A 57,671-nucleotide genomic window follows, 5' to 3' on the forward strand; every position below is an offset into this window, starting at 1 on the left:
TTATCTTGAGCGTAATAAAGGTAGGTTAGTTTCAAGATGCTAGCTGCATAGAATTTACTGTCTTCATTCACCCCAGCCTCTTTACCTGTACTCAGCTGTTTAACATAAATAGAGTAATTTTCATTCTGATAGTTGTTTGATAAGATTTCTTGAACCTTCTGGATGCGATTGTCCTCTTCTGAGATGAACTCTTTTGATACCCACCCAACTTGATTAATATGGAGAAATTCTTGTCCCTCAGCAAAGAGGATTCTATCCACTGTTATGCGTTGATAGGGAGAAAGGGATGAAGAAATTTCTTTAGCGTCATAAGGGCTGTTATAAATAACAAACCCTGGCTCCAACCATACTTGTCTAGTTTGAATTTCAACTTGACTTTGATCATAGACCAAACGCTTATCTGCAAGGATAAACTGATGATTGTCTAATTTAAAAACAGGAATACCTTGTCTATTCAAACGCCACTCTACGATTTTAAAGGCGTTTCCAGGAGTCAATTTACCAGACTCCTTGACAAGATCCTCATTAGCATAGACTGCTGTTTCTCCGTATACCATTGGGGATTCCAGAGTTTCTTTATAGTAGAATCCATAATCAGACTCAGTTAGATAATAAATTTCTTGCGAAGAGTAAGGAAGCTGTTTTTCTGTGCTAACTACTCTTGAGGTTATGATAAAAGCAGGTAGCAATAAAACTACTAAGAACTTACGCATTCTTTCCTTCCCTTTCTTCTTGTAATCGTAATAAATGATTTTTAGTTGCTAATTCCTCTAGTTTTTCATCTGATAAACTTAAAAACTGCTCAACAACTTTTAATATATTTTCCATGACATTACCTCGGAAGCAAATCAGGAATTGTGTAAATCGCTTCTCGTTTCTTTGAGTAATAGTACTTGGCGCGTGCATATTTTGCTACATAGTCTTCGTCTTTCAACTTTTCAGCAAAAGCGGATTCCTTATCCTTTTCATCACTGAGAGTTTGGTATTGCTCTTTCAACTCTGTCAATTGCTGACGACGTTGCAGTAACTGATTATAGCTTTGGGCCAGATTGTAGGTCGGTAAAATAAACAATAAAATCATCAAAATCAGAACCCAACCCATAAAGCGATTCCTCTTTTGTCTCTCCTTCATCAAGTAACGACGACGTTGGTGTTCATTTTGAATAAAAGAATTATTCATCTGTACAATATTTTTAGACATTTCCTTCTACCCGTGTTTCACTGAGAATTTCATACATGCCTGCTGCATCTTCTTTTTTTGTACTATCTTTCATCTCTAGTACTTTAACAAGCAACAACTTATTTCCAAAGCGAATTTCAACTTGGTCATCAACTTTCAAATCCGTTGAACTTTTGGCCAAGATTCCATTCACCTTGATTCTACCTTTATCTGCTACTTCTTTTGCGACTGTGCGACGCTTAATAATTCGTGATACTTTTAAATACTTGTCTAATCTCATTTTTATTACCTCAAATTATTATTGTACCATTTTTATCTTTTTTATAGAAGAAAAATGTCAAATGAGATTTGTTTCCTTTGATTCTTTTATCTCTAATAAACTTTCTCCAAAAATCAGCAAACCTTCTAAAATTTCATAATTCTTCTTGTTCCGGACATCAAATACAACTTCCATTAATCCCTTATTCTCAGCTATGGCTGCTTTTAAGTTAGTTGCGGATAAGGCTTTAAAATAATCTTGAGCCAAGAACAGTCGTTGAGTGACTTTTTCAAATTGAACTGTAATCTTATTTTCTTTTCTTTCCACACGTTCTACAAAGACCTTGTCAAAATATGACTTGACCAAACCAATCTCTAAAAGGTATGCTACTACATCTGGATATTCTCCAAAGCGGTCCATCAACTCTTCTTGTAATTCTTCATAGTTGACACGATTGTCAATTTGACGAATTTTCTTGTAAATTTCAATCTTATGTCGCTGGTCAGAAATATAAGTATCAGGAAGATAAGCATCAATTTGTAAAATCAACTCAGCATTTCCTTTGATTCTTTTATTCCCATTACCATTACGTTTAGCAATAGCTTCCTCTAATAACTGTGAATACAATTCAAAACCAACAGAATCAATGAAACCTGATTGGGATTTTCCTAGGAGATTTCCTGCACCACGAATCGAAAGATCTCGCATCGCAATCTTAAATCCTGAGCCTAATTCTGTAAATCCCTTAATCGCTTCTAATCTCTTCTCAGAGACTTCACTAATTGATTTTTCTGGACGATACATGAGATAGGCATAGGCAATGCGATTACTACGACCAACCCTTCCTCTTAACTGATACAAGGTTGATAAGCCCATATGGTCTGCATTTTCAATAAATAAAGTATTGGCATTTGGAATGTCTACCCCTGTCTCAATAATGGTAGTCGTCACCAAAATATCATACTGACCTTCAATAAAGTCCAGTAGAGTATTTTCTAACTGAATTTCACTCATTTGTCCGTGAACATACCCAATTGCAGCCTCTGGAATCAACTCCTGTAATTCTGAAACCTTCTGGTCAATTGTGTCAACTTTGTTGTAAAGATAGTAAACTTGACCTCCACGCTCCATTTCACGCAAGATTGCATCACGAATCACACTAGGATTCTTCTCCAATACATAGGTTTGTACTGGATAGCGATTGGTTGGAGGTGTTTCAATAACAGACAAATCTCGGATTCCCAGCATAGACATGTGGAGAGTACGAGGAATTGGCGTTGCTGTCAAGGTTAGAACATCTACTTGTTTTTTCAGTTCTTTCAAAGTTTCCTTATGCTTGACACCAAATCGTTGTTCCTCATCAATAATCATCAAGCCCAAATCAGCAAACACAACATCTTTTGACAAAACACGATGCGTTCCAATCAAAATATCGACTTGACCATTCTTTAGTTTTTCAAGTGTCTCTGCCTGCTCTTTTTTACTTCTAAAACGACTCAACACATCAATATTAACAGCAAAATTTTGAAATCGTTCCTTAAAATTCGTATAGTGTTGTTGCGCTAAAACTGTTGTCGGAACTAGAACGACCACCTGTTTGTGATCATTGACTGCCTTAAAGGCTGCACGCATTGCAACCTCAGTCTTCCCAAAACCAACATCCCCAACTAAAAGTCGGTCCATGGGATGAGGATCCTGCATATCTCTCTTAATTTCCTCAATACTACGAAGTTGATCATCCGTTTCAACATAAGGGAAAGCATCATCAAAAGCATGTTGCTCATCATCATCAATTGAAAAAGCAAAGCCTTTCAATTGACTGCGTTCAGAATAGAGTTTGATTAAATCGTCAGCTATATCCTCTACCTGGCTCTTAACTTTTTGCTTGGCTTTTTTAAAATGACCATCATTTAATTTATTAAGTTTTGGAGGTTTCCCATCACTTGAAACGTATTTAGACAGCAGATGAATCTGTTCTACTGGGATAGAAATTTGATCTCCATTTTGATATTGAACACTGACATAATCTCGGTGAATTCCTTTGATTTCAATTGTTTCAATACCTAGATATTGACCAATTCCATGGATATGGTGAACAACGTAGTCCCCTTTTTCAAGTTCATTATAATCTTTTAATCGCTCTGCATTTGAAGCATGTTGTCTTCGAAAACGACGTTTTAATTTCTTTTGAAAAATCTCATGTTCAGTAATTAAGAGAATTTTTTCATCTACAAAATGAAAACCATGTCTTAGATTACCCTCAATCAAGTTTACAGATTCTTTACATATACTTGACTTATCTCTGGAATCCAATTTAATCTGGTATTCCTCTAAAACATCCTCCAACGTCTTACTTCCCATTGAATTGCTAGACTGCAAAATAATAGTGTATTTCATTTTTTTGTATCGCTCAATTTCTTCTTTTAAAAATGAAAATTGATTGAAAAACTCTTGCATAGGGTATTGATTAAATTGATAAATGTGATCAAACTTAAGATTTCCTAAGCCCTTTTGCAGATTGGAGAAAAAGGTAACTGGACTTTGTTTTTTATAGGTTTGCTCTGTATCTGCAAAATACTGCATATCAGAAAATGATTTACCATTCTGTAAATCTTCTGTAAAGTATTTTGCTAATTCTCTTTCAAAGGATTCATACTGATTCATCAATTTTTGATAGTCATCAAAGAATACTGGTGTATCTTTTTCAATATAATCAAATACAGTCCATGTTTTATCGTAACATAAGGACAAAAACTTTCGACTATCTGAATGTACTTGTTTTTGATGAAAACTTGACAAAATCTCTTCCAAATATGATTTTAAAATTGGTGATAGAGTCTTTGAAATTTGCTTTTCTAAAGCTGACTGTCCTCGTTGATAATCTTTTTCTCTCAAAAGTATGTCGCTAGCTGGAAAGATAGTGAGGTTTGTCTGATTTTCTTTCGATAATTGTGTTTCGACTTCAAAAGTACGAATACCATCTACTTCATCGCCAAAAAACTCGATTCGGAAAGGTTCTAACTGAGACATCTCAAAAATATCTAAAATGTCTCCTCGAATACTAAACTCACCTTGGGTCTGTACTTGAGTAACTTTTCGATATCCAATTTCCTTTAACCGGTGAAGTAGCTCGTGTTGGTCATATTCTTCGCCAACTGCAATTTTTATAGTACTTTCTTTATATCTAGTCGGAGAGGGTAAAATTAACCGACTCGCTGCGATATTACAAACTAAAATCCCTTTCTTAGACGGATCACTCAAAAAACGCAAGGCCTCAACCCGCGAAATGATTTTTTCTTGCGAAGACATCAAAAACTCTACCATAGGAGAGTCATCAACCAAAAATGGATAGACAAGTTCCTCTCCTAAGAGAGAAAGAAGATCACTGATAATTCGTTCTGCTTCTCCATAAGTTGAAGTCAGTAACACAATCTTATTTTCTTTTTCTAGACTGCTTGCAATTGCAAGAGCCTTGGTAGAAGTTGATAAACCAAGTATTAGTTGTCTTTTCTTATCTATCAGATTTTGATGCCATTTTTTTATCTGGTCATTTTCTGAGAATAAATCTAATAAAGTCACCATTTATCCGTTATACCTCTGCATTGTTTTCTCAAAGTTTTTCTCTTGTAAATAGTAGTTTACAGCATCGTCAACCTTGTCAATAGACTGTAAAATACCCACATAGTCATCCTGATCAAACTTACTTAAAACATGATGAACAACTGACATGCCTTTTTTAGGTCTTCCAATACCTATTTTAACACGGTTAAATACCTGAGTCCCTATATGTTGAATAATAGACTTGATACCATTATGACCACCTGCTGATCCCTTTGCTCTTAAACGAATTTTCCCGACTTCCATGTCAAGGTCGTCGTAAATAACGAGTAAATCTTCAATATCCAAACCATAGTAAGTCAATAAAGCATGAACCGCTTTTCCACTTTCATTCATAAATGTTGTTGGTTTGACCAGATAAATTTTTTCTCCATTGAGGAAAAAAAATGCTAGGTCAGCTTGAAATATCTTGTCATGTGTAAAGGTAACATTTTGTTTTTTGGCCAATTGGTCAAGCAACATAAATCCAACGTTGTGCTTGGTTTCAAAATATTTATCCCCTGGATTTCCTAATCCAACAAGTAATTTAGTCATTTATTTTTCCTTTCAAAAGCCAAAAGGGTTGGAATTTTTTTCCAACCTAATTGACACTATTTATTAAATGTTATTAAACGTTAAAGCGGAATTCCATGATATCGCCATCTTGAACGATATATTCTTTTCCTTCTTCACGCAAGCGCCCAGCTTCTTTTACAGCCTTTTCAGATCCATATTTCACTAAATCCTCATATGACATGGTTACTGCACGAATAAAACCTTTTTCAAAGTCTGAGTGGATAATACCAGCTGCTTGAGGAGCTTTCATACCACGCTTAAAGGTCCAAGCACGGACTTCTTTTTCACCAGCTGTGAAGTAAGTTCCGAGTCCAAGCAAGTGGTAAGCTGCACGAGTCAACTTATCAACACCTGATTCTGTCAAGCCAAGTGCTTCAAGAAACTCTTGTTTATCTTCATCATCTAACTCAGAAATTTCTTCTTCAGCACGCGCGGAAATAACAACTACCTCTGCATTTTCTGTCGCTGCAAATTCACGAATTTGCTTCACATAATCGATAGAATCTGGATCTGAAACTACATCCTCATCCACATTGGCAACATAAAGAACTGGTTTAGTGGTTAAAAGGAAGAGACCTTTGACAACCTTTTGTTCCTCATCTGTAAATTCAATAGTTCGAGCTGATTTTCCATCTTCAAGAACAGGCTTAATCTTTTGAAGGACGTTAAACTCTGCTACTGATTCTTTATCTTTTTGCGTACGTGCCATCTTTTCTACACGCGCGTAGCGTTTATTGACTGATTCTAAGTCAGCAAGAATCAACTCCAGGTTAATGGTATCAATATCTGCAAGTGGATCCACAAAGGCGTCTTCACGTCCTTGCTCACGCATAACATTTTCATCATCAAAAGCACGAACTACGTGAACAATCGCATCTACTTCACGAATATTGGCCAAAAATTTATTTCCTAGACCTTCTCCTTTTGATGCTCCTTTTACAATCCCTGCAATATCTGTAAATTCAAAGGTTGTTGGAACTGTCTTTTTAGGAGTAATCATTTCCGTTAGTTTTTGTAGGCGTTCATCTGGAACTTCTACCATCCCAACATTTGGATCAATAGTCGCAAATGGGTAGTTTGCTGCCTCTGCTCCTGCTTTTGTAATTGCATTAAAAAGGGTTGATTTACCAACGTTTGGCAAACCAACGATACCTGCTGTTAAAGCCATAGTTTCTCATTCTCCGTTCTCATTTCAATCCCTAACATTATAACACAAAAAGGGAAAACTTGCTAACCCTCTAACTAAGGGTTCTTAGTCAATAATCTTATTCATTTTTCGTTCAAAATCATAGCGACTCATCATGACAAGGTGGTCACAATTGCTACACTTTATTTTGATATCTGCCCCTACACGTGTAATTTCCCAACGATTGGCCTTTTTACCTGTTGACTTGATGGTGCAAGCATGTGGTTTTTTCATTTCAACAAAATTTCCAACTTGATACATACTACTCTCCTTTTCTTTTTCGATTATATCATAAAAGAGGCGAGCCAGGCTCAACCTCTTTCACTTAATTTGTACGAACTGGTGTAATGAGCTGCATGAAGTCTTCGTCAGTATCTGCTGGCACAAGAGTAAATGGACGAACAGCTGAAATAAAGCTAATAGTTACCTTTTCGCTATTTAAAGCCTTGAGGGAATCAATCAAGTAAGTTGGGTTGAAACTAATAGTTAAATCATCACCAGTCACCTGCTCCGTATCGATTTCTTCGTTTACTTTACCAACTTCTGGAGAGTGAACATGGGCGCTAACAACTCCACCTTTAATTTCAAGCTTCACAGTACCATTTTGAGTCGCACTTGATAAGAGACGTGCACGCTCCATAGATTGACGCAAATTAACCACATCAAAAGTAATTGTAGTGTTAAAGTCTGTTGGAATCAAGCGATCTGTATCAGGATAATTACCTTCTAGTAGACGAGTATAGAAACTAATATTTTCGCTTCTAAAGAGGATTTGATTATTTGCAAAGAAAATCTCCACAGTTTTAATATCATCCGTAAATACCGCTGAAAATTCGCGTAGAGAACGACTAGGAATTACTACATCGAAATCATCTCCATTTTTTTCAAGAGTCAATTTTTTCTGGCTAAGGCGATGAGAGTCTGTTGCAACTGTTTTTAGTTCCTTGTGTTGGCTCAAAATAAAATGGACACCAGTTAAGATTGGACGACTTTCTTGCGTACTTGCAGCAAAAGCTGTTTCATTGATAATTTTCTTGAGCAGTTTTGTTTCAAGAATCAAAGGTGTGCTTGCTGAAATTTCTTGGATTCGTGGGTACTGTTCGCTATCTTTTCCTTTTAGAGTAATTTCTGATTTACCACTTGTTAAGACAATTTGTTTTTGTTCAATCTCTTTAAAATCTAGCGTTACATCTGGAAGACTAGATACAACATTGATAAAGAAAGAAGCTTCAAGAAGAATCGAACCCAAAGAAGTAATTAAAAGACCAGCATCTTCATTCTTTTGAGAAATGAAATTCTCAATAGAAATTTGCCCGTTTGAGCCAATTAAAGTAATTCCTTCATTTGTAACATCAATTTTAATTGTTGATAAAATTGGAATAGCATTTTTTGAGCTAATTGCCCGTTTTGTAGTATTTAAGGCTTGTAGAAATAAATTTTTATTGATTGAAAAATGAATCATGGATTCTCCTTTATTTATTTTTAGTATTAGAAAGTTAATAGTAATAATAGGGTGTGTGAATTCTGTGGAAAACTGGAAACTATTTAGTAAATTCAAGCTTTTGAGCTTGTTTAAAAAATGTGGATAAAAAAGATAAAAAATAAAAAGTTATCCACAAACTACTTGATTTTCTTTTTGATCGCTTCTACTTCTAAACGTAAATTATCGTCTTCGTCAATCAGTGATTTAATTTTGGCATGGGCATGAATAACGGTGGTGTGATCCTTTCCGCCAAATTCTTTTCCTATTTTTGGAAGACTATTATCTGTCAGTTCTCTAGCTAGATACATAGCAACCTGACGTGCCAAAACGATGTTTTGAACTCGTCTCGTCCCCTTCATTTCTTTGACGCTCACTCCATAAAAATTACCAACTTCAGTTTGGATTTTCTCAATTGGAATAACAAGTATCTGGCGTGCATCTTGCTTACGTGCTCTGATAGCTTCAGCAGCAATATCAATAGTGATATCCTTAATCTTCTTCACTCTGGCAATTAAAGTGATATCATTGATTGCTCCTTCCAGTTCTCGAACATTTGAATCAAATTGGCCAGCCAAGTATTCCAGAGTATCACTTTGGAAATGGTAATCCAAATGCTCTGTTTTACTTTGAAGAATGGCGATACGTGTTTCAAAGTCAGGAGGGGTGATATTTTGTGTTAATCCCCAGCTAAAGCGCGTGACAAGTCTCTCTTCAAGGCCTTCTAGGTGTTTAGGACTACGATCACTGGTTAGAACAATCTGTTTCTGTTTATCATGAAGAGCATTGAAGGTATTGAAAAATTCTTCCTGGGTCGCGACTTTTTTGCCACTGAGAGATTGAATATCATCAATCAATAAGAGATCAAGGCTACGGTAAGTCTTTTTGAACTTTTCCATTTCCCCAAGTCTCAGGTGTTCAAGAAAGTCATTGATAAAGCTTTCGGCAGGAATGTATTTGACACGCGCATCAGGAATATTTTTCAAAATCTCATTTCCAATCGCATTGAGCAAGTGAGTCTTTCCAAGACCAGGTCCTCCATAGATGAAAAGAGGATTATAGGTAAGAGCTAAATCTTCAGATACAGCTAATGCAGCGGATACCGCCCAAACATTCCCATCACCTTGAATAAAGTTATCAAAGGTATATTTTTCTTTTAACCCTGTTTCGGAATAGGGAATCGTTGGTAGTGCAGGTGTGTAATCGTAAGTAGAGACACTATTCGTATCATTTACTTGAGGAGATTCTGTACTCTGAGGTTTAGTGAAAATATAGTGAGGTTTGATTTCAGAATCATAAATTTCAAAACCAGCAGCAATAATAATATCTTTTAATTGCTTTTCCCACACCATTTCCATCTCTGATCTCGGTAGAAATATAGTAGCTGTATTTTCTTCTACTTTGATGAGTTCAGCAGGTGTAGCATAGAAATCATACATAGATCGAGTTAATCTTTCTTGAGCAAATTCTAAAATACGATTCCAAAATTGCTTTTCTTTCAACTATTTTTCCTCCTTTTCTATGATTTTAGTAGTTTAGTGTTAGACTTATTTTACCATAGATAGCAGGATTTTTCCACAGATTGGGGAAAAGAATCCACAATGTTAGCAGTATTTATCCACAGGTTGGGGATAAATAGAAAAATCCTTGATTTAGTAAGTCTTTTGCTAATAAAAATAGTGGATAAAGTTGTTGATTAAGAAAATAAAAGAACAGCCTTATTTCAGGCTGTTGATAATTCTGTCATATTCTTCTTGACTTGAAAAAGAAATAACAATCTTTCCAGTATCTTTTTTAGAAAGTTTAATTTCTACATTCACTCCAAGAAGTTTTTTCAATTTATCTTCCTCATCTTTGATGAAAGAGTCACTATTTTTCTGTTTCTTTTGTTTTTTTTCTGTCAGCAGTGTTTCTAGTTTTCTCACAGAGATGTCTTCGTTTTTGATTAATTGGAAGAAATATTCTTGTTGCTCTTTATCCAAACCAACTAGTGAACGTGCATGCGCTTGAGATATTTTTCCATTTTCCACTTCAGATAAGATATGCTCTGGTAGGGAAAGCAAACGAATAAAATTAGTGATATAAGGACGAGATTTTCCCATTTTATCCGCTATCTCAGTATGAGTAAATCCTTTTTCTACCAAAGATTCGTAGGCGCGTGCCTCTTCAACTGGATTTAAGTTCTCTCTCTGCAAATTCTCAATGATAGATTGGATCATCATCTCCTGATCTGAGAGGTGTTTTACAAGGGCTGGAATAGAGGTCAGACCAGCTAAGAGAGAAGCCCGGTATCGTCTCTCTCCTGCAAGAATTTCATAACCAATTACAGGAGATTGACGAACGATGATTGGTTGGATGAGACCATTTTCTTTGATTGATTGAGCTAATTCCTTTAGTTTATCTGCATCAAATTCTTTTCGAGGTTGGTAAGGATTTTTTTGTATTTCTGCGATAGAAATCATTTCAAATTTTTCCATGATTCTACACTAACATATCTTTTACTATCTGTAAAGTTTTCTTTACACTGATGTCAATTAAGACTCTAGATCACCAGAATTCTTATCAAGTTTAATAGAAGTTGTTTCCTCCTTACCATTACGATAGTAGGTTACTTTTATAGTATCTCCTACAGCATGAGTATAAAGAGCATGTTGTAGGTCTGTTGATGAAGCAATCTCTTTGTCGTCAACTTTAGTAATGACGTCGTATTTTTGAAGATGTCCATTTGCTGGCATATTACTTTGAACAGATCGAACAACTACACCTGAAGTAAGACTACTTGGAATGTTGAGTTTTCTCAGATCATTCGCTCCAACATTAGCCAAATTGACCATTTGAATTCCAAGAGCAGGACGAGTTACTTTACCGTCAGTTTCCAGTTGTTTAATAATATTTTGTGCATCGTTTGAAGGAATTGCAAATCCAAGACCTTCTACAGATGTTTTCCCGTTACTTGCGATTTTACTTGATGTAATTCCTATAACTTGACCTTGAATGTTTACAAGTGGACCACCTGAGTTACCTGGGTTAATAGCAGTGTCTGTTTGAATAGCTTTTGTAGAAATAGCTTGTCCATCTTCAGATTTTAGAGATACAGTTCGATCAAGACTTGAGATGATTCCCTGTGTAACTGTATTGGCATATTCAGAACCTAGCGGACTACCAATTGCAATCGCTGTTTCCCCTACGTTAAGTTGGCTAGAGTCACCGAATTCAGCTACGGTTGTTACTTTCTCTGAAGAGATTTTTACGACAGCAATATCAGAGAAGGTGTCAGATCCTACAATCTCACCAGGGACCTTAGTACCATCTGCCAAGCGGATATCAACTTTTGAAGCTCCTTTGATAACGTGAGTATTTGTTACAAGATAGGCATCATTCCCATTCTTTTTATAGATAACCCCTGAACCTTCACTTGCAATTTGTTGCGAATCAGGATCAGTATCTGTTTCGTCAGTTCCAAATAGACTACTTTGTCTATTTGATGAATAAGTAATAACAGATACAACGGCATCTTTAACTTTATTGACTGCTTGGGTAGTTGAGGTTTCATTCTTATAGGATGTTTGGGTAACAGTATTAGAATTATTATTTGTAGCTTGGTTTCCTTGTTTTTGAGAAAGTTGTAATGTTACAAAACTTCCTAGTGCACCACTTAAAAAACCTATTAGGATGATTACAAGAACTTTTACTCCTTTTTTGTAAAATTTTTGTAAGTGTTTCATAAACGCCTCCGTTTGTTATTGTTTGTCAAGATTATAAACCTATTAACTTAATCCAAACTTAAAAGTTTGAAAGTTTTACACAAGTTGTGGATAACTCACTTCATTCTGTGAATTTGCTTGTTATTTTAGATGGTTTTGATGTGTATAAGATGTGAAATAAAGTGTGGATATGGTAGAATAGAAGAATGAAAATAAAAATTGTAACAGTGGGAAAACTGAAAGAAAAATATCTTAAAGATGGTATTGCTGAATATAGCAAACGAATTTCACGTTTCGCAAAATTAGAAATGATTGAGCTTGCTGATGAGAAAACACCTGATAAAGCTAGTGAAATAGAAAATCAAAAAATCTTAGAAACAGAAGGTGCTAGAATTCTTTCTAAAATTGGAGAAAGGGATTTTGTCCTTGTCTTGGCTATAGAAGGAAAAACATTCTCCTCAGAGGAATTTAGTAAGCAATTAGAAGAGGCTTCTATAAAAGGCTACTCAACTCTTACTTTTATCATTGGCGGAAGTTTAGGTCTAGCTCCTGGTGTAAAAAATAGGGCTAATCTTTCTGTCAGTTTCGGACGTCTAACCTTACCACATCAGTTAATGAGATTGGTTTTAATTGAACAAATTTACCGAGCTTTTACAATTCAGCAGGGATCTCCTTATCACAAATAGAAGATTGACTTAGCTCTTGTTTTTTGATAGAATGTTCATGTTAGGTCTCATAGCTCAGCTGGATAGAGCATTCGCCTTCTAAGCGAACGGTCGCAGGTTCGAATCCTGCTGGGATCAATTTTAGATGCAAAGCTGGGAGTTTTCCCAGCTTTTTTCTTAAAAAAGTGCGTTTCAGGTGCAAAAATGTACAGTTGGGAAGAATTTTTTCTTACATGGTCTTCATTTTGTATAATAGGTGTGTAAGTTAACTTACAAGAAAAAATAATACAGGAGATTTCATTATGAAAAATACAGTAAAGTTGGAACAATTTAAAGAAGTAACAGAGGCAGAATTGCAGAAGATTCGGGGTGGGGAAATTAGAAAGGAAAATAATTTTTTATTTTATTTTTTTAAAAGAAAGTAAAGGGAGAAAAGAATGGATTTTTTCGCAATAATAAGCGTTATATTACATATTTTTATTACTAGTAAAAGTTATAATTTGATTTGTAACACAACTAGAAAAGAACAATACTTCTTTATTTTTTATACAGTAATAGTAGAATTTGTAGTTGAATTTTTCTTCTATTCTATATACTTAAGTGGATTAGGGATTGAAAAATTTTTATATCCATTTATTTTATACGCTTATTTTATATGGTTTAAAAAGTTTGATAAGTATAGGGGAGTATTCCTAAGTTTCCTGCTTTCTCTCTTATATCATAGTACTCATACTTTTATAGCTGTAACCCTATCCTCGATAACAGGTGATGAGCTTGCATTACACTATGAAAGTATATTCTTTCTAGTAGTATTGTTGTTGACTTATTTTATTATTATAAAAATAAGTCGTTATTTCCATTTGGAAATAACATATTTTGACAAAGATTATCTGTACCTTTTTTTAAAAAAAGTAATAGTTGCTTTCTTTGGTTTGCATATCTTATTGTTTATTTCAGATATAGTAAGTACAACTCATCATTTAAATAGCTTCGGAAGTATTTTATCAACCATTGTTTTTATTTGCTTGTTATTGATTTTCTTTGCAATGAATTCTCACAAGGTTCAAATTGAAAAAGAGATTGCTCTAAAACAAAAGAAATTTGAACAAAAACATTTACAGACTTATACTGATGAAATTGTGGAGTTGTATAATGAAATTCGAGGTTTTCGTCATGACTATGCAGGGATGCTTGTCAGCATGCAAATGGCGATTGACAGTGGAGATTTACAAGAAATTAACAGGGTTTACAATGAAGTCCTAGTAAAAGCAAATCAGAAATTGAGATCAGACAAATATACTTACTTTGATTTAAATAACATAGAAGATTCTGCTTTACGAAGTTTAATTGCTCAATCGATTGTCTATGCACGAAAAAATGATGTAGAGTTTACATTGGAAGTAAAGGATATCATTACTAGACTGTCAATAGATTTACTTGATCTTGTTCGTATCATGAGCATTTTATTAAATAATGCTGTTGAAGGTGCTGCAGATAGTTACTTGAAACAAATGGAAGTTGCAGTCATTAAAATGGATTTTGAAACAGTTATAGTTATCCAGAATTCATGCAAAATCACTATGACGCCTTCAGAGGATTTATTTGCCCTAGGTTTCTCTACCAAAGGAAGAAATAGAGGTCTAGGACTTAATAATGTCAAAGAGATTTTAGATAAGTATGACAACATTATTTTAGAAACAGAGATGGAAGACAACACATTTAGACAAATTATTAGATTTAAGAGAGAATTTGAATGAAAGTATTAATTTTAGAAGATGTTATTGAGCATCAAGTGAGACTTGAGAGAATATTGAATGAAATCTCTGAGGAATCGAATATTCCTATTTCATATAAGACAACAGGAAAAGTTCGTGAGTTTAAGGAATATATTGAAAATGATGAGGTAAACCAGCTTTATTTCCTAGATATCGATATTCATGGAATTGAGAAAAAGGGATTTGAAGTGGCACAGTTTATTCGTCATCACAATCCTTATGCTATTATTGTCTTTATCACCAGTCGATCTGAATTCGCTACTTTAACTTATAAGTATCAGGTATCAGCTTTAGATTTTGTAGATAAGGACATCAATGATGAATTGTTCAAAAAACGTATCGAGCAGAGTATCTTCTATACCAAAAGCATGCTGCTTGAAAACGAAGATGTTGTAGACTATTTTGATTACAACTATAAGGGAAATGATTTGAAAATTCCTTACCATGATATTCTGTATATCGAAACAACAGGTGTTTCTCATAAATTGCGAATTATTGGTAAGAATTTTGCCAAAGAGTTTTATGGAACTATGACAGATATTCAGGAGAAGGACAAACATACTCAGCGATTTTATTGCTCCCATAAATCTTTCCTTGTCAATGTGGGAAATGTGAGAGAAATTGATCGAAAGAATTTAGAAGTTGTTTTTTATGAAGATCATCGTTGTCCCATTACCCGTTTGAAAGTTCGTAAATTAAAAGATATTCTAGAGAAAAAATCTAAAAAGTGATTGACAATAAGTAAGAAATTGATATAATGGTTATATCTGCTACAGATAGATGGTCCGTTGGTCAAGGGGTTAAGACACCGCCTTTTCACGGCGGTAACACGGGTTCGAATCCCGTACGGACTATTTTATCCGCCATAGCTCAGTTGGTAGTAGCGCATGACTGTTAATCATGATGTCGTAGGTTCGAGTCCTACTGGCGGAGTTAGATAAAAAAACACCATCTGGTGTTCTTTTTCTTTTAGTTGACATCACCTAGCATTTTCATAAGGAAGTCTGTCATTTCTTGCGGACTTTCTTTTTTTCCATGAGCAATCCAAGTTTGACAAACTCCAAATAGGGCATTTGTCAGATAAATGCTACTATATTCTAATTCAATTGAATTTAGTTGTAGTTGCATAAAGCGCTTCTGAAGGTCCGTGCTCAGCATGATATGAAGCTTATTTCTTAAGAAATTTTGGATTTCTTTGGTACCATTTTCAGATAAAAGAGCAGCTAATAATGGTTCAGACTCTAAATAATCAAATACTTCTAAAATGGCATCTTTTTTATGATGAGCATGTTTTTGGAAGATATACTCAAATGTATGAAATAACTTACTTTGATAGTGTTCAATCATATCATACTTATCCTTGTAATGGGTATAGAAGCTAGAACGACTAATTCCAGCTTTTTCTGCTAATTTAATTGTAGTAATTTGATCGAAGGGGTGATCCATCAATAATTGAACCATGGCATTTTCAATATTTCTCTTTGTTTTTAATCGTTTGTTACTTTCTTCCATAGTTTCTCCTTATGAACAATTTAGACTATATGTCTAAAAAAATATTTTTTATCTTGTAATTTAGATTTTTTAATGTATAATCTATTATATCAAAAATTTAGACAATATGTTTAAAAAAGGAGGAAATATGTTTAAAGAATGGAAAGCAATTTTTAAAAAACCGACATTCATTATTGTAATGATAGGAATTTCTCTTATTCCAGCTTTATACAATATCATATTTTTATCGTCAATGTGGGATCCATATGGTCAAGTATCGGAGTTACCTGTAGCAGTTGTTAATAATGACAAGGAAGCTTCTTATAATGGAAATACAATGGCCATAGGAAAAGACATGGTGTCTAATTTAAAAGAAAATAAGGCTTTAGATTTTCATTTTGTCAATGAAGAAGAGGGGAAAAAGGGGCTAGAGGATGGCGAATATTATATGGTAGTGACTTTACCAAGTGATCTATCTGAAAAAGCTACTTCGATCCTAACAAATCACCCTGAACAGATGCAAATTGATTATCAAACTTCAAGTGGCCGTAGCTTTATTGCAAGTAAGATGAGTGATTCTGCAATGACACAATTAAAACAAACCGTCTCTACGAATGTAACTGAAACATACACCAAGGCACTATTTCAAAAAATGAGTGACTTGAAGTCTGGGATAAATAAAGCAGCTGATGGAAGTGAGCAACTGGCTAATGGAACTAATCAGTTAGCAAAAGGAAGTCAAACATTGACGACAAATCTCAATACTCTAGCTAACTCAAGTGTAACTTTTTCAAATGGAGCTAATCAATTTACAAAAGGCTTATCTAGCTATGTGTCTGCTATAGAGCAATTACATATTGGTTTAGGAACTTTTAATAGTGGTTTACAAAGTTATACAAATGCTGTCTCACAGGTTGACACTGGACTTGGTCAATTGGCCTCAAGAACTCCTGAATTGGTGACAGGTGTAAATCAGTTGAATACAGGTATAAAGTCCTATACAGGTGGGGTTTCACAATTGGATATAGGTCTCAATCAATTTTCAGTTGGTGTAAATGCTTATACAAGTAGTGTAGAAAAACTTTCTAATGGAACAAATCAATTATCAAATCAATCAGATGCACTAAGAGATGGAATGGAGCAATTAAATACTGGTATTAAAGAAATTTCAAATCAACTGAATTCCTCATCTCAACAGAATGAACAAATAACTCAATTAGCAACTAGTCTAGGAGAACTAAATAAAACACTACAAGCTCTTACAATGTCAGATAATACTCAACTGAAAGGTACATTGTCAGAAGCTTTGCAAAATCTAACAACTCTTGCTCAGGATATTGTGACCAAAAGTCAGACAGAACAAGAGAAAACTATTGCTAACCTTCAATCAACAGCTACTTATCAATCTCTCACAGAGGAACAAAAGAAAGAACTGATAGAAGCTATTTCTAAAAATTCTAATTCTACTATTGAGTCAGCAAAAACAATTTTAACGACAGTAGGAGGATTGAAAGAAAGTATAGAGAATTCAGAACAACAAGTAACCAATCTATCTGATGTACAGACGAAAGCAAATCAACTCTTACCTGTAGCATCTAGCTCCTTGACAACATTGTCAAATGGATTTACAAAATTACAAACTACTGTAGACAATCAGTTAGTTCCTGGAAGTCAGTCAATTGAAAAAGGAGTTGTAAACTACACTAAGGGACTAGATACTATTTCTATAGGTGCTAATAAACTAAGTGAAAAGAATGAAAATTTAACAACTAGTCTAGATCAATTAGTTTCTGGATCCAGTAAGTTGACAGAAAATACATCAACCTTGACAGCTGGAGTAGATGCGTTAGCTGGAAAAGCTCCAGAATTAGTATCAGGTATAGAAAGTTTGTCATCTGGTTCTGCTCAATTGAATAATAAGAGCCCAGAGCTAATAGCAGGTCTCACTAAATTACAATTTGGCTCTGGTCAATTAACAGATAAATCAACACAGTTACTTTCTGCGGCATCTCAACTAGGAAGTGGCGCTATGAAGATTGCAGATGGTGCTGGAAAACTAGCAGATGGTGGAACAAGCTTAACCTCTGGTCTTGAAGATTTACAGACAGGAGTTGGTTCATTAGGACAAGGATTAGGAAATGCTAATAATCAGCTCAAATCAGCATCAACAGAATCTGAAAATGCAGAAACATTATCTAATCCTCTAGTTCTCTCAAAAACAGATAATGACCAAGTTCCTGTAAATGGGATTGCCATGGCTCCTTATATGATATCAGTTGCTCTTTTTGTTGCTGCTATATCTACTAATATGATTTTTGCTAAGTTGCCTTCTGGACGTCATCCAGAGAGCCGCTGGGCTTGGTTGAAGTCTCGCTCTGAAATAAATGGGATTATAGCTGTCTTAGCAGGTGTTTTAGTTTATGGAGGTGTCCATCTTATTGGATTGACTGCGAACCATGAGATGAGGACCTTGATTCTAATTATAATCACAAGTTTAGCTTTCATGTCTATGGTTACAGCTTTAACAACTTGGAATAGCCGTATAGGAGCTTTCTTCTCTCTTATTTTACTTTTATTACAGTTAGCATCAAGTGCAGGGACCTATCCACTTGCTTTGACAAATGATTTCTTTAAGGGTGTCAATCCTTGGTTACCAATGAGTTACTCTGTATCAGGTTTACGACAAACAATCTCTATGACAGGAAATATTCATCACCAAGTGATTTTCCTTATTATAACACTAGCTTTCTTTACTGCTTTAGGTATGCTAGCTTATCAACCTAAGAAAATGGAAGAAGATTAAAAAGATTGGCCAAGGAATTGGTCAATCTTTTTCTGTCTTAGATAAATTTCGTCTGTGATTATAGATTCCAAAAAGAAGAAGGGCAGTTAGTGAGCAGGCTGCTCCAATAACAAAACCATTAGGGATAAAGGAAAGTGTAATGGTACCTTTTCCCTTTGGAACATCAACCTTCATAAAACCAGTTTGAGCCTGCTTAATTTCAAGTTTTTTTCCATCTTGGTATGCAGACCAACCTTTGTCATAAGGAATAGTGAAGAAAATAGAGGTATCTTGTTTTACTTCATATGTAGCAAAGACTTTATTTTTAGAGGTGGATACTTCTACAGGTTGTTCTTCAATTTTTTGGATTGCCTCAGTTAGGGCCTGAGTATCTAAACGATAGAAGGCTGGAGATTCAAATGATACCTGAGAATTTCCAGGGAAGCTAACACTGATATTGAAAGTTTTTTGTTCTTCAGTATAACCCAAATTAAAGAAGTTAAAGGTATTGTCAGTTGTAAAAGACTTTTTTTCACCGTTGACAATGATGTCAACTTTCTTTTGCTTATCGTTTGTAAAATGAAGATTTGAAAAAGAGAGATAGACTTGGCTATTTTGAGGAACCTTAATTTGATAATCAATTTGGGCATCTTCATTCGTAGAACCTGTGATACTTGTTAAACCTTCAGAATTATCTGTTTTATCATATGTTATTTGGGAGAAATAATCTAAGTTGAGATTAGCAAGCTGGTTTATAAATAAAGCTTGATTATCTAGAGTGTGATTGTTAAAGTTTACATCAGTGTAAATAGATTGAGTGGCAAAGGCAATGGGTAAAGAGAGTTGATTTTTATATAAGGTTAAATGATCCTTTTGATAGATCTCTTGAAAGCCATACTTATCAAGTGAAGTTTCAGAAATATTGTACTGGATTCCAAATAAACTGTCTGCTAAAAGACTATTATTTGCATAACGGAGATTGAGGTTGGTTCCAGAGGATTTGAATCCAAGTTTGTCCAAACTAGTGCTAGTTGAACGATTTCGTACAGATGAGAATTGAGAGATTCCATTGTAGTTAAATTTCATACTGTCATTTCCAGTCTGAATTTGCAGTTTTTCAGTACGTGTAAATGGATTGTCAATTTGGTTTAGAATGGATTCCATAGCAGTGATATCTCTATTATAGGCGCTACGAGAAGCAAAGGCCCATTCTTTAGCTATTCCTTCCATTTGAGATGAAGCATTTAAGCTTATCTCAGCTATTATAAATAAAGACAAAAGAATTGCAAATAGATTTACAGAGATAAATTTTCTAATGACTGCAAGAAGTAAAAGAGCATAAACTAGAAGAAATTCAAGAGTGAGTAGGATATTCAAATCAGTTAAAAAAGAATAGTGTGATTTAAAATAGACAGTAGCCAAAAATCCTGTTAGTACCAGAAAAAGTGAGACAAATAGATTCCATAGCTTCAGTTCTTTCAGACGATTTAAGACTTCTGCTGCAGTATAAATTAACAGAGTGGAAAAAATCCAAGCATAGCGATGCAAAAACATATTTGGGGTATGCATCCCTTGCCAAAATAAATCGAGGGCTTCTATGTAAAAGCTTGTTATTAAAAAAGTAAAGAAAATTGCATAGGTAAGTTTCACGTGAAACTTAATGGATTTTATTGTGAAAAATAGAATGGTCAAAATAAAAGGAAGCAATCCAACAAAAATCATTGGTATAGATCCATACTTAGTTGTATCAAAAGATCCAATGAATTGTTTTGCGAAAATATCCAGATACCAACTACTATCTGTCTTTATTTTTGTGATTGCAGTTAACTTCTCCCCATGAGTTTGTAAATCAAACAATGTAGGAAGAGTCATAATCAAACTAGCCATTCCTGCTAAAAAGGAGGTAACAACAAAATCAAGAAAAGATGATTTTCTAGTTTTAAAGTCCCAAGAAATTTGGCAGAGATACCAGAAAATAAGAAACAATGCTGTCATATATCCAAAATAATAATTTTGGATAAACAAGATTGACAGACTTGTAAAGTATAGTAGGCGCTTCTTTTGTGTTATAAGTAGGTGTAAACCAGTTATAATTAAAGGAATTAAGATAAAAACATCTAGCCAAGTTTTTATCTCTAACTGACTGACAGTGAAGCTCATTAAAGCATAGGAAGTAGATAAGGTAAGTTTTAAAAATTTTGGGATATCTTTAAATAATCTATTCAAACTAAAGAAGGTTGACAGACCAATCAACCCAAATTTTAAGAGAGTGGTCAGATAGACAGCATCTGGCATATTTGACAGATTAAAAAAGTAAATCAGGGGTGAAAGAAAACTACCTAAGTAATAACTAGATAGAGCATAGAAATTCAGTCCGAGGCCACTTGTAAAGGTGTAAAATAAACTGCCATTTCCATGTAGAATATTTCGTAAAGCTACATCAAAAATAACGTATTGATGGAAACCGTCTCCTAATAGTGGAGATACATCGCTATTCCAGTAGATACCTTGAGTTAGGTATACTCCAGTCATAATTACTAAAGGAATGATGAAAGAAACAAAATAGGTCCAATATGTTTTAAAAAATGATTTCATGTTACCTCGTAGAATGATAGAAAACTCAGTTGGTTACCCCAACTGAGTTTTGAAGTCTTATTTAGTCTTCCCAAAGTTCTTTAACTTTTGCTTGTACTTCTGCATTTTCTAGGAATTCATCATAGGTTTCATCAATACGATCAATGACGCCATTCTTAGACAAAACAATAATATGGTTTGCTAAAGTTTGAATGAACTCGTGATCATGACTAGCAAAGATGATTGATTCTTTAAAGTTTTTCAATCCATCGTTCAAGCTTGAGATAGATTCCAAGTCCAAGTGGTTTGTTGGATCATCAAGTACAAGGACATTTGATTTCAAGAGCATGAGTTTTGAAAGCATGACACGTACTTTTTCTCCCCCTGACAAGACGTTTACAGGTTTGTTAACCTCGTCTCCAGAGAAGAGCATACGACCAAGGAAACCACGTAGGAAGGTATTGTCATCTTCTTCTTTACTTGCAAATTGACGCAACCAGTCAAGGATTGACTCTCCTCCTGCAAAATCAGCTGAGTTGTCTTTTGGCAAGTAAGAACGGCTAGTAGTAACTCCCCACTTAACCGTTCCTTCGTAGTCGATGTCACCCATAATTGCACGAATTAATGCAGTCGTTTGAATGTCATTTTGTCCAATAAGAGCTGTCTTATCACCTGGACGCAAGATGAAACTAATATTGTCCAGGATAGTTTCACCATCAATCTTTACAGTTAGATTTTCTACTGTCAAGAGATCATTACCAATCTCACGTTCTGCTTTAAAGTTGATAAATGGATATTTACGACTAGATGGCACAATCTCTTCTAATTCAATCTTGTCAAGCATTTTTTTACGAGACGTTGCCTGTCTTGACTTAGAAGCGTTGGCAGAGAAGCGAGCAACGAATTCTTGCAATTGCTTAATTTTTTCTTCTGCCTTGGCATTACGGTCTGCTAGCAATTTAGCAGCGAGCTCAGAAGATTCTTTCCAGAAGTCGTAGTTTCCGACATAGAGTTTGATTTTTCCAAAGTCAAGGTCGGCCATGTGGGTACATACTTTGTTTAAGAAGTGGCGGTCATGAGATACCACGATAACAGTGTTATCAAAGTCAATCAAGAAGTCTTCTAGCCAAGTAATAGACTGGATATCCAAACCGTTGGTTGGCTCGTCCAAGAGAAGAACATCTGGTTTGCCAAAAAGTGCTTTGGCAAGGAGAACCTTCACTTTTTCACCATTGGCCAATTCGCTCATGTTTTGATAGTGCAATTCTTCTGGAATATTAAGATTTTGAAGTAGTTGAGACGCTTCACTCTCTGCCTCCCAACCTCCAAGTTCGGCAAATTCACCTTCGAGTTCGGCGGCACGCACACCATCCTCATCAGAGAAATCTTCCTTCATGTAGATAGCATCTTTTTCCTTCATGATGCTATAAAGTTTTTCATTTCCCATGATAACGACATCAATTGCACGTTCATCTTCATAGTCAAAGTGATTTTGACGAAGAACAGAGAGACGTTCATCTGGACCAAGAGAGATGTGACCAGTTGTTGGCTCAATATCACCAGCCAAGATTTTTAAGAATGTAGACTTCCCAGCACCATTAGCACCAATTAATCCGTATGTATTTCCTTCTGTAAATTTGATATTGACATCATCAAAAAGTTTGCGATCACTAAAACGTAGTGAAACATCAGATACTGTAAGCAATGTTTTTCTCCTATAATATGTAATACATTTATTCTACTAGAAAAGAGAGAAATATTCAAATTTTTGTTTGTCAATTTTATGTCAATTAAATTGACAGGTTTGTTTACAATGAGTTGGTTGTTTGATTTAAATAATTTTCTGTTATTTTAACAAAAAAATGCTATAATTGAAGAGACTATTTTGAAGGAGAAAAAAATGACGAAACCCATTATTTTAACAGGAGATCGTCCAACAGGAAAATTGCATATTGGACATTATGTTGGAAGTCTCAAAAATAGAGTATTACTGCAGGAAGAAGACAAGTATGAGATGTTTGTTTTTTTGGCGGACCAACAAGCCTTGACAGATCACGCCAAAGATCCTCAAACGATTGTAGAGTCTATTGGGAATGTTGCCTTGGATTATCTAGCAGTTGGATTGAATCCAAGTAAATCCACTATCTTTATTCAAAGTCAGATTCCAGAGTTGGCTGAGCTGTCTATGTACTATATGAACTTGGTGTCACTAGCTCGTTTGGAGCGTAATCCTACAGTAAAAACAGAGATTGCTCAAAAAGGGTTTGGGGAAAGTATTCCGACAGGTTTTCTGGTTTATCCAATCGCTCAAGCAGCTGATATCACAGCCTTTAAGGCTAATTATGTTCCTGTAGGAACAGACCAAAAACCAATGATTGAACAAACTCGTGAAATTGTTCGTTCCTTTAACAATGCTTATAATTGTGATGTATTGGTTAAGCCAGAAGGTATTTATCCAGAAAATGAGAGAGCAGGACGTTTGCCTGGTCTAGATGGAAATGCTAAAATGTCTAAATCACTCAATAATGGTATTTATCTAGCTGATGATGCGGATACTTTGCGTAAAAAAGTCATGAGTATGTATACTGATCCGGACCATATTCGAGTGGAGGATCCAGGTAAGATTGAAGGAAATATGGTTTTCCATTATCTAGATGTGTTTGGTCGTCCTGAAGATGCTCAAGAAATTGCGGATATGAAAGAGCATTATCAACGTGGTGGTCTTGGTGATGTGAAGACGAAACGTTATCTACTTGAAATATTAGAACGCGAACTTGGTCCTATTCGTGAGCGCCGTATCGAATTTGCTAAGGATATGGGTGAAGTGCACAATATGCTTCAAAAAGGTAGTGAAAAAGCTCGTGAGGTTGCAGGGCAAACTCTATCTGAAGTTAAGGGAGCAATGGGACTAAATTATTTTAAATAATAGATAAAATATGAATCGTAAAACTATCTCTTCCATAGAATAACAGGGATAGTTTTTTATATTTTCTGCTATAAATATAATTGACAAATTTCCATAGAATGGTATGATAGATACAATACAAAAAGAGTCAAGCTCAAAAAGAAAGAAAAGAGGAAACTTCAATGTCTAATTGGGACACTAAATTTTTGAAAAAAGGTTTTACCTTTGATGATGTATTGCTCATTCCAGCAGAAAGTCATGTGTTGCCTAATGATGCAGATTTAACAACAAAATTGGCAGATAATCTGACTTTAAATATCCCAATTATAACAGCCGCCATGGATACAGTCACAGAGAGTCAAATGGCCATTGCCATTGCTCGTGCAGGTGGTCTTGGAGTAATCCATAAAAATATGTCTATTGCGCAACAGGCAGATGAAGTTCGCAAGGTAAAACGTTCTGAAAATGGTGTCATTATTGATCCATTTTTCTTGACTCCAGAACATACCATTGCTGAGGCAGACGAACTGATGGGACGTTACCGTATCAGTGGTGTTCCAGTTGTAGAAACACTTGAAAATCGTAAATTGGTTGGTATTCTAACAAACCGAGATCTTCGCTTTATTTCAGATTACAATCAGCCAATCTCAAATCACATGACCAGTGAAAATCTTGTTACTGCTCCTGTTGGTACAGATCTTGCAACAGCTGAGAGCATTCTTCAAGAACACCGTATTGAAAAACTTCCTTTGGTTGATGAAGAAGGCCGTCTTTCTGGCTTGATTACTATTAAGGATATTGAAAAAGTTATTGAGTTTCCAAATGCTGCCAAAGATGAATTTGGTCGTCTTCTAGTTGCTGGTGCGGTGGGTGTCACTTCAGATACATTTGAACGTGCAGAGGCTCTCTTTGAAGCAGGGGCTGACGCAATTGTTATTGATACTGCCCATGGTCACTCTGCTGGGGTTCTACGTAAAATTGCTGAAATTCGTGCTCACTTCCCAGATCGCACTTTGATTGCTGGTAATATTGCAACTGCAGAAGGTGCGCGTGCTCTTTATGATGCGGGTGTGGATGTTGTCAAAGTCGGGATTGGACCAGGTTCTATCTGTACTACTCGTGTGATTGCAGGTGTAGGTGTCCCACAAGTAACAGCAATTTATGATGCGGCAGCAGTTGCGCGCGAATATGGAAAAACGATTATTGCTGATGGTGGAATCAAGTATTCTGGAGATATTGTAAAAGCCCTTGCTGCAGGTGGAAATGCAGTTATGCTTGGATCAATGTTTGCTGGAACAGATGAAGCACCAGGTGAAACTGAAATTTTCCAAGGACGTAAGTTTAAGACTTACCGTGGTATGGGATCAATCGCTGCAATGAAGAAAGGTTCAAGTGATCGTTACTTCCAAGGTTCTATCAATGAAGCAAACAAACTCGTTCCAGAAGGAATTGAAGGTCGTGTTGCCTATAAAGGCGCAGCAGCTGATATTGTCTTCCAAATGATTGGTGGTATTCGCTCTGGTATGGGTTACTGTGGTGCAGCTAACCTTAAAGAATTGCACGACAACGCTCAATTTATTGAAATGTCAGGTGCTGGTCTCAAAGAAAGCCATCCTCATGATGTACAAATTACTAATGAAGCGCCAAACTACTCTATGTAAGAAGTAAAAAAGAACTCCTGAAATTCAGGAGTTCTTTTTGTTTACAAAGGTGTCAATTTTAATTTACAGATATTTTACCGTTTTGGATGTTGAAAATGCTAAGATTTTCTGGCAAGTTTTGTAAGTGATCCAAACTTGTTGTTGTGATAAAGGTCTGGATAGATTGAGAAATGGTTTCTAGTAATTTTAGTTGCCGGGTGTTATCAAGTTCGCTCATAACATCATCAAGCAAGAGTATCGGAGACTCGTTGGTAATACTTTCCATTAACTTGATCTCTGCTAGTTTGATAGAGAGAACAAGACTACGATGTTGCCCTTGACTTCCAAAACTAGCATCCATACCGTTGATATGGAAAGCAATGTCATCTCGATGAGGGCCAACACCAGTATTCTTTTTAAATAAATCTCTTGATCTACTTTTTTCTAAAGCCATTTTAAAAGAATCCATTAAGAATTGTTCATTAGTGAAGTTGACAGTTGATTGATAAGAAATTGACAACTCTTCTGATTGGTTTGAAATTTCTAAGTGTTTTTTTTGACCAAATTTTTCTAAGTCTTTGATGAATTTTATCCGATGCTTTATGACGCGACAACCATACTCTACTAACTGATCATCTAAGACCGACAGAAATGTTTCGTCAATCTTTTGACTGGATTTTAGGTAAGTGTTTCTTTGCTTGAGTATATGGTTATAGTTTGACAAGTCTGACAAGTAGATTGGTTTAATTTGTCCCAGCTCTATATCAATAAACTTTCGACGAACGGAGGGGGCTCCTTTAATTAACTGGAGATCCTCAGGTGCGAAGAGAACCACATTCATATGTCCGATGTAGTCTGAGAGACGAGCTTGTTTTAAGTGATTGACTTTAGTTACACGCCCTTTTGGTGTTAAATCAATTTCTAAAGGGATAGAGCCTGTTTTTTTCTGTAGCAAGCCAGAAAGATGGAGTTGTTCTTCATCAAAATGAATGAGATTTTTATCTGTCCGAGTCCGATGACTACGTGTTAAGGCCAAGAAATAGATTGCTTCTAGAATGTTGGTCTTTCCTTGTGCATTTTGGCCTAAAAAGACATTTAGTTTTGGATTGAAATCAATTTTCGTCTCTTTGTAGTTGCGAAAGGTTTTTATTGTTAAATGTTGGAGCCACATGATTATCTTCCTGGAAAACGTGGAGCTTGTTTGGTTTTAGGGGATAAAGCAGTTTTTTGTTTTTCTTTCTTTACACCCTTATTCATCTCTTTGACAAGTTTAGCAATCCGCTCTTTTTCAATCTTATCTGCTTGGTATTCTTCTTGCTCTTTTAAACTTGGTTGTGTCAAGGTGATGTCAATCTTTAAATCAGGGATGTCAATTACATCTCCTATACGGATCTTTTTCCCACGTCTAGTTTCTAATTCACCATTAAAGGAAACTTGATGTTCCATCAAAAAAGATTTAATAGCACCACCGCTTTGTATAATTCCAAGCTCTTTTAGGAGGGCTTGGAGCGTAATAAATTCTTCAAATAATTTGTATTCCATAATTCACCTCAATCTAAGGTATTATACCATATTTCTTAGAATTAAGTGAGCGAAATCACTGAAAATGAAAACGATTTTTATTTTAAAAGCGGTAAAGAGAATAAGAAATATTTTCCTTTTCGTGATATAATAGAACTCTATATGTAAGGAGGTAAGGTATGGAGTTAGTGCTTGGAATTTCAGCACATTTTGTTCAATCCAAAAAGTTTAAAACAAATAAAATCACTATTCGTTTTACTGCTCCCTTATCTCTTGAGACGATAGCAGGACGCATGTTAAGTGCAAGTATGTTGGAGACGGCAAATCAAGTTTACCCAACATCACAAGTATTTCGCAGATACTTGGCAAGTTTATATGGAACTGATATTTCCACAAGTGCTTATCGTAGGGGACAGGCACATATTCTTGACTTAACGTTTACTTATGTGAGGGATGATTTTTTAAGTAAAAAGAATGTCTTGACTTCTCGAATTTTGGAATTGGTGAAACAGACTTTATTTGCTCCCTTAGCTCAAGATGGTGCTTTTGAGCCAGCCCTATTTGAAATTGAAAGAAAACAGTTGTTGGTTAGTTTAGCTACTGATATGGATGATTCATTTTATTTTGCTCATAAGGAGTTGGATAGCTTGTTCTTCCATGATGAGCGTCTTCAATTGAGATACAGTGATTTACGAAATAGCATTTCAAATGAGTCTCCAGAAAGTAGCTACACTTGTTTTCAAGATGCTCTGAAAAATGATCGAATTGATTTCTTTTTCTTAGGTGATTTTAATGAAGTAGAAATTACAGAATCACTGAAGTCATTATCCCTTACAGCTAGAGAGAATTGTGTTCCTATCCAATATTATCAATCTTATTCGAATGTCCTACGAGAGGGAATGGTTCAGAGGAATGTTGGGCAATCTATTTTGGAATTAGGCTATCATTCTCCTGTAAAATATGGCGATGATGAGCATTTATCCATGCTTGTCATGAATGGTTTGTTGGGTGAATTTGCACATTCGAAACTTTTTACAAACGTTCGTGAAAATACTGGAATTGCCTATACAGTATCTAGTCAATTGGATTTGTTTAGTGGTCTGTTAAGGATGTATGCGGGTATCGATAGAGAAAATCGAAATCAGGCTAGAAAAATGATGAATCATCAATTGCTAGATCTGAAAAAGGGCAACTTTACAGATTTTGAACTTGAACAAACCAAGGAGATGATTCGAAGATCTTTATTGATTGCTCAAGATAATCAACAGACCCTGGTTGAAAGAGCCTATTTGAATGCTCTATTTGGAAAATCAAGCTTTGATATTGATCGATTGGTGGCAAAATTAGAGAGTGTTGATAAAGAAGCGGTATGTAAAGCTGCCAACAGTTTGAAGTTACAAGCGATTTACTTTATGGAAGGAGTAGAATGACAAAGGTTACTTTTGAAGAAAAATACTATCCTGCTGTAAAGGAAACAGTCTACAAAACACAATTGTCAAATGGATTGACAGTTTCTTTACTCCCTAAACAAGATTTCAATGAGGTTTATGGGATTGTAACGGTTCAATTTGGTTCCGTAGATGCAACTTATACAAGTTTAGACAAAGGTTTACGTCATCATCCAGCAGGAATTGCACATTTTCTTGAACATAAATTGTTTGAAAGAGAAAATTCTGAGGATATGATGGCAGCTTTTACTCGATTAGGTGCGGACAGTAATGCCTTTACAAGCTTTACTAAGACCAGCTATCTTTTTTCAACAATTGATCATCTATTAGAGAATTTAGATTTGCTAGATGAGTTAGTCGGAGATGTTCATTTTACAGAAGAGTCTGTTTTGAGGGAACAGGCTATTATTCAGCAAGAACGAGAAATGTACCAAGATGATCCAGACTCACGTTTATTTTTTGCAACATTAGCCAACCTTTATCCTGATACTCCTTTAGCAACAGATATAGTTGGAAGTGAAAAATCAATTTCTGAGATTCAAGTTTCAAATTTAAAAGAGAACTTTACAGACTTTTACAAGCCTGTCAACATGTCACTGTTTTTAGTTGGGAATATTGATGTGGAAGTTGTTGAGGAATACTTTTCGAAAAAGGAAAAGAAGACTTTAGAACAGTTTACAGTTACAAAAGAGAAACTACCCTTGCAGCCTGTGAAGCAAACAGATAGCCTTCGGATGGAAGTTTCTTCACCCAAACTTGCTGTTGCGATTAGAGGTAATGGGCAAATAACAGAAGCTGAGTCTTATCGTTACAATATTTTATTGAAATTGCTATTTACGATGATGTTTGGTTGGACTTCTGAACGTTTTCAAAGGTTATATGAGACTGGGAAGTTAGATGTGTCATTGTCACTTGAGGTTGAAGTCAACAGTCGCTTTCATTTTGTGATATTGACGATGGATACCAAAGAGCCTGTTTCTCTGTCGCATCAATTTCGTAAAGCGATTCGTCAGTTTAGTAGTGATACGGATATTACAGAGGAACATTTAGATCTTGTTAAGAGTGAGATGTTTGGGGAGCTTTTCAGTAGCATGAACTCCTTGGAATTTATCGCAAACCAATACGATCCTATGGATCGCGGAGAAACGATTTTTGATTTTCCAAAAATTTTACAGGAAATTACTTTGGAAGATGTTCTTGAAGCTGGGCATCGTTTGATTGATAATGGTGATCTAGTTGATTTTACAATTTTTCCAGCCTAAATAAGGCAAGAACACTAGAAAGAAGGAGTGGTAAGTATGAGAAAAAAAACAATTGGCGAGGTTCTACGTTTAGCTAGAATTAACCAGGGATTGAGTCTGGAAGAATTACAGGAAAAAACTGAAATTCAGTTGAACTTTCTAGAGGCTATGGAGACAGATGATTTTGATCAACTTCCTAGTACCTTCTATGCTCGTTCTTTTTTAAGAAAATATGCCTGGGCAGTAGAGTTGGATGAGAGAATTGTCTTGGATGCCTATGATTCGGGTAGTATGATTACTTATGAAGAGGTCGATGTTGATGAAGAAGACTTGTCTGGTCGCAGACGATCAAATAAGAAAAAAACGTCTTATCTCCCCTTGTTTTATTTCGTTCTATTTGCTTTGTCGATTTTAATTTTTGTGACTTACTATGTCTGGAACTACATCCAAACTCAGCCAAGTCTTTCTTCTGCAAATTATAGTGTTGTTAGCTCAACTAGTTCCACAACCTCAACTAGTTCATCTTCTAGTAGTCAGACGTCTAGCTCATCTTCTACTACGGAATCAACTATTACAGTGTCAGGCGAAGGAAACCGCATTGAAGCTCTCTATAAAACGAGTAAGGAAACCGCTACGGTTCAACTGACGGTTTCAGATGCAACTAGCTGGGTTAGTGTTTCGGGAAGTGAGTTGGAAGGTGGTGTGACACTATCCGCAGACAATAAGAATGCAAAAACAACAGTTTCAACGAAAGATTCTGTAACTATTACTTTGGGTGTGGTAAAGGGGGTTACTTTGACTGTGGACAATCAAACGATTGATACTTCGAAGCTGACAACTCAGACTGGAACTGTGACACTTACATTTACTACAGATTAAGGAAAAATCAATGAAAAAAGAACAAATTCCTAATGTATTAACTATTGGTAGAATTCTCTTTATACCTCTCTTTATTCTTATTTTGACTTTGGGCCATTCACAAGGCAGTCATTTGCTGGCAGCGATCATCTTTGCAGTTGCTAGTATAACGGATTATCTTGATGGCTACCTTGCTCGTAAATGGAATGTGGTTAGCAACTTTGGAAAGTTTGCAGATCCAATGGCGGATAAGTTGTTGGTTATGTCAGCTTTTATCATGTTGATTGAGTTGGGTATGGCTCCAGCTTGGGTTGTTGCTATTATCATCTGTCGTGAACTTGCGGTGACAGGCTTGCGTTTGTTGCTTGTTGAGACGGGAGGGACAGTTCTAGCAGCAGCGATGCCAGGGAAAATCAAGACCTTTAGTCAGATGTTTGCCATTATCTTTTTGCTCTTACATTGGAATTTAATTGGTCAGCTGTTGCTTTATATCGCTTTGTTTTTCACTATCTACTCTGGCTATGATTATTTCAAGGGTAGCGCTCATGTATTCAAAGGGACATTTGGTTCGAAATGAAATCGATTATTGAAGTAAAAAATCTGTCTTTTCGTTACAAGGAAGATCAGGATCATTATGATGTTAATAATGTCTCGTTTCACGTGAAACGGGGAGAATGGCTTTCGATTGTAGGTCATAATGGGAGTGGGAAATCGACAACTATCCGTTTGATTGATGGATTGCTTGAAGCAGAGTCTGGGGAAATCTGGATAGATGGGCAATTGCTGTCCTCTGAGAATGTTTGGGACTTACGCCGTCAAATTGGTATGGTTTTTCAAAATCCAGATAATCAATTTGTAGGTGCAACTGTTGAAGATGATGTTGCCTTTGGCCTAGAAAATCAGGGACTTCCTCGTGAAGAAATGAAGAAGAGAGTGGCTGAATCTTTGGAGTTGGTAGGTATGCTGGACTTTAAGAAGAGAGAACCAGCTCGTTTATCTGGCGGCCAAAAACAACGGGTGGCCATTGCAGGAGTTGTTGCCCTGAGGCCAGCTATTTTGATTTTGGACGAGGCTACAAGTATGTTGGATCCTGAGGGACGCAGCGAACTGATTCAGACAGTTCAAGAGATTCGAAAAGACCACCAGATGACAGTTGTCTCTATTACGCATGACTTGGAAGAAGTTGCGATGAGTGACCGTGTCTTGGTCATGAAAAAAGGCCAAGTGGAGTCAACCAGTAGCCCAAGAGAACTTTTTTCTCGGGATGACCTTGACCAGATAGGCTTAGATGATCCCTTTACGAATCAATTGAGAGAATCTTTGAGAGAGACAGGCTATCAGTTGCCGGATGGTTATTTGACAGAAGGAGAGCTAGAGGACAAGTTATGGGAATTACTCTAGAAAATGTGAGCTTTACCTATCAAGAGGGGACTCCCCTATCTTCATCAGCCTTGGCTGATGTTTCCTTGACGATTGAGGACGGCTCCTATACTGCTTTGATAGGACATACAGGTAGTGGGAAATCAACGATCTTACAGCTTTTAAATGGCCTATTGCTTCCAAGCAAGGGTTCTGTTCGAGTTTTCGATACCGTCATTACCCCTACATCAACAAATAAAGAAATTCGACAGATTCGAAAGCAAGTCGGTTTAGTTTTTCAATTTGCTGAAAATCAGATTTTCGAAGAAACTGTTTTGAAAGATGTTGCGTTTGGACCACAAAATTTTGGAGTTTCTGAGGAAGAAGCCAAGAGAACTGCGCGTGAAAAGTTAGCCTTGGTAGGGATCGATGAGTCACTCTTTGAGCGCAGTCCTTTTGAACTTTCGGGTGGCCAAATGAGACGTGTAGCTATAGCAGGTATGCTGGCCATGGAGCCAACTGTCTTGGTTTTGGATGAGCCAACAGCAGGGCTAGATCCTCTAGGCAGAAAAGAATTGATGACCTTGTTTAAAGAACTCCACCTTTCTGGAATGACAATCGTCTTGGTAACGCATTTGATGGATGATGTAGCTGCATATGCTGATCAGGTCTATGTTATGGAAAAGGGGCGTTTGGTCAAAAGTGGCAAACCAAGTGATGTCTTCCAAGATGTAGCCTCTATGGAAAATGTACAGTTAGGTGTGCCTAAAATCACAGCCTTTTGTAAACGTTTGGCAGATAGGGGTGTAGCTTTTAAGAAACTGCCAATCAAGATAGAGGAGTTTAAGGAGTCGCTAAATGGATAGTATGATTTTAGGGCGTTATATACCAGGAGATTCCATCATTCATCGCTTGGATCCCCGTAGTAAATTGCTCGCTATGATTCTGTTGATTTTGATTGTATTTTGGGCTAATAATCCTCTCGCTAATCTCATTCTTTTTGTAGCGACAGGTATATTTATCGCTTTGTCAGGCGTTTCCCTCTCATTTTTTGTTCAGGGATTAAAATCCATGTTTTTCTTGATTGCTTTTACGACTTTATTTCAGCTCTTTTTCATTTCAAGTGGAAATGTCCTATTTGAGTTTTCTTTTATAAGAATAACGGATTATGCTTTGCAACAAGCTGGAATCATTTTCTGTCGTTTTGTGCTGATTATTTTCTTTTCAACCTTGCTAACCTTAACGACCATGCCCTTGAGTTTAGCAGCTGCAGTTGAAGCTCTTTTAGCACCGCTGAAACGCGTGAAAGTTCCCGTTCATGAAATTGGTCTGATGTTATCAATGAGTTTGCGTTTTGTTCCAACTTTGATGGATGACACGACGAGAATTATGAATGCTCAAAAAGCTCGTGGAGTTGATTTTGGCGAGGGAAGCATCGTTCAAAAAGTAAAGGCTATGATTCCAATTTTAATTCCTCTTTTTGCGACGAGCTTAAAGCGTGCAGATTCATTGGCAATAGCCATGGAAGCGCGTGGTTATCAGGGAGGAAAGGGTAGAAGTCAGTATAGACAGTTGAGATGGAGTCAAAAGGATACACTGGCAATTCTTGTGATTTTGGTACTGGGATGTTTCTTATTTTTCTTAAAATCTTAGCAGGTTTGTAGGATTGATAAGAAGTTCACAGTAGCAGGTTTTTAGTATAAAGGTAGGAATATGAACCGTTTTAAAAAATCAAAATATCTAATCATCGTTTTTGTCACAGTTCTGGCAGTTTCTGTACTATTAGTGACAACCTATTCAAGCGCTATTGTGACGAAACTAGGAGATGGGATTTCCTTAGTAGATAGAATTGTCCAAAAACCCTTTCAGTGGTTTGATACTTTCAAATCAGATTTGGGACATTTGACGCGGACTTACAATGAAAACGAAAGTCTAAAAAAACAGCTCTATCAACTAGAGGTAGAATCTAATCAATCAGAAAGTTTAAAAAATGAAAATGAACAACTACGTCAGTTGCTGGATATGAAGTCAAAATTGCAGGCTACAAAAAACATAGCAGCAGATGTAATTACGCGTTCACCGGTATTTTGGAAGCAAGAGTTAACGATAGATGCAGGAAGTTCAAAGGGTGCTTCTGAAAATATGTTGGCCATTGCAAATGGGGGCTTGATTGGCAGTGTTTCAAAAGTGGAGGATCATTCAACGACTGTCAACCTATTGACAAATACCGAAAATTCGGATAAAATTTCCGTTAAAATCTTGCATGGTTCTACTGAAATTTACGGAATTATCGTTGGTTATGACAAAGAAACCGAACTTCTTAAAATTAGTCAATTAAACAGTAACAGCGACATTAGTGCTGGGGATAGGGTGACTACAGGGGGGCTTGGAAACTTTAATGTTAAGGATATTCCTGTTGGAGAGGTTGTTGCTACAACTCATAGCAGTGATTATCTAACACGAGAGGTAACAGTAAAGTTAAGTGCTGATACTAAAGATCTTCATGTGGTAGAGTTAGTGGGGAATTAACAATGAGACTGTTAAAACAAGTTGGTATTTTCTTTTTACTTCCTTTTCTTGTGCTAATTGATGCGCATATTGGTCAATTAGTAGAATCCTTTTATCCACATTTTCACTTAGCCAGTCATTTCCTGTTTTTATTTCTCTTGTTTGAGACAATTGAGGTATCAGAATACTTCTATCTAGCTTATTGCTGTATAGCAGGTTTGGTGTACGATATCTATTTTTTCCACTTGATAGGAATTGCGACACTTTTATTTATCTTGATAGGTGCCTCACTTCACAAGTTTAATAGTGTGACTTTGTTGAACCGTTGGACGAGAATGTTAACAATAGTTGTGATGAGCTTCCTATTTGATATGGGTAGTTATCTCCTGGCCCTTGCTATGGGACTGACAGTAGAATCAATGCCAGTTTTCATTGTCTACAGTCTTGTCCCATCAATGATTTTAAACTTTTTGTGGATGGTGATTTTCCAGTATATTTTTGAAAAATATTATCTATAAGAAAGAAATAAAAATGTAACAAAGGCGTAATATTTATTATGTCTTTTTTTGGTATACTAGTAATGTCTTAAATAGAAGGAGTATCTACACAATATGAAGAAAAAAATCTTAGCGTCACTTTTATTAAGTACAGTATTAGTGTCTCAAGTGTCGGTGTTAACAACTGTTCACGCTGAAACAACTGATGAAAAAATTGCTGCTCAAGATAGTAAGATTAGTGACTTGACAGCCCAACAAAAAGAAGCTCAAAAACAGGTAGATGAAATCCAAACGCAAGTTACAGCTATTCAAACACAGCAAACAAACTTGCAAGCTGAAAATGAAACACTACAGGCGGAATCTAAAAAACTTGAAGGAGAAATTACAGAGCTCTCTAAAAACATTGTTGCTCGTAATGAATCTTTGGAAAAACAAGCACGTAGCGCACAAACAAACGGTGCTGCAACTAGCTATATCAATACAATTGTAAATTCAAAATCAATTACAGAAGCTATTTCCCGTGTTGCGGCTATGAGCGAGATTGTATCAGCTAACAACAAAATGTTAGAGCAACAAAAAGCTGATAAAAAATCAATCTCGGAAAAACAAGTTGCAAATAATGAAGCAATCAATACTGTAATTGCGAACCAACAAACGCTTGCTGACGATGCACAAACATTGACAACAAAACAGGCGGAGTTAAAAGTTGCTGAGTTGAACCTTGCTGCAGAGAAAGCTACTGCAGAAGGTGAGAAAGCTACCTTGTTGGAACAAAAAGCAGCAGCAGAGGCAGAAGCGAAAGCAGCAGCTGAAGCAGAGGCAGCTTATAAAGCACGTCAAACAAGTCAACAACAATCAGTTGTTGCTTCTGGAAACACAAGTTTCTCAGCTCAAGTGCAAGCAACATCTACATCAGCATCAGCATCTGACGACGAGGACTCAAGCTACACTCCAGCACCTACTCCAGCACCTACTCCGACTCCTACTAGACAACGTCCAACATACAGTACAAATGCTTCAAGTTATCCAACTGGTGAATGTACTTGGGGAGCTAAAACATTAGCACCTTGGGCTGGAGATTACTGGGGTAACGGAGCGCAGTGGGCTACAAGTGCAGCGGCTGCAGGATTCCGTACTGGATCAACTCCACAAGTTGGTGCGATTGCATGTTGGAATGACGGTGGATATGGACACGTAGCGGTTGTTACAGCAGTTTCATCATCAACTCGTATTCAAGTATCAGAATCAAACTACGGTGGAGATCGTACAATCGGAAACAAACGTGGATGGTTCAACCCAACTACAACTTCTGAAGGTTATGTTACTTATATCTATCCAAACTAATGAATGAAATAAAGAGGCTCGATTTGAGTCTCTTTTATTATTTTTTATCGAAAGCAAGACCGAAATCTATCAAAATCACTTGAAAATATGGCTAAAATGTGGTAGAATGAACCTTGTCGTGTAAACGATAATACTCATTCTTGATGAATTGTGAAACTGTTGCCCTTGGGTCGTTTTGCAAGTTGAAATCGAGGAGAGGAAAAAAACAAAAAGGAGAAATACTCATGGCAGTAATTTCAATGAAACAACTTCTTGAGGCTGGTGTACACTTTGGTCACCAAACTCGTCGCTGGAACCCTAAGATGGCTAAGTACATCTTCACTGAACGTAACGGAATCCACGTTATTGACTTGCAACAAACTGTAAAATACGCTGACCAAGCATACGACTTCATGCGTGATGCGGCAGCTAACGATGCAGTTGTATTGTTTGTTGGTACTAAGAAACAAGCTGCTGACGCTGTTGCTGAAGAAGCTGTACGTTCAGGTCAATACTACATCAACCACCGTTGGTTGGGTGGAACTCTTACTAACTGGGGAACTATCCAAAAACGTATCGCTCGTTTGAAAGAAATCAAACGTATGGAAGAAGAAGGAATCTTTGATGTTCTTCCTAAGAAAGAAGTTGCACTTCTTAACAAACAACGTGCACGTCTTGAAAAATTCTTGGGTGGTATCGAAGATATGCCTCGTATCCCAGATGTAATGTACGTAGTTGACCCACATAAAGAACAAATCGCTGTTAAAGAAGCTAAAAAATTGGGTATCCCAGTTGTAGCGATGGTTGACACAAACACTGATCCAGATGATATCGATGTAATCATCCCAGCTAATGATGACGCTATCCGCGCTGTTAAATTGATTACAGCTAAATTGGCTGACGCTATCATCGAAGGACGCCAAGGAGAAGATGCAGTAGCAGTTGAAGCAGAATTTGCAGCTTCAGAAGCTCAAGCAGACTCAATCGAAGAAATCGTTGAAGTTGTGGAAGGCGACAACGCTTAATTAAAATAAGTAATCATTACCTAGGAGGGCGGGGCTTAGCCCGGCTCTCCTATTTTTAAAAAATATAGGAGAATCAAAATGGCAGAAATTACAGCTAAACTTGTTAAAGAGTTGCGTGAAAAATCTGGTGCTGGTGTTATGGACGCTAAGAAAGCATTGGTTGAAGTTGAAGGTGATATCGAAAAAGCAATTGAATTGCTTCGCGAAAAAGGTATGGCTAAGGCAGCTAAGAAAGCTGACCGTGTTGCAGCTGAAGGTTTGACTGGTGTATTTGTTAACGGTAACGTTGCAGCAGTAGTTGAAGTAAATGCTGAAACTGACTTCGTTGCAAAAAATGCTCAATTCGTTGACTTGGTAAATGCTACAGCTAAAGTAATTGCTGAAGGAAAACCAGCTAACAACGAAGAAGCTCTTGCCTTGACAATGCCTTCAGGTGAAACTCTTGAAGCAGCCTATGTATCTGCAACAGCTACAATCGGTGAAAAAATCTCATTCCGTCGTTTTGCTTTGCTTGAAAAAACAGATGCACAACACTTTGGAGCATACCAACACAATGGTGGACGTATCGGTGTTATCTCTGTCATCGAAGGTGGAGATGAAGCACTTGCTAAACAAATCTCAATGCATATCGCTGCGATGAAACCAACAGTTCTTTCTTACAAAGAATTGGATGAGCAGTTCGTTAAAGATGAGTTGGCACAATTGAACCACGTGATTGACCAAGATAATGATAGCCGTGCAATGGTTGGTAAACCAGCTCTTCCACACTTGAAATATGGATCAAAAGCTCAATTGACTGATGAAGTGATTGCTCAAGCTGAAGAAGATATCAAAGCTGAATTGGTTGCAGAAGGCAAACCCGAAAAAATCTGGGACAAAATCATCCCAGGTAAAATGGATCGCTTCATGCTTGACAACACTAAAGTTGACCAAGCATACACACTTCTTGCACAAGTCTACATCATGGATGACAGCAAGACAGTTGAAGCTTACCTTGAATCAGTAAATGCTTCAGTAGTTGAGTTCGCTCGCTTTGAAGTTGGTGAAGGTATCGAAAAAGCTGCAAATGATTTTGAAGCTGAAGTTGCAGCTACAATGGCAGCAGCTTTGAATAACTAAAAAATCTGAGACAAATAGTTCTCAGCCATAAAAAAGCTAGGGATTTCCAATTGAGGAACTCTAGCTTTTTAATTTTGACTCCCTCTCTCATTGTATTTTAAGAGGTTGTTGGCCATGAGTATGAATCCCATGTTAATTCTTGCTTGACGCTTACCTCTCAGATCACATCTCTTGTAACCCCAACAAGCCTTTATCTGCCCCAAAACTTTGTTTTAGAATGAGTATATAAAAAGCCCTTTAATAAGGGCTAAGTGCATTTAGGAGACTACACTTCAAATTCATAGAGTGCTGTAGACAAATAACGTTCGCCGTTATCCGGTGCTAAAGCAAGGACTTTCTTCCCTGTACCTAATTTCTTGGCAACCTCAATTGCCCCGTAAATCGCTGCAGCTGAAGAAATCCCAACAAGGAAGCCTTCTTTTCCACCAATTTCACGGCCAAGTGCTAGAGCATCATCTGACGTTACGCGGACGATACCATCATAGGCCTTTGTATCAAGTGTTTCAGGAATAAATCCAGCTGAGATGCCTTGAATTTTGTGAGGCCCTGGTTTTTCACCAGACAAGATAGCTGACTCGTCTGCCTCAACTGCATAAACTTGAATGTTTGAATTTGCTGCTTTAAGAGCGTGAGAAACACCTGAGATCGTTCCACCAGTACCAACACCACCCACAAAAGCATCTAGTCCATCAGAACCGAAAGCAGCCAGTATTTCAGCTCCTGTTGTTCTTTCGTGTACTTCTGGGTTAGCTGGGTTATTAAATTGGAGTGGAAGGAAGCCGTCACGTTCAGCAGCGATTTCCTGAGCTTTGGCAATAGCCCCTTTCATTCCTTCGCTACCAGGAGTGAGGACGAGTTCAGCACTATAAGCTTGGATAATCTTGCGTCGTTCTACACTCATCGTTTCAGGCATGACGATAACAACTTTATATCCTTTAGCGGCACCAACCCATGAAAGACCGATGCCAGTGTTTCCACTCGTTGCTTCAACAATGGTAGCACCCGGTTTTAGAATACCATCTTGTTCCGCTTTTTCAATCATGCTAAGGGCAATACGGTCTTTTACTGACGATCCAGGGTTAAAGGCTTCTAGTTTAACATAGACGTCTGCAGCACCCTCTGGAACAATGTTGTTAAGTTTAACAATCGGTGTTTGTCCGATTAGTTCAGTAATATTATTATAAATAGCCATAGATATACCTCTTTGTATAAGATGATACTAGTATAACGCGCTTAAGGCTATTTGTAAAATATAGAAATCCTATCAAAGTGATAGGATTTTTTTATATCAAAGGTCTAAGCCATTAATTTTTAATCGATTGTGATAAACCAATTCTAATAAATAGGTGTAAAGAGGGAGGATGTCTGTTTTTTTAGGGAATTCAAATTTATGGAAACTCAAATGCTCATTATGTGCTTTTAGAAAGACATTTTCTAAATAAGTAATCGTAATCTCACTATCATCTATACCTGCTCCAGCAGTTTCCATTTCAACGTTTACAATGTTCATCAAAAAGAGTGACTTAGCAGACACCTTGCGACCAGTGGCACCTTGCTTATCAGTAAAAATAATACGGATATTTGTAAAGATAATTGAATCACGAATAAGTTTATACCCGCTTTGAATTTCTTCGTTTTCTAGTAGGTATTGACCATATTCTTTGATAAGAGTCTCTTTCTTTTCCTCGCTAAAGTTTCCAGCAAGTCCTTGAATAAATTTTCCAAAAACCATAATTTCTCCTTTTTTACACTAAGTTTACAGGAACTTCAACCTCTCGTAAACCTTGATCAGTTAAAGTGATTTTTCCATTAAAGAACTCAACGAGAGCAGCTTTGATATTTTCTTTCTCTTCCTTATTAACATAGATCATTGTATCAACTTGATCTGTAAAATTTGTCTCGAGTTCTATGAGTTTATGCTCTCTAAGGAAATTGCCATATTCTTGATACTGAGCGTAAGACATCTGAATGGTTATGCCAGCCTGTTCTTTGATTTCAATAATGCCAATTTCTTTGACAGCCAAGGCCACACTACCTGCATAAGCACGAATCAAACCACCAGCACCTAGTTTGATGCCACCAAAATAGCGGGTAACTACTACACAGACATTGGTAAGATTATGATTTTCTAAGACTCCGAGCATAGGGACTCCAGCAGTACCACTAGGCTCCCCATCATCACTCGTACGCTTGATTTCACTGCGTTCCCCTACAATAAAAGCAGAGCAGTTATGGGTGGCTTTATAGTGTTCTTTTTTGATGGTAGTGATAAAATCACGGGCCTCTTCTTCGCTATAAATACGCTTGACATGGCAGATAAAACGGGATTTTTTGATTTCTTCTTGGACCTGCCCATCCTCTTTAATTGTTCTAAATTCCATGATTTAATTGTACTAAAAAAATACCTAAAGTGCGAGATTTTTACGAATATTAAAGTATGAAAGTAAATCCAAATTACCTCGGTCGCTTGTTTACTGAGAAAGAATTAACTGAAGAGGAACGACAGATGGCGGTGAAACTGCCGGCAATGAGAAAAGAGAAGGGAAAATTGCTTTGTCAACGTTGTAATAGTACGATTCTAGAGGAATGGTATTTGCCTATCGGTGCCTACTATTGCAGGGAGTGTTTACTGATGAAGCGAGTCAGGAGTGATCAAGCATTATACCATTTTCCGCAGGAAGATTTTCCTAAGCAAGATGTTCTCAAATGGCGTGGTCAGTTAACCCCTTTTCAGGAAAAGGTGTCAGAGGGATTGATCCGAGCAGTTAAAAAGAAGGAACCGACTTTAGTTCATGCTGTAACAGGAGCTGGAAAGACGGAGATGATTTATCAGGTTGTGGCCAAAGTGATTGATGAAGGTGGTGCAGTTTGTTTGGCCAGCCCTCGAATCGATGTGTGTTTGGAGCTGTATAAACGACTACAGAATGACTTTGCTTGTGAGATAGCACTACTTCATGGTGAGTCAGAACCCTATTTTCGAACACCACTAGTTGTTGCAACGACTCATCAGCTGTTAAAATTTTATCATGCTTTTGACTTGCTGATAGTGGATGAAGTAGATGCCTTTCCTTATATTGACAACACTATACTTTACTATGCTGTAAAGAATAGTGTAAAGGAGGATGGATTAAAGATATTCCTTACAGCAACTTCTACAGATGAGTTAGATAGGAAGGTTCGCACAGGAGAATTAAAACAATTAAGCTTGCCGAGACGGTTTCATGGAAATCCTTTGATTATTCCTAAACCTGTCTGGTTATCAGATTTTAATCGCTGTTTAGAGAAAAATCAGTTGTCATCTAAGTTAAAGACCTACATTGAGAAACAGAGAAGAACAGGTTATCCATTGCTAATTTTTGCATCAGAGATTAAGAAAGGCGAGAAACTAAAAGAACTCTTGCAGGAACAGTTTCCAAATGAAAACATCGGCTTTGTGTCCTCTGTCACAGAAAATCGATTAGAGCAGGTACAAGCTTTTCGAGATGGAGAGTTGACAATCCTTATTAGTACGACAATCTTGGAACGTGGGGTTACCTTCCCTTGTGTGGATGTTTTCGTTGTAGAAGCTAATCATCGTCTCTTTACCAAGTCTAGCTTGATTCAGATTGGTGGGCGAGTTGGGCGTAGTATGGATAGACCGACTGGTGAATTGCTCTTCTTTCATGATGGATTAAATGTTGCCATCAAAAAAGCAATCAAGGAAATTAAGCAGATGAACAAGGAGGCAGGTTTATGAACTGTTTATTATGTGGACAGACAATAAAGAGTGACTTCACATTTAGTCACCTCTTGCTGTTTAAGAATGAGAACAACTATCTTTGTTCAGATTGTGAGTCTACTTTTGAGAAAATTGGTGAGGACTATTGCCCGAACTGTATGAAAGCAGGCTTGTCAACCATGTGTCAAGATTGTAAACTTTGGTGTAAAGAAGAGATTCGAGTCGATCATAATGCAATCTTCACCTATAATCAAGCTATGAAAGACTTCTTTAGTCGATATAAGTTTGATGGGGATTTTCTACTTAGAAAGGTTTTTGCTCCTGTTCTAGCTAATGAATTGAAAAAGTATGGAGACTATCAATTTGTTGTTATTCCCCTAAGTCCTGAAAGATTGCTTGAGAGGGGATTTAATCAGGTTGAAGGTTTGGTTGAGGCAGCAGGTTTTTCTTTTCAAGATTTACTAGGGAAAAGAGAAGAGACGGCTAGTTCTTCTAAGAATCGCTCGGAACGATTAGCTACCGAAATTCCATTTTTTATTAAAGATGGAATCTCACTTCCTAAGAAGATTTTGCTGATTGATGACATCTATACAACAGGTGCGACTGTCAATCGTGTGAAGCGTCTTTTTGAAGAAGCAGGAGCTTTGGATGTTAAAACTGTTTCCCTTGTAAGATGAGGAAAAAATTTGCAAAATGAAAATGAAAGCGCTATAATATAGTTAGAAAAACAAAAATGTTTAGAAAGAAGGTACTTATATGATTAAATATAGTATCCGTGGTGAAAACCTAGAAGTAACAGAAGCGATTCGTGATTATGTAGTTTCTAAACTCGAAAAGATCGAAAAGTATTTTCAACCTGAGCAAGAGTTGGATGCACGTGTGAATTTGAAAGTTTACCGTGAAAAAACAGCAAAAGTTGAAGTAACGATTCCACTTGGATCTATTACTCTCCGTGCAGAAGATGTTTCTCAAGATATGTATGGCTCTATCGATCTTGTAACTGATAAAATTGAACGTCAAATTCGTAAAAATAAAACAAAAATCGAACGGAAGAATAAAAATAAAGTTGCGACAAGCCAACTCTTTACAGATGCCCTAGTTGAAGATGCAGATGTTGTGCAACCCAAAGTCGTTCGTTCAAAACAAATTGATTTGAAGCCAATGGATTTAGAAGAAGCGCTTCTTCAAATGGATTTATTGGGACATGATTTCTTTATCTATGTAGATGTAGAAGATCAAACAACAAATGTTTTGTATCGTCGTGAAGATGGTGAGGTTGGTTTGCTCGAAGTAAAAGAATCATAAAATTGAAATAACTAATAAGAGTGGTTTACTGATTTGTAAACCACTTTTTCTTGTGCCTATAAGTAAGTAGAAAAACGAGGAAATCCTTGATAAAACAGTCAGAATCGGCCCCTATAATCTGAACTTATAGGGGTGTTTATATTTATTAAGTAGACAAAATAATATCCTAAGGGATAGAATGGGGTTGTCAACAAATAGCGAATACAAAAATGTAAGCGCTCTTATAACAATTAAAGGAGTCATGACTATGGCAACAAAAGAAGAAATTTTACGCAAACTATATCCTGAGGACCTTTTTCACTATGCGGATGGTCTAACTTTGGGAGAAGCAGAGGTTTTACAAGAAACTCGCCGTTTGATTGAGAAATATCTCCGTCCGGTTATTAATGAATACTGGGAAAAACCTGATTTTCCTTTTGAAGAATTCTATGCTGTGGCTAAGGGCGCTCAAATTATGAACAATCCAAAATTGTTTGAGGGACGTGAAGGTAGCTGGAAACCATCTGAACTTTATATTGCCTTCTTGTATCTTGAACTTGCTCGCTTCGATGCTTCTATGGCAACATTCTACACCGTTCATGGCGGACTTTGCTACAACACAATTCTCTTGGGTGGTGATGAGCGTCAACAAAAAGAATTTCTTCCAAAACTAGCTGCATTTGATTGGCAAGGTTGCTTCGCTTTAACTGAACCTCTTTCAGGTTCTGATATTGCTGGAGGACTTGCAACTACTGCAGAACGTGTTGGAGACAAGTGGATTCTAAATGGTGAAAAACGCTGGATTGGTGGTTCAGACACTGCAGACGTTGTTCCTGTATTTGCTCGTGATGTTGCGGATGGCAAGGTGAAATGCTTTATCGTTCGTAAGGGAGCACCGGGATATCATGCAGAACCAATCCCACATAAAATCGCTCTTCGTTGTGTCCGCAATGGCCATATCACCATGAAGAATGTAGAGGTTCCAGATTCAGACCGCTTGGTAAATATCAATGGTTTTGGTGATGTAGCCCGTATCTTGACCTTCACTCGTGCGGACGTTGCTCACATTGCTATGGGAGTAACTTGTGGATCATATGTTTCAGCACTTAAATATGCTAAAGATCGCGAACAGTTCAAACGTCCAATTGCCAAATTCCAAATTGTTCAAGAAAAATTGGCTCGCATGCAAGCAAATGCTGTAGCAGTTATTGCTTATTCAACTCGTATTGCTGAGATGCAAGAGAAAGGGAATGAATTGATGCTTAACTCTGCTCTTGCTAAGATGCACAATTCCTTGGTGATGCGCGAAACAGTTGCCCTTGCTCGTGAAACTTGCGGAGGTAATGGTATTACACTTGAGACAGACGTTGCTCGTTTCTTTGCAGATGCTGAATCAATCTATACCTATGAAGGTTCACACGAAGTGAATGCCTTAATTGTTGGTCGTGAGATTACTGGACTAGGTGCCTTTGTTTAATGTCAGAAGGGCGATTGAAGGATTTTTGTTCAATCGTCCTTGCTTCATGCACTGGATTTTTGTAGAATAAGAAGGAGAAAATAATGATATCTAAGGTGATGATTATTGGTTCTGGTCAAATGGGAAGCGGAATTGCTCAAGTATTTGCTCAGGCTGGTTTTACAGTTTACTTAAACGATATTAAAGAAGAATTTGTTCAAAGAGGCTTGAATAATATCACAAAACAATTGGAACGTTCAGTTGAAAAAGGACGGATGTCTGCGGATGAGAAGGATCAGGTATTGGCCAATTTGCTTCCATCTGTTTCATATGAAGATGCGAAACAAGTCCAATTGGTGATTGAAGCTGCAACTGAGAACCGTGAGATTAAGTTGAATATTTTCAAACAATTGGATGAATTGACAGATCCTAAAACTATCTTAGCATCAAACACATCCTCTTTGTCAATCACGGATATAGCTGCTGCTACTAAACATCAGGAGCGCGTGATTGGAATGCACTTCTTTAATCCTGCCCCAATCATGAAACTTGTAGAGGTTATTAAGGCCTTGCAGACTTCAGAAGAAGTGGTTCAGGCAGTTCGTGAATTGACAGTGAAAATTGGTAAAACACCAGTTGATGTTAAAGATTCTTATGGTTTTGTTGTGAACAGAATTTTGATTCCTATGATCAATGAAGCCATTTACATTCTAGGTGAAGGAGTGGCTAGTGCCGAGGAAATCGATGAAGCGATGAAACTTGGTGCAAATCATCCTATTGGACCTTTGGCTCTTGCTGACTTGATTGGGTTGGATGTTTGTTTGGCTATTATGGGCGTCCTAAACCAAGGGTTTGGTGATCAAAAATACCGTCCTGCTCCTCTTCTTAAGAAAATGGTCGAAGCAGGAAAATTGGGACGGAAGACAAAAGAAGGCTTCTTTACTTACTAGACACTGATGGAGGTAGTCATGAAAGACGTAGTTATTGTTTCGGCAGTGCGAACACCTTTAGGTTCCTTTGGCGGGAGCTTGAAGAATGTTTCTGCTGTTGATTTGGGATCTTTGGTAATTAAGAGTGCTTTGGAAAAAGCGAATATTAAACCAGAGCAGGTAGATGAAGTGATTATGGGGAATGTCCTAGGCGCAGGTTTAGGCCAAAACGTGGCTCGCCAAATGAGTATTCATGCTGGGCTTCCTGAATTTACACCAGCCTTTACCATTAATAAGGTTTGTGGTTCCGGTTTGAAGGCAGTGCAGTTAGCTGCTCAAGCGATTCAGTGCGGAGATGCAGATATTGTCGTGGCTGGTGGTGCAGAAAACATGAGCCAAGCTCCATATGTTTTGCCAAGCTTCCGTTGGGGTGGCCGTATGGGAGATTCGAAAGTGGTAGATACCATGATTAAGGACGGTTTGTCTGATGCCTTTAACGAATACCATATGGGAATTACAGCTGAGAATGTGGCCGAAGAATATGGTATTAGCCGGGATGATCAAGATGCGCTTGCTTTGGAATCACAAAAACGAGCAGTGGCGGCTATAGAATCTGGACGCTTTAAGGAAGAGATCGTTCCGGTGGTCATTCCTCAACGTAAAGGCGATCCTATCGTCTTTGATACAGATGAATTTCCTAGAAAAGATGCTAGCTTGGAGAGTCTGTCTAAGCTACGTCCTGTTTTCAAAAAAGACGGTTCTGTTACAGCGGGAAATGCCTCAGGTATCAATGACGGAGCAGCGGCTGTCTTGGTCATGAGTGCTGAAAAAGCTGAAGAACTAGGACTTCCAGTCATTGCTCGCATTCGTTCGTATGCAAGTGCAGGTTTGGATCCTAAGATTATGGGATGTGGACCGATTTATGCGACTCGCAAAGCTCTTGAAAAAGGCAATTTGACAGTTGATGATCTTGACTTAATCGAGTCAAATGAAGCCTTTGCTGCTCAGGCTTGTGCGGTTGGTAAAACACTTGGCTTTAACACAGATATTGTCAATGTCAATGGTGGCGCGATAGCTCTTGGTCACCCAATTGGGGCCTCAGGTTGCCGTATCCTAGTGACTCTGGTACATGAGATGATGAAACGTGATGCTAAAACTGGTTTAGCAACTCTCTGTATCGGAGGAGGGATGGGAACAGCCCTCATCGTTGAACGTTAGTTATTAGAAAACTGAACGTCATTTCCTCTTTTTCAATATTACGATTACAAAATGAGATTTTGATCCGATCTCATAGTTACATACCTTATCAAGTGTCTTTCTCTAAAAGGGCTTGATAAGGTATTTTTATTTTTCCCAAAACTTTAAGGATGGATTGGACGACCATATCCTATAAGCTGAACTTATAGGTGTATAAATAAAGATTAAGTAGACGGATGAAAAAAAAAAGTTTATGATGAAAATGTAAGCTCTTACATTTTGTGTTGGTATTTGTTGACGCTGTACTCTGTACTCAAAATAAATCAAGTAGGAGCAGAACAATGAGTAAAACTGTTTTATTAGAGGTTAAGAATGGTCTTGGCTATCTAACAATTAACCGTCCATCGGCTTTGAACGCTTTAAGTTCAGAAGTCTTAAAGGATTTGAATCTCGCTTTAGACCAGATTGAAGCAAGCGAGGACATTCGTGTTGTCATGGTGACCGGTCAAGGAGAGAAAGCATTTGTCGCGGGAGCAGACATTAAAGAGATGGACCAAATGTCTCCAATTCAGGCTCATGAATACATGACCTATGCGAACGACACCTTTACCCGCTTATCTGAATTGACTCAGCCAACTATTTCAGTATTGAATGGTTATGCTTTGGGAGGCGGTTTAGAATTAGCTCTTTCAACTGATATCCGAATCGGCTATGACAAGACAATGGTTGGCTTCCCTGAAGTCGGCTTGGGAATCATTCCTGGTTTTGCAGGTACCCAAAGAATGTCTCGTTTGATTGGTACTAGTAAAACAAAGGAATTAATTTTCACTGCTAGAATGGTTAAAGGACAAGAAGCATATGATCTTGGAATTCTTAACAAGTTGGTATCAGCAGAAGAACTATTGCCTGCGGCAGAAGAGCTAGCAGCAGCGATTATGAAAAATGCACCGCTAGCAGTTGAAAAAGCTAAACATATTATCCAAGTTGGCTCAGAACTCCCTCTGAAAAATGCTATTCGTTTGGAAACAGAAGCGGAAGCTCTACTCTTCTCAACAGAAGATAAGATAGAAGGAATGCGCGCTTTTGTTGAAAAACGCAAAGCTGTCTTTCAACGTAAATAAGAGAGGAGATAGGTTATGAAAGTTGTAACATTGTCTGAAGCTATTTCCTTGATTCATTCAGGAGATAAAGTTGGTATTTCTGGATTTCTTGGAGTGGGAGAACCATTTGAGTTAATTGAGGAACTAGTTCGTCAAAACCAGCAAGATTTGACCTTGGTGTCTGTTGTAACCTCTCAACCAGGTAAGGAAGTTGGAGTTGGTCGTCTTTGTGAAAATCATCAGGTTACAAAGTATATTGCAGCCCATGTAGGAACATCTGCTGCTGCTCAGCATGATTATTTCTCAGGAACCATGAAAGTGGAGTTCACTCCGATGGGAACTGTCGTAGAACGCTTACATGCTGCAGGTGCGGGTCTTGGAGCAGTTTTAACGCCAACAGGTGTAGGAACAATTCTTGAAGATGAGCACGAAAAAGTAACTCGAAATGGAAAAGAATATTTGATTTATGATCCATTGAAGATTGATATTGCCTTGATTAAAGCTACTAAGGCTGATAAATATGGTAATCTTTATCTAGATGGGACTACTAAAAACATCTCTCTTCAACTCGCTCTAGCGGCTGATACAGTCATTGTTGAGACAAACGAGTTGGTTGAAGTCGGGGAAATTGATCCAAATGATATTTACATCCCTGGTATCCTAGTTGACTATGTCGTTCAAGGATTGACACCACAAGAACATCATCAGATGATGGGAGACTTGTGGACAGAGACAAAAAAACTGGCGGGGGTGAAGTAAAATGAAAGCAAAAGAAATTATCGCAAGACGTGTAGCGCTTGAATTTAAAGATGGAGATGTGGTCAATCTTGGATTTGGGATTCCAAACGCTTCTGCTGATTATATTCCTGAAGGAGTAAATGTTATTTTGCAGGCAGAAAATGGCGCCCTTCGATTTGGAGAAACACCAACTAAGGACACCTATAATGCCAATTTAGCGAACTCTGGTGGAGCTCCTATCACATTATTACCAGGAGCAGCCTTGTTTGATCTACAAACTTCCTTTGCAATTATTCGTGGTGGACACGTGGATGCAACTGTTCTGGGAGCGCTAGAAGTCAGCCAAGATGGTAGCATTGCGAACTGGATTATCCCAGGGAAATTTGCTCCTGGTATGGGTGGCGCAATGGACTTATTGGTAGGTGCTAAGCGTGTAATCGGGGCTATTCAACACACAACTGCTGATGGGGAATCTAAGTTGTTGAAAGAATGTACCTTGCCACTTTCAGCTAAGGGAGTATTGGATCTCGTTATCACTGATTTAGCGGTCTTTGGAATTCAAGATGGTAAGTTCTTATTGAAAGAGTTGGCTCCTGGTGTGACATTAGAAGAAGTTCTTGAAAAAACAGCTGGGGAAGTCATTGTCTCAGAAGACCTAAAAACAATGCCGATTTAAGCAAAAAAAGAGCTATTTTCTACTTAGTGTGTTATGATATAAACTAGATAGTATTGTAAGCGCTTTATATACAACGTTAAAATGAAGTATTCGAAATGTTATTTCGATAAAAAGTCAGTAGACAACTATCAAACACTAGAATAGTTGTCTAATTGACTTACTAAAATAGTGAAGGAAAGCTAGGTGATGGGTAAGTGGATATTATCCAAATGAACTATTTCATCAATATCATAGAATGCGGATGCAACCTTTCCATTGCTGCAAAGAAGATTCACATTAGTCAATCAGCCTTGAGTCAATTCGTGACAAATTTTGAAGCAGCTGAAGGGGTTCAATTATTCAATCGCAAGAATGGAAGATTAGAAAGTTTAACAGAAACGGGACGCAAAATTTATCGTTATGCGACCGAGATTGTGAATCGACATGAAGAAATGCTTTCCATGATCCATATAGAAGCTCAAAAGCAAAAGGGCACCATTAATCTTGGTATTCCGTCCTTGATTTTACGAGTTTATTTTGCTAGTGCTTTGCCTCATTTTCTGAAAAATAATCCTCATATCCATATCCAGGTTACGGAAGGTGGAGGGAAGGAAATTCGTCAAAAAATGGTTGATGGAGATTTGAATCTCTCTATTCTGATAGAGCCTACGAGCCTGGATGCTAAAAAATATGAACAACATATCATTCAATTGGATGAATACGTTGCTTATATGGATAAGGATCATCCGCTGGCTCAGAAAAGCTTGTTGGAATGGTCTGATATTGTTGGTTATGAATTGGCAACCTTCAACAAAACATTTACGACTTATGATTTAGTGACAGAAAAACTTCGTTCACAACGAATTGAGGCTAAATTTGCTTATCTTTCCTCTACTTGGGACTTCCTAGTTGAATCAACTCATCAGACAGATTTGATTGCTCTTTTACCAAGGCCGGTTGAATATTTTGTGGACAAGAGTCGTTTTAAGGCAGTTAGATTCAAGGATCCTATTCCATTTAATATTTGGTTTTGTAGACCCTATAAAAACTCCTACAATGAAGTAGAGTCTTATATATATGAAGAATTGTTGAAAGATTATTACCAACCGTTTTCTGACAACTAAGCTGAGGTGAATGCGATGACCTATAATGACGTGCTGGCGCGAGAATTGAAGGCAGACGTGAAAGTGTTGATTCGGGACTATTTCAAGTCTCGTGAGGATGAACAACAGTTCCCTAGAGAATTGCTTTATCAGTTTATTGAGCGATTTGATATCTTTTCCTTGCTTTTAGATAGTCAAGATTCTGTTTTGAGAACCGAGTTTTTGACCTTTATTCGCTTGATTTCAAAAGATTTCCCTGCTTTTTCTGCTGTTCTGCTAACTCAGGCATGTTATGGTATCTATCCTATTTTACGATATGGAAGTCAGGAACAAAAATCGCGTTATGTAGAACCATTAGTAAGGGGAGAAATCTTAGCTGGCTTGGGATTTTCCGAAGGAAAATTGATGGAAAGCTTGGAGGTTATTGCAACAACCGCAAGGAAAACAGAGGCAGGTTGGTCTTTAACTGGGAAGAAGTCAATTGTATCAAATTGCCGCTATACAGATATTTTGTTAATCTTAGCCAAGGTTCAGGAAACTAACGGAGAAGATGGATATGGATTTTTCATTGTTGATACGACTCGACCGGGGGTTGCTTTTGGAGATGATATAGCAAAACCTGGTTTACAGGGTTTACCTGTGAATTCGGTAACTTTTGACCAGGTCATATTGCCAGAAGATAGTCTGCTAGGATTGACCTTAAATGGGGAAACTCAGTTAAATGATATTATCAAAAAATTACAGCTAGGATTAAGCGCAATCTCTATTGGTATCTCTGAGGGAGCTTTTGAAAAAGGTCTGGCTTTTGTAAAGGTCAAAAGAGGATTTGGGAAACGATTAATCGATGCGACAGTCTATCAACATCAATTTGCAGACTTGTATACTAAGCTGTGTGCGGCTGAATCTTACTTTGCCTCCTACAAGGACAGGATGAAGGCGGATTCTCTCTTTGTATCTCAGATAAAACTTTATACGACAAAAGTAGCAATTGAGATTTCTGAGGAAATTATTAGATTAATTGGACCTCTTCAAACCTTGGATGACATCCCCATAGACCGTTATCTAAAGGATGCCAAAACGATTGAAATCTATGGAAAATCTGGGGATTCGATTCGTAAAAGAATAGCAGCCCAATGGATAAAGGAGTAAAGCATGGCAGAACTCACCTTACAGGAATATCAATTTCATGATATGAAACTGACATGGCTACGTGGAGCCGATAAATTGACGGATGCAGGGACTCTTTTTGGTCCGGTTCCGAAAGTTGTGTGGTCTCGTTACTACCCAACAAATGATGCTAATATGATGGCAGAATTGACGGATCCTATTTTGATCCAGTACAAGGGTAAAAATTACTTGATAGATGCAAGTTTTGATACAGCAAAATTATCCGATAAACAAAGGCGTAACTTAGGAATCTTGTCTGAAAGTCGGGTAGAAGAAAGTTTAGCTCTTTTAGGACTATCGCCTGAAGACATTGACATCGTGCTGATGACACATATGCACCACGATCATTCTGGTGGCTTGACGTATGTGAATGATCAAGGGAAGCTGGTTTCCAAGTATCCAAACGCCAAGATTATTGTGAATGATGTCGAATGGTATGAGATGAGAAACCCTAATGATCGAACGCGGGGAACTTATCTGAGAGAAAATTGGGAACCGATTCAAGATCAGGTGACGACTTTCTCAGAGTATATCAATGTCGTTCCAGAAATCCAAATGATTCACACAAGTGGTCACAGCAATGGCCACAGTATTATCTTGCTCAAACAGGGGAAAGATACGATGATCCATATGGGGGACTTGATGTTATCACATGTTCATCGAAATCCTCTCTGGGTTCCAGCAGTTGATGATTATCCTATGAAATCAATTTTAGCCAAAAAGAAGTGGTTGCGTCAGGCTTTTGAGAATCATTATAAGTTTTTCTTTTACCATGATCAATTTTTCGCGGTGGTAGAGTTTGACAAGGATGGGAAGGAATTTGTAGATTATGTTCTACGTTCTCGCCCCCCACTTATTCCTTTTACAGATCAGCAGGATCGTAAGCCAGATTTTTTAGGATAGCAGAATATGAGGAGACAAATGTAACATTTTCTTGTTGACGGGGATATTGGTGCACCATGCATCCATTTGCCAACAAGAATCAACAGAAAATAAAAGGAGGACTCATATGTCAATTACAAAACTTTTACAGATTCAATATCCAATTTTTCAAGGGGCTATGGCTCAAATCTCGCACTATCAACTAGCAGCAGCTGTTTCTGAGGCTGGAGGTCTGGGAATTATCGCTTCAGGTGGTATGACCGGAGAGCAGTTGCGAGAAGAAATTCGTGAACTGAGAAAGTTGACAGATAAGCCTTTTGGTGTCAACATCATGTTGATGATGAAAAACATCAAGGATATTGTGACCGTTATCATTGAAGAAAAGGTTCCAGTGGTAACTACAGGTGCAGGAACTCCTAAGCATATCATGCCTTACTTGAAAGAAGCAGGAATCAAGGTTATTCCAGTTATTGCCAGTGTCAAGCATGCTCAAAAAATGCAAGAATTGGGAGTTGATGCTGTAATCGCTGAAGGTTCAGAAGCTGGTGGGCATATTGGAGAAACCAATACAATGGCTCTTATCCCACAAATCGTTGATGCGGTAACGATTCCAGTCATTGCTGCAGGAGGTGTGGCAGATGGTCGTGGACTTGCTGCTGCGATTGCCCTAGGTGCACAAGGAGTTCAAATGGGAACAGTTTTTCTTGCTTCAGAAGAATGCCCGATTTCTCCAGCCTATAAAGAAGCTATTTTGGCGGCAAGTGATACAGCGACTGCGGTTACAGGTCGCATCGCGGGAGCGCCAGTTCGTTGTATTCGCAATGAGATGACGGATCACTACATTGAATTAGAACAGAAAGGTACAAACCGAGAGGAACTGGAAGAAATTACGATCGGTTCCCTATCTAAGGCTGTCTATGAAGGTGATACAGTTCATGGTTCAATGATGAGCGGACAAATTGCGGGTTTGGTGAAAGACATCAAACCATGTAAGACTATTTTAGAATCAATTGTGAAACAGGCGCAAGAGTGCCTACAAGACATTCGACTAGAATTAGGTGAATAATGTAATCTAGGCGGAAGATTCTGCACTGATGTGGAAAAAGGAGAGCGAGGCATTTGCTATCCTTTTTTATATATGGTTTTTTAAGAGCATCTTGCTATAATAAAAGCAGTGCTTTCTCTTTAAAGGTCGCTTTTTAAGGGCTTTTGTGATATAATAATGCGCAAGAGGTTTAGAATGAAAAAAAATAATTTAATCCCGTTTTCTGCAGTCTTGCTAGGACTTGCAACTTTCGGAATCTTAACTTTGCTGATTATTTTTTCACATAATCTTGCTGTAACAATCACTGTTTTATTTTTATTTGTACTGCTTTATCTGCTTTTATTTGTATGGCAAAAAAAACAGTACGAAAAGAGCGAAATTGAACAAATCCAATATGTAAATCACCAAGCCGAAAATAGCTTGAGTACTTTGCTTGATCAAATGCCGGTGGGAGTCCTGAAATTAGACTTATTAAGTGGAGAAGTAGAATGGTTTAATCCTTATGCTGAGTTAATTTTGACAAATGAAGAAGGGGAAATTGATGTTGAGTTAATTCAAGCCATCATCAAGGCTTCTGTTGGGAATCCTGGTTCGTATGCTACCTTGGGCGAAACACGATATGCTGTCCATATGGACAAGGCTTCAGGCGTTTTGTATTTTTTTGATGTTTCTGGGGAGTACGAAGCAACTGTCGAATTGGTAACTAGCCGTCCAGTCATTGGGGTCATCTCAGTGGATAATTACGATGATTTGGAGGATGCGACGTCTGACTCTGATATCAGCCATATCAATAGCTTTGTAGCTAATTTTGTTTCAGAATTTGCTAGTAAGTATGCTATGTTTTCTCGCCGTGTGGGGATGGATCGTTTTTATTTATTCACAGATTATACAGTACTCGAGGAATTGATGAATGATAAATTCTCTGTTATTGATACTTTCCGAGAAGAATCAAAACAGAGGCAACTAGCCCTAACTTTAAGTATGGGATTTTCTTATGGTGATGGAAATCATGAAGAGATAGGGAAAATTGCCTTGCTCAACTTGAACTTAGCAGAAGTTCGCGGTGGTGACCAGGTGGTGGTCAAGGAAAATGATGAGACCAAGAATCCAGTCTACTTCGGTGGAGGAACTGCTGCGTCTATCAAACGTACTCGTACACGTACGAGAGCCATGATGACAGCCATTTCTGATAAGATTCGAAGTGTTGACCAGGTTTTTGTAGTCGGTCATAAAAATCTAGATATGGATGCCTTGGGCTCTGCTGTCGGTATGCAGTTGTTTGCAAGTAATATTATTGAAAACAGTTACGCTGTCTATGATGCAGATAAAATGTCACCAGATATCGAGCGTGCTATCCAGTTCTTAAAGAAGGAAGATACTACGAAACTCTTATCTCTTACAGATGCGATGAAGCTAGTTACAAGCCGTTCGTTATTGATTTTAGTGGATCACTCAAAGACGGCTTTGACCTTATCGAAAGATTTTTATGATTTGTTTACTCAAACCATTGTTATTGACCATCATAGACGTGATCAGGATTTCCCTGAGAATGCAGTCATCACCTATATTGAAAGTGGAGCAAGTAGTGCGAGTGAGCTGGTCACAGAATTGATTCAGTTCCAAAATTCTAAGAAAAATCGTTTGAGTCGTATGCAGGCTAGCGTACTGATGGCTGGAATGATGCTGGATACCAAGAACTTTACATCTCGCGTAACGAGTCGGACCTTTGATGTGGCTAGCTACCTGAGAACACGTGGAAGCGATAGTATTGCTATCCAGGAGATTGCTGCGACAGATTTTGAGGAGTATCGTGAGGTAAATGAACTCATTTTACAAGGTCGTAAGCTAGCTTCAGATATCTTGATTGCCCAAGCTAAGGACTCAACCACTTATGACACCGTTGTTATCAGTAAGGCTGCCGATGCTATGCTGGCCATGTCCGGTATTGAGGCTAGTTTCGTTCTGGCAAAAAATACACAAGGATTTATCTCCATCTCGGCTCGAAGCCGTAGTAAAATCAATGTGCAACGCATTATGGAAGAGCTAGGTGGCGGAGGCCATTTTAATCTAGCGGCTGCGCAAATCGAGAATATGAATCTGTCAGAAGCAGGAGAAAAATTGACTAAACTAATCTTGGATGAACTAAAGGAAAAGGAGAAAGAAGAATGAAAGTAATCTTTTTAGCAGATGTTAAAGGAAAAGGAAAAAAGGGCGAAATCAAGGAAATGCCAACTGGCTATGCTCAAAACTTCCTGATTAAAAAGAATTTGGCCAAGGAAGCGACTGCTCAAGCAGTGGGCGAGTTGCGTGGTAAACAAAAATCAGAAGAAAAGGCTCATGCTGAAATGATTGCTGAAGCAAAAGCCATCAAGGCTAAGCTTGAAGCAGAAGAAACGGTTGTAGAGTTTGTTGAAAAGGTTGGACCAGATGGCCGTACATTTGGCTCCATCACTAACAAGAAAATTGCAGAAGAATTGCAAAAGCAATTTGGTATCAAGATTGACAAACGCAATATTCAAGTGCAAGCACCAATTCGAGCAGTAGGTTTGATTGATGTACCAGTGAAAATCTATCAAGATGTTACAAGTGTCATCAATCTTCGTGTAAAAGAAGGTTAAGTTTACAATTTCTTGACAAGATTGTAAAAGGAAGGAAAGTCGGATGGCAGAAGTAGAGGAACTGCGAGTTCAACCTCAGGATATTTTGGCAGAACAATCTGTTCTGGGGGCTATTTTTATAGATGAGAGTAAGCTCGTTTTTGTCCGAGAATACATTGATTCTCGTGACTTCTTTAAATATGCTCATCGGTTGATCTTCCAAGCGATGGTAGATTTGTCGGATCGTGGGGAAGCAATTGATGCGACGACAGTTCGGACGATTTTGGATAGCCAAGGGGATCTCCAAAATATTGGTGGCTTGTCTTACCTTGTCGAAATTGTCAACTCTGTACCAACTTCAGCCAATGCAGAATATTATGCTAAAATCGTAGCCGAAAAGGCTATACTACGTCGCTTGATTTCCAAATTGACAGAGTCTGTCAACCAAGCCTATGAGGCTTCTAAGCCTGCAGATGAAATCATCGCTCAGGCTGAAAAGGGACTCATAGATGTTAGCGAAAATGCCAATCGTAGTGGGTTCAAGAACATCCGAGATATTCTAAATATCAACTTTGGGAACCTAGAAGTTCGGTCACAACAAACAACGGATATCACGGGTATTGCAACGGGTTATCGAGATTTGGACCATATGACGACAGGTCTCCATGAGGAGGAGCTAATTATCCTAGCGGCGCGACCAGCGGTTGGTAAGACGGCCTTTGCTTTGAACATTGCGCAGAACATCGGGACTAAGTTGGACAAGACGGTTGCTATCTTTTCGCTGGAAATGGGTGCGGAAAGTCTAGTAGACCGTATGTTGGCTGCTGAAGGTTTGGTGGAGTCTCATTCTATCCGTACAGGTCAATTGACTGATGAGGAGTGGCAAAAATATACCATTGCTCAAGGGAACCTAGCCAACGCGAGTATCTATATCGATGATACACCAGGGATTCGAATCACGGAAATTCGCTCCCGTTCACGCAAACTAGCTCAAGAAACGGGCAATCTAGGATTGATTTTGATCGACTACCTACAGCTTATCACAGGGACTGGTCGTGAGAACCGCCAACAAGAAGTTTCTGAAATT

55 protein-coding genes and 3 tRNA genes (2 of these 58 cut by a window edge) are annotated in these 57,671 nt (G+C 37.6%); 38 read left to right on the top strand and 20 right to left on the bottom strand.

Annotated elements, in window-relative coordinates:
- The 12 genes from HMPREF9188_RS00660 to HMPREF9188_RS00715 form a co-directional block, all read right to left on the bottom strand.
- Window positions 1-713: the 5' portion of a serine hydrolase gene (locus HMPREF9188_RS00660; protein ID WP_009729553.1), read on the bottom strand. The gene continues 556 nt to the left of window position 1, outside the view; only the first 713 of its 1,269 coding nucleotides appear in the window; its start codon is at window positions 711-713; the stop codon falls past the left edge of the window.
- Window positions 706-828 (bottom strand): SP_0009 family protein, encoded by a 123-nt coding sequence (locus HMPREF9188_RS10650; RefSeq protein ID WP_007520981.1) that lies wholly within the window; start codon window positions 826-828, stop codon window positions 706-708. The genes HMPREF9188_RS00660 and HMPREF9188_RS10650 overlap by 8 nt, the downstream gene beginning before the upstream one ends.
- A 4-nt stretch (window positions 829-832) precedes the next feature.
- On the bottom strand, window positions 833-1,201 hold the full coding sequence (locus HMPREF9188_RS00670; RefSeq protein ID WP_033588869.1) for a septum formation initiator family protein: 369 nt from the start codon (window positions 1,199-1,201) through the stop codon (window positions 833-835).
- Window positions 1,194-1,460, bottom strand: coding sequence for an RNA-binding S4 domain-containing protein (locus HMPREF9188_RS00675; protein ID WP_009729555.1), 267 nt, complete (start codon window positions 1,458-1,460; stop codon window positions 1,194-1,196). The genes HMPREF9188_RS00670 and HMPREF9188_RS00675 overlap by 8 nt, the downstream gene beginning before the upstream one ends.
- Before the next feature lie 57 nt (window positions 1,461-1,517).
- The gene (gene mfd, locus HMPREF9188_RS00680) at window positions 1,518-5,021 is read right to left on the bottom strand and encodes a transcription-repair coupling factor (protein ID WP_009729556.1); all 3,504 of its coding nucleotides are present in this window, start codon (window positions 5,019-5,021) and stop codon (window positions 1,518-1,520) included.
- Window positions 5,022-5,591 (bottom strand): aminoacyl-tRNA hydrolase, encoded by a 570-nt coding sequence (gene pth / locus HMPREF9188_RS00685; protein WP_009729557.1) that lies wholly within the window; start codon window positions 5,589-5,591, stop codon window positions 5,022-5,024.
- A 73-nt stretch (window positions 5,592-5,664) separates the two neighbouring features.
- Window positions 5,665-6,780 carry a redox-regulated ATPase YchF gene (gene ychF, locus HMPREF9188_RS00690; RefSeq protein WP_001218700.1) on the bottom strand — a complete coding sequence of 372 codons (1,116 nt, stop codon included), beginning with the start codon at window positions 6,778-6,780 and terminating at the stop codon, window positions 5,665-5,667.
- Between the two features lie 84 nt (window positions 6,781-6,864).
- Entirely contained in the window at window positions 6,865-7,059 is a 195-nt protein-coding gene (locus HMPREF9188_RS00695) for a DUF951 domain-containing protein (protein ID WP_000285184.1), read from the bottom strand.
- Between the two features lie 64 nt (window positions 7,060-7,123).
- Window positions 7,124-8,260, bottom strand: coding sequence for a DNA polymerase III subunit beta (dnaN, locus tag HMPREF9188_RS00700; RefSeq protein ID WP_009729558.1), 1,137 nt, complete (start codon window positions 8,258-8,260; stop codon window positions 7,124-7,126).
- Between the two features lie 158 nt (window positions 8,261-8,418).
- Window positions 8,419-9,780, bottom strand: coding sequence for a chromosomal replication initiator protein DnaA (dnaA, locus tag HMPREF9188_RS00705; protein WP_009729559.1), 1,362 nt, complete (start codon window positions 9,778-9,780; stop codon window positions 8,419-8,421).
- A 216-nt stretch (window positions 9,781-9,996) separates the two neighbouring features.
- Window positions 9,997-10,755, bottom strand: coding sequence for a ParB/RepB/Spo0J family partition protein (locus HMPREF9188_RS00710; RefSeq protein WP_033588872.1), 759 nt, complete (start codon window positions 10,753-10,755; stop codon window positions 9,997-9,999).
- Window positions 10,756-10,812: 57 nt separating this feature from the next.
- The gene (locus HMPREF9188_RS00715; protein WP_009729561.1) at window positions 10,813-12,003 is read right to left on the bottom strand and encodes a S1C family serine protease; all 1,191 of its coding nucleotides are present in this window, start codon (window positions 12,001-12,003) and stop codon (window positions 10,813-10,815) included.
- Window positions 12,004-12,188: 185 nt separating this feature from the next.
- Between HMPREF9188_RS00715 and rlmH the strand changes: the two genes are divergently transcribed.
- The 7 genes from rlmH (at window position 12,189) to HMPREF9188_RS00750 (ending at window position 15,355) form a co-directional block, all read left to right on the top strand.
- Entirely contained in the window at window positions 12,189-12,668 is a 480-nt protein-coding gene (gene rlmH, locus HMPREF9188_RS00720; RefSeq protein ID WP_009729562.1) for a 23S rRNA (pseudouridine(1915)-N(3))-methyltransferase RlmH, read from the top strand.
- A gap of 43 nt (window positions 12,669-12,711) precedes the next feature.
- Window positions 12,712-12,785 (top strand) — tRNA-Arg (locus tag HMPREF9188_RS00725).
- Between the two features lie 164 nt (window positions 12,786-12,949).
- Window positions 12,950-13,072, top strand: a complete 123-nt coding sequence (gene comC / locus HMPREF9188_RS00730) for a competence-stimulating peptide ComC (protein WP_009729563.1) — start codon at window positions 12,950-12,952, stop codon at window positions 13,070-13,072.
- 12 nt (window positions 13,073-13,084) lie between these two features.
- Window positions 13,085-14,404, top strand: coding sequence for a competence system sensor histidine kinase ComD (gene comD / locus HMPREF9188_RS00735; RefSeq protein ID WP_009729564.1), 1,320 nt, complete (start codon window positions 13,085-13,087; stop codon window positions 14,402-14,404).
- Window positions 14,401-15,153, top strand: coding sequence for a competence system response regulator transcription factor ComE (gene comE, locus HMPREF9188_RS00740; RefSeq protein ID WP_000866079.1), 753 nt, complete (start codon window positions 14,401-14,403; stop codon window positions 15,151-15,153). Before comD ends, comE begins: the two co-directional genes overlap by 4 nt.
- Before the next feature lie 51 nt (window positions 15,154-15,204).
- Window positions 15,205-15,276, top strand: a tRNA-Glu gene (locus tag HMPREF9188_RS00745).
- Window positions 15,277-15,281: 5 nt separating this feature from the next.
- A tRNA-Asn gene (locus HMPREF9188_RS00750) sits at window positions 15,282-15,355 on the top strand.
- A 36-nt stretch (window positions 15,356-15,391) separates the two neighbouring features.
- Here HMPREF9188_RS00750 and HMPREF9188_RS00755 read toward each other — a convergent pair.
- Window positions 15,392-15,934 carry a TetR/AcrR family transcriptional regulator gene (locus tag HMPREF9188_RS00755; protein ID WP_009729565.1) on the bottom strand — a complete coding sequence of 181 codons (543 nt, stop codon included), beginning with the start codon at window positions 15,932-15,934 and terminating at the stop codon, window positions 15,392-15,394.
- Window positions 15,935-16,061: 127 nt separating this feature from the next.
- Here HMPREF9188_RS00755 and HMPREF9188_RS00760 point away from each other — a divergent pair, with 127 nt between their 5' ends.
- Window positions 16,062-18,716 carry a YhgE/Pip domain-containing protein gene (locus HMPREF9188_RS00760; RefSeq protein ID WP_009729566.1) on the top strand — a complete coding sequence of 885 codons (2,655 nt, stop codon included), beginning with the start codon at window positions 16,062-16,064 and terminating at the stop codon, window positions 18,714-18,716.
- 21 nt (window positions 18,717-18,737) lie between these two features.
- Here the strand turns inward: HMPREF9188_RS00760 and HMPREF9188_RS00765 are convergent, their stop codons facing one another.
- Window positions 18,738-21,290 carry a YfhO family protein gene (locus HMPREF9188_RS00765; protein WP_009729567.1) on the bottom strand — a complete coding sequence of 851 codons (2,553 nt, stop codon included), beginning with the start codon at window positions 21,288-21,290 and terminating at the stop codon, window positions 18,738-18,740.
- 61 nt (window positions 21,291-21,351) lie between these two features.
- Entirely contained in the window at window positions 21,352-22,974 is a 1,623-nt protein-coding gene (locus tag HMPREF9188_RS00770; RefSeq protein WP_000958773.1) for an ATP-binding cassette domain-containing protein, read from the bottom strand.
- A gap of 195 nt (window positions 22,975-23,169) precedes the next feature.
- On the opposite strand from HMPREF9188_RS00770, the gene trpS reads away from it, so the two are divergent.
- Both trpS and guaB read left to right on the top strand, forming a co-directional pair.
- Window positions 23,170-24,195 carry a tryptophan--tRNA ligase gene (gene trpS, locus HMPREF9188_RS00775; protein ID WP_009729568.1) on the top strand — a complete coding sequence of 342 codons (1,026 nt, stop codon included), beginning with the start codon at window positions 23,170-23,172 and terminating at the stop codon, window positions 24,193-24,195.
- Between the two features lie 161 nt (window positions 24,196-24,356).
- The gene (gene guaB / locus HMPREF9188_RS00780) at window positions 24,357-25,835 is read left to right on the top strand and encodes an IMP dehydrogenase (RefSeq protein ID WP_000073415.1); all 1,479 of its coding nucleotides are present in this window, start codon (window positions 24,357-24,359) and stop codon (window positions 25,833-25,835) included.
- Between the two features lie 58 nt (window positions 25,836-25,893).
- Here the strand turns inward: guaB and recF are convergent, their stop codons facing one another.
- The gene (gene recF / locus HMPREF9188_RS00785; protein WP_009729569.1) at window positions 25,894-26,985 is read right to left on the bottom strand and encodes a DNA replication/repair protein RecF; all 1,092 of its coding nucleotides are present in this window, start codon (window positions 26,983-26,985) and stop codon (window positions 25,894-25,896) included.
- 2 nt (window positions 26,986-26,987) lie between these two features.
- A complete protein-coding gene (gene yaaA, locus HMPREF9188_RS00790; protein WP_000455881.1) occupies window positions 26,988-27,356 on the bottom strand; it encodes a S4 domain-containing protein YaaA in 369 nt (122 codons plus the stop codon).
- Window positions 27,357-27,514: 158 nt separating this feature from the next.
- Between yaaA and yfmF the strand changes: the two genes are divergently transcribed.
- The 12 genes from yfmF to tsf all read left to right on the top strand — a co-directional run bounded on the left by yfmF (window position 27,515) and on the right by tsf (window position 38,713).
- Window positions 27,515-28,765 (top strand): EF-P 5-aminopentanol modification-associated protein YfmF, encoded by a 1,251-nt coding sequence (gene yfmF, locus HMPREF9188_RS00795; protein ID WP_009729570.1) that lies wholly within the window; start codon window positions 27,515-27,517, stop codon window positions 28,763-28,765.
- A complete protein-coding gene (gene yfmH / locus HMPREF9188_RS00800; RefSeq protein ID WP_009729571.1) occupies window positions 28,762-30,045 on the top strand; it encodes an EF-P 5-aminopentanol modification-associated protein YfmH in 1,284 nt (427 codons plus the stop codon). The genes yfmF and yfmH overlap by 4 nt, the downstream gene beginning before the upstream one ends.
- Window positions 30,046-30,081: 36 nt before the next feature.
- Entirely contained in the window at window positions 30,082-30,903 is an 822-nt protein-coding gene (gene rodZ, locus HMPREF9188_RS00805) for a cytoskeleton protein RodZ (RefSeq protein WP_009729572.1), read from the top strand.
- Window positions 30,904-30,913: 10 nt separating this feature from the next.
- On the top strand, window positions 30,914-31,459 hold the full coding sequence (pgsA, locus tag HMPREF9188_RS00810; protein ID WP_000712149.1) for a CDP-diacylglycerol--glycerol-3-phosphate 3-phosphatidyltransferase: 546 nt from the start codon (window positions 30,914-30,916) through the stop codon (window positions 31,457-31,459).
- Entirely contained in the window at window positions 31,456-32,283 is an 828-nt protein-coding gene (locus HMPREF9188_RS00815; RefSeq protein WP_000835744.1) for an energy-coupling factor ABC transporter ATP-binding protein, read from the top strand. The genes pgsA and HMPREF9188_RS00815 overlap by 4 nt, the downstream gene beginning before the upstream one ends.
- The gene (locus HMPREF9188_RS00820; protein WP_000513196.1) at window positions 32,268-33,107 is read left to right on the top strand and encodes an energy-coupling factor transporter ATPase; all 840 of its coding nucleotides are present in this window, start codon (window positions 32,268-32,270) and stop codon (window positions 33,105-33,107) included. Before HMPREF9188_RS00815 ends, HMPREF9188_RS00820 begins: the two co-directional genes overlap by 16 nt.
- A complete protein-coding gene (locus HMPREF9188_RS00825) occupies window positions 33,100-33,894 on the top strand; it encodes an energy-coupling factor transporter transmembrane component T family protein (protein WP_000377878.1) in 795 nt (264 codons plus the stop codon). Before HMPREF9188_RS00820 ends, HMPREF9188_RS00825 begins: the two co-directional genes overlap by 8 nt.
- A gap of 60 nt (window positions 33,895-33,954) precedes the next feature.
- Entirely contained in the window at window positions 33,955-34,770 is an 816-nt protein-coding gene (gene mreC, locus HMPREF9188_RS00830) for a rod shape-determining protein MreC (protein WP_009729573.1), read from the top strand.
- 2 nt (window positions 34,771-34,772) lie between these two features.
- Entirely contained in the window at window positions 34,773-35,267 is a 495-nt protein-coding gene (gene mreD / locus HMPREF9188_RS00835; protein WP_001237923.1) for a rod shape-determining protein MreD, read from the top strand.
- Window positions 35,268-35,360: 93 nt separating this feature from the next.
- A complete protein-coding gene (gene pcsB, locus HMPREF9188_RS00840; RefSeq protein WP_009729574.1) occupies window positions 35,361-36,590 on the top strand; it encodes a peptidoglycan hydrolase PcsB in 1,230 nt (409 codons plus the stop codon).
- A 224-nt stretch (window positions 36,591-36,814) separates the two neighbouring features.
- Window positions 36,815-37,594, top strand: coding sequence for a 30S ribosomal protein S2 (rpsB, locus tag HMPREF9188_RS00845; protein WP_009729575.1), 780 nt, complete (start codon window positions 36,815-36,817; stop codon window positions 37,592-37,594).
- 78 nt (window positions 37,595-37,672) lie between these two features.
- Window positions 37,673-38,713, top strand: coding sequence for a translation elongation factor Ts (tsf, locus tag HMPREF9188_RS00850; RefSeq protein ID WP_000808084.1), 1,041 nt, complete (start codon window positions 37,673-37,675; stop codon window positions 38,711-38,713).
- 265 nt (window positions 38,714-38,978) lie between these two features.
- Here tsf and cysK read toward each other — a convergent pair whose 3' ends face one another.
- The 3 genes from cysK to HMPREF9188_RS00865 form a co-directional block, all read right to left on the bottom strand.
- The gene (cysK, locus tag HMPREF9188_RS00855) at window positions 38,979-39,905 is read right to left on the bottom strand and encodes a cysteine synthase A (RefSeq protein WP_001029451.1); all 927 of its coding nucleotides are present in this window, start codon (window positions 39,903-39,905) and stop codon (window positions 38,979-38,981) included.
- Window positions 39,906-40,001: 96 nt separating this feature from the next.
- Window positions 40,002-40,445, bottom strand: coding sequence for a PH domain-containing protein (locus HMPREF9188_RS00860; RefSeq protein WP_009729576.1), 444 nt, complete (start codon window positions 40,443-40,445; stop codon window positions 40,002-40,004).
- Between the two features lie 13 nt (window positions 40,446-40,458).
- Window positions 40,459-41,094, bottom strand: coding sequence for a YigZ family protein (locus tag HMPREF9188_RS00865; protein ID WP_000395759.1), 636 nt, complete (start codon window positions 41,092-41,094; stop codon window positions 40,459-40,461).
- Between the two features lie 56 nt (window positions 41,095-41,150).
- Here HMPREF9188_RS00865 and HMPREF9188_RS00870 point away from each other — a divergent pair, with 56 nt between their 5' ends.
- The 16 genes from HMPREF9188_RS00870 to dnaB all read left to right on the top strand — a co-directional run.
- Entirely contained in the window at window positions 41,151-42,449 is a 1,299-nt protein-coding gene (locus HMPREF9188_RS00870) for a DEAD/DEAH box helicase (protein WP_000867709.1), read from the top strand.
- Complete coding sequence (locus HMPREF9188_RS00875; protein WP_000995712.1) at window positions 42,446-43,108, top strand: ComF family protein; 663 nt, start codon at window positions 42,446-42,448, stop codon at window positions 43,106-43,108. Before HMPREF9188_RS00870 ends, HMPREF9188_RS00875 begins: the two co-directional genes overlap by 4 nt.
- 79 nt (window positions 43,109-43,187) lie before the next feature.
- Window positions 43,188-43,736, top strand: a complete 549-nt coding sequence (hpf, locus tag HMPREF9188_RS00880; RefSeq protein WP_000599116.1) for a ribosome hibernation-promoting factor, HPF/YfiA family — start codon at window positions 43,188-43,190, stop codon at window positions 43,734-43,736.
- Between the two features lie 247 nt (window positions 43,737-43,983).
- The gene (fadE, locus tag HMPREF9188_RS00885; protein ID WP_009729577.1) at window positions 43,984-45,192 is read left to right on the top strand and encodes an acyl-CoA dehydrogenase FadE; all 1,209 of its coding nucleotides are present in this window, start codon (window positions 43,984-43,986) and stop codon (window positions 45,190-45,192) included.
- A gap of 80 nt (window positions 45,193-45,272) precedes the next feature.
- Complete coding sequence (locus tag HMPREF9188_RS00890; protein WP_025172369.1) at window positions 45,273-46,121, top strand: 3-hydroxybutyryl-CoA dehydrogenase; 849 nt, start codon at window positions 45,273-45,275, stop codon at window positions 46,119-46,121.
- 18 nt (window positions 46,122-46,139) lie between these two features.
- Window positions 46,140-47,318, top strand: a complete 1,179-nt coding sequence (locus HMPREF9188_RS00895) for an acetyl-CoA C-acetyltransferase (protein WP_000656061.1) — start codon at window positions 46,140-46,142, stop codon at window positions 47,316-47,318.
- A gap of 320 nt (window positions 47,319-47,638) precedes the next feature.
- Complete coding sequence (locus HMPREF9188_RS00900) at window positions 47,639-48,418, top strand: enoyl-CoA hydratase-related protein (protein WP_009729578.1); 780 nt, start codon at window positions 47,639-47,641, stop codon at window positions 48,416-48,418.
- 15 nt (window positions 48,419-48,433) lie between these two features.
- The gene (locus HMPREF9188_RS00905) at window positions 48,434-49,156 is read left to right on the top strand and encodes a CoA transferase subunit A (protein WP_000869890.1); all 723 of its coding nucleotides are present in this window, start codon (window positions 48,434-48,436) and stop codon (window positions 49,154-49,156) included.
- 1 nt (window position 49,157) lies between these two features.
- Window positions 49,158-49,811 (top strand): 3-oxoacid CoA-transferase subunit B, encoded by a 654-nt coding sequence (locus tag HMPREF9188_RS00910; RefSeq protein WP_000644733.1) that lies wholly within the window; start codon window positions 49,158-49,160, stop codon window positions 49,809-49,811.
- Window positions 49,812-50,005: 194 nt separating this feature from the next.
- Window positions 50,006-50,914, top strand: coding sequence for a LysR family transcriptional regulator (locus tag HMPREF9188_RS00915; RefSeq protein ID WP_033588877.1), 909 nt, complete (start codon window positions 50,006-50,008; stop codon window positions 50,912-50,914).
- Window positions 50,915-50,929: 15 nt separating this feature from the next.
- Window positions 50,930-52,042 (top strand): acyl-CoA dehydrogenase family protein, encoded by a 1,113-nt coding sequence (locus HMPREF9188_RS00920; protein ID WP_000221882.1) that lies wholly within the window; start codon window positions 50,930-50,932, stop codon window positions 52,040-52,042.
- A gap of 3 nt (window positions 52,043-52,045) precedes the next feature.
- On the top strand, window positions 52,046-52,963 hold the full coding sequence (locus HMPREF9188_RS00925; RefSeq protein WP_000829419.1) for an MBL fold metallo-hydrolase: 918 nt from the start codon (window positions 52,046-52,048) through the stop codon (window positions 52,961-52,963).
- Window positions 52,964-53,027: 64 nt separating this feature from the next.
- The gene (locus HMPREF9188_RS00930) at window positions 53,028-54,008 is read left to right on the top strand and encodes a nitronate monooxygenase (RefSeq protein WP_268700433.1); all 981 of its coding nucleotides are present in this window, start codon (window positions 53,028-53,030) and stop codon (window positions 54,006-54,008) included.
- A gap of 174 nt (window positions 54,009-54,182) precedes the next feature.
- On the top strand, window positions 54,183-56,156 hold the full coding sequence (locus tag HMPREF9188_RS00935) for a DHH family phosphoesterase (RefSeq protein ID WP_009729580.1): 1,974 nt from the start codon (window positions 54,183-54,185) through the stop codon (window positions 56,154-56,156).
- Entirely contained in the window at window positions 56,153-56,605 is a 453-nt protein-coding gene (rplI, locus tag HMPREF9188_RS00940; protein ID WP_000864201.1) for a 50S ribosomal protein L9, read from the top strand. The genes HMPREF9188_RS00935 and rplI overlap by 4 nt, the downstream gene beginning before the upstream one ends.
- A 43-nt stretch (window positions 56,606-56,648) precedes the next feature.
- A protein-coding gene (gene dnaB / locus HMPREF9188_RS00945; protein WP_009729581.1) for a replicative DNA helicase crosses the window boundary here: on the top strand, window positions 56,649-57,671 show its 5' portion. The gene runs 330 nt beyond the window's last position; only the first 1,023 of its 1,353 coding nucleotides appear in the window; it begins with the start codon at window positions 56,649-56,651; its stop codon lies off the right edge, out of view.

It is taken from the genome of Streptococcus sp. F0441, from assembly GCF_000314775.2.
Classification (GTDB): Bacteria; Bacillota; Bacilli; order Lactobacillales; family Streptococcaceae; genus Streptococcus.

Coding starts and splice junctions, on each gene's coding strand:
- HMPREF9188_RS00755 (WP_009729565.1), bottom strand. CDS start 15,934: ATGGAAGAAAGTAACAAACGATTAAAAACAAAGAGAAATATTGAAAAT.
- rpsB (WP_009729575.1), top strand. CDS start 36,815: ATGGCAGTAATTTCAATGAAACAACTTCTTGAGGCTGGTGTACACTTT.
- mreC (WP_009729573.1), top strand. CDS start 33,955: ATGAACCGTTTTAAAAAATCAAAATATCTAATCATCGTTTTTGTCACA.
- HMPREF9188_RS00695 (WP_000285184.1), bottom strand. CDS start 7,059: ATGTATCAAGTTGGAAATTTTGTTGAAATGAAAAAACCACATGCTTGC.
- pgsA (WP_000712149.1), top strand. CDS start 30,914: ATGAAAAAAGAACAAATTCCTAATGTATTAACTATTGGTAGAATTCTC.
- trpS (WP_009729568.1), top strand. CDS start 23,170: ATGACGAAACCCATTATTTTAACAGGAGATCGTCCAACAGGAAAATTG.
- recF (WP_009729569.1), bottom strand. CDS start 26,985: ATGTGGCTCCAACATTTAACAATAAAAACCTTTCGCAACTACAAAGAG.
- HMPREF9188_RS00900 (WP_009729578.1), top strand. CDS start 47,639: ATGAGTAAAACTGTTTTATTAGAGGTTAAGAATGGTCTTGGCTATCTA.
- cysK (WP_001029451.1), bottom strand. CDS start 39,905: ATGGCTATTTATAATAATATTACTGAACTAATCGGACAAACACCGATT.
- HMPREF9188_RS00920 (WP_000221882.1), top strand. CDS start 50,930: ATGACCTATAATGACGTGCTGGCGCGAGAATTGAAGGCAGACGTGAAA.
- HMPREF9188_RS00895 (WP_000656061.1), top strand. CDS start 46,140: ATGAAAGACGTAGTTATTGTTTCGGCAGTGCGAACACCTTTAGGTTCC.
- comD (WP_009729564.1), top strand. CDS start 13,085: ATGGATTTTTTCGCAATAATAAGCGTTATATTACATATTTTTATTACT.
- comC (WP_009729563.1), top strand. CDS start 12,950: ATGAAAAATACAGTAAAGTTGGAACAATTTAAAGAAGTAACAGAGGCA.
- HMPREF9188_RS00925 (WP_000829419.1), top strand. CDS start 52,046: ATGGCAGAACTCACCTTACAGGAATATCAATTTCATGATATGAAACTG.
- fadE (WP_009729577.1), top strand. CDS start 43,984: ATGGCAACAAAAGAAGAAATTTTACGCAAACTATATCCTGAGGACCTT.
- HMPREF9188_RS00870 (WP_000867709.1), top strand. CDS start 41,151: ATGAAAGTAAATCCAAATTACCTCGGTCGCTTGTTTACTGAGAAAGAA.
- comE (WP_000866079.1), top strand. CDS start 14,401: ATGAAAGTATTAATTTTAGAAGATGTTATTGAGCATCAAGTGAGACTT.
- HMPREF9188_RS00905 (WP_000869890.1), top strand. CDS start 48,434: ATGAAAGTTGTAACATTGTCTGAAGCTATTTCCTTGATTCATTCAGGA.
- pcsB (WP_009729574.1), top strand. CDS start 35,361: ATGAAGAAAAAAATCTTAGCGTCACTTTTATTAAGTACAGTATTAGTG.
- mreD (WP_001237923.1), top strand. CDS start 34,773: ATGAGACTGTTAAAACAAGTTGGTATTTTCTTTTTACTTCCTTTTCTT.
- HMPREF9188_RS00670 (WP_033588869.1), bottom strand. CDS start 1,201: ATGTCTAAAAATATTGTACAGATGAATAATTCTTTTATTCAAAATGAA.
- rlmH (WP_009729562.1), top strand. CDS start 12,189: ATGAAAATAAAAATTGTAACAGTGGGAAAACTGAAAGAAAAATATCTT.
- HMPREF9188_RS00675 (WP_009729555.1), bottom strand. CDS start 1,460: ATGAGATTAGACAAGTATTTAAAAGTATCACGAATTATTAAGCGTCGC.
- tsf (WP_000808084.1), top strand. CDS start 37,673: ATGGCAGAAATTACAGCTAAACTTGTTAAAGAGTTGCGTGAAAAATCT.
- yfmH (WP_009729571.1), top strand. CDS start 28,762: ATGACAAAGGTTACTTTTGAAGAAAAATACTATCCTGCTGTAAAGGAA.
- HMPREF9188_RS00760 (WP_009729566.1), top strand. CDS start 16,062: ATGTTTAAAGAATGGAAAGCAATTTTTAAAAAACCGACATTCATTATT.
- HMPREF9188_RS00815 (WP_000835744.1), top strand. CDS start 31,456: ATGAAATCGATTATTGAAGTAAAAAATCTGTCTTTTCGTTACAAGGAA.
- dnaN (WP_009729558.1), bottom strand. CDS start 8,260: ATGATTCATTTTTCAATCAATAAAAATTTATTTCTACAAGCCTTAAAT.
- HMPREF9188_RS00825 (WP_000377878.1), top strand. CDS start 33,100: ATGGATAGTATGATTTTAGGGCGTTATATACCAGGAGATTCCATCATT.
- HMPREF9188_RS00765 (WP_009729567.1), bottom strand. CDS start 21,290: ATGAAATCATTTTTTAAAACATATTGGACCTATTTTGTTTCTTTCATC.
- hpf (WP_000599116.1), top strand. CDS start 43,188: ATGATTAAATATAGTATCCGTGGTGAAAACCTAGAAGTAACAGAAGCG.
- HMPREF9188_RS00875 (WP_000995712.1), top strand. CDS start 42,446: ATGAACTGTTTATTATGTGGACAGACAATAAAGAGTGACTTCACATTT.
- HMPREF9188_RS00865 (WP_000395759.1), bottom strand. CDS start 41,094: ATGGAATTTAGAACAATTAAAGAGGATGGGCAGGTCCAAGAAGAAATC.
- HMPREF9188_RS00715 (WP_009729561.1), bottom strand. CDS start 12,003: ATGAAACACTTACAAAAATTTTACAAAAAAGGAGTAAAAGTTCTTGTA.
- HMPREF9188_RS00710 (WP_033588872.1), bottom strand. CDS start 10,755: ATGGAAAAATTTGAAATGATTTCTATCGCAGAAATACAAAAAAATCCT.
- HMPREF9188_RS00820 (WP_000513196.1), top strand. CDS start 32,268: ATGGGAATTACTCTAGAAAATGTGAGCTTTACCTATCAAGAGGGGACT.
- rodZ (WP_009729572.1), top strand. CDS start 30,082: ATGAGAAAAAAAACAATTGGCGAGGTTCTACGTTTAGCTAGAATTAAC.
- HMPREF9188_RS00935 (WP_009729580.1), top strand. CDS start 54,183: ATGAAAAAAAATAATTTAATCCCGTTTTCTGCAGTCTTGCTAGGACTT.
- guaB (WP_000073415.1), top strand. CDS start 24,357: ATGTCTAATTGGGACACTAAATTTTTGAAAAAAGGTTTTACCTTTGAT.
- mfd (WP_009729556.1), bottom strand. CDS start 5,021: ATGGTGACTTTATTAGATTTATTCTCAGAAAATGACCAGATAAAAAAA.
- HMPREF9188_RS10650 (WP_007520981.1), bottom strand. CDS start 828: ATGGAAAATATATTAAAAGTTGTTGAGCAGTTTTTAAGTTTATCAGAT.
- rplI (WP_000864201.1), top strand. CDS start 56,153: ATGAAAGTAATCTTTTTAGCAGATGTTAAAGGAAAAGGAAAAAAGGGC.
- yaaA (WP_000455881.1), bottom strand. CDS start 27,356: ATGGAATACAAATTATTTGAAGAATTTATTACGCTCCAAGCCCTCCTA.
- ychF (WP_001218700.1), bottom strand. CDS start 6,780: ATGGCTTTAACAGCAGGTATCGTTGGTTTGCCAAACGTTGGTAAATCA.
- yfmF (WP_009729570.1), top strand. CDS start 27,515: ATGGAGTTAGTGCTTGGAATTTCAGCACATTTTGTTCAATCCAAAAAG.
- HMPREF9188_RS00910 (WP_000644733.1), top strand. CDS start 49,158: ATGAAAGCAAAAGAAATTATCGCAAGACGTGTAGCGCTTGAATTTAAA.
- pth (WP_009729557.1), bottom strand. CDS start 5,591: ATGACTAAATTACTTGTTGGATTAGGAAATCCAGGGGATAAATATTTT.
- HMPREF9188_RS00860 (WP_009729576.1), bottom strand. CDS start 40,445: ATGGTTTTTGGAAAATTTATTCAAGGACTTGCTGGAAACTTTAGCGAG.